The organism is Flavobacterium procerum, assembly GCF_042431625.1.
GTDB lineage: Bacteria > Bacteroidota > Bacteroidia > Flavobacteriales > Flavobacteriaceae > Flavobacterium > Flavobacterium procerum.
The window spans coordinates 456,335-514,005 of record NZ_JBHLYW010000007.1; the positions used below are offsets into that span (position 1 = coordinate 456,335).

The 57,671-nt window shown below is 34.5% G+C and carries 44 protein-coding genes (1 of these 44 cut by a window edge); 29 read left to right on the top strand and 15 right to left on the bottom strand.

All coding sequences use genetic code 11. From position 1 onward, the window contains the following. On the top strand, positions 1-201 hold the final stretch of the coding sequence (locus tag ACFFLS_RS07595; protein ID WP_379685931.1) for a lysophospholipid acyltransferase family protein. It extends 609 nt beyond the left edge of the window; 201 of the gene's 810 nt are visible here — the last part of the coding sequence; its start codon lies beyond the left edge, outside the window; its stop codon occupies positions 199-201. A gap of 104 nt (positions 202-305) precedes the next feature. Here the strand turns inward: ACFFLS_RS07595 and ACFFLS_RS07600 are convergent, their stop codons facing one another. Further along, the gene (locus ACFFLS_RS07600) at positions 306-938 is read right to left on the bottom strand and encodes a DUF8845 family protein (protein WP_379685932.1); all 633 of its coding nucleotides are present in this window, start codon (positions 936-938) and stop codon (positions 306-308) included. 9 nt (positions 939-947) lie between these two features. Continuing rightward, positions 948-1,442, bottom strand: a complete 495-nt coding sequence (locus ACFFLS_RS07605) for an RNA polymerase sigma factor (RefSeq protein WP_008462500.1) — start codon at positions 1,440-1,442, stop codon at positions 948-950. A 145-nt stretch (positions 1,443-1,587) separates the two neighbouring features. On the opposite strand from ACFFLS_RS07605, the gene ACFFLS_RS07610 reads away from it, so the two are divergent. Both ACFFLS_RS07610 and ACFFLS_RS07615 read left to right on the top strand, forming a co-directional pair. Next, positions 1,588-4,353, top strand: coding sequence for a carboxypeptidase-like regulatory domain-containing protein (locus tag ACFFLS_RS07610; protein WP_379685933.1), 2,766 nt, complete (start codon positions 1,588-1,590; stop codon positions 4,351-4,353). A gap of 1 nt (position 4,354) precedes the next feature. Further along, positions 4,355-8,887, top strand: coding sequence for a TonB-dependent receptor plug domain-containing protein (locus ACFFLS_RS07615; protein WP_379685934.1), 4,533 nt, complete (start codon positions 4,355-4,357; stop codon positions 8,885-8,887). A gap of 63 nt (positions 8,888-8,950) precedes the next feature. Here ACFFLS_RS07615 and ACFFLS_RS07620 read toward each other — a convergent pair whose 3' ends face one another. Beyond that, positions 8,951-10,012: a DUF3810 domain-containing protein gene (locus tag ACFFLS_RS07620; protein ID WP_379685935.1), complete on the bottom strand. Its 1,062-nt coding sequence runs from the start codon at positions 10,010-10,012 to the stop codon at positions 8,951-8,953. 189 nt (positions 10,013-10,201) lie between these two features. Here ACFFLS_RS07620 and ACFFLS_RS07625 point away from each other — a divergent pair, with 189 nt between their 5' ends. Continuing rightward, positions 10,202-11,662, top strand: coding sequence for an aminoacyl-histidine dipeptidase (locus ACFFLS_RS07625; RefSeq protein WP_379685936.1), 1,461 nt, complete (start codon positions 10,202-10,204; stop codon positions 11,660-11,662). Between the two features lie 182 nt (positions 11,663-11,844). Here ACFFLS_RS07625 and ACFFLS_RS07630 read toward each other — a convergent pair whose 3' ends face one another. The 4 genes from ACFFLS_RS07630 to ACFFLS_RS07645 form a co-directional block, all read right to left on the bottom strand. After that, on the bottom strand, positions 11,845-12,618 hold the full coding sequence (locus ACFFLS_RS07630; protein WP_379685937.1) for a carboxypeptidase-like regulatory domain-containing protein: 774 nt from the start codon (positions 12,616-12,618) through the stop codon (positions 11,845-11,847). 251 nt (positions 12,619-12,869) lie between these two features. Continuing rightward, complete coding sequence (locus tag ACFFLS_RS07635; RefSeq protein WP_379685938.1) at positions 12,870-14,765, bottom strand: DEAD/DEAH box helicase; 1,896 nt, start codon at positions 14,763-14,765, stop codon at positions 12,870-12,872. Between the two features lie 204 nt (positions 14,766-14,969). Continuing rightward, positions 14,970-15,548 carry a non-canonical purine NTP diphosphatase gene (locus ACFFLS_RS07640; RefSeq protein ID WP_379685939.1) on the bottom strand — a complete coding sequence of 193 codons (579 nt, stop codon included), beginning with the start codon at positions 15,546-15,548 and terminating at the stop codon, positions 14,970-14,972. After that, positions 15,545-15,802: a ribosomal maturation YjgA family protein gene (locus tag ACFFLS_RS07645; RefSeq protein WP_379686385.1), complete on the bottom strand. Its 258-nt coding sequence runs from the start codon at positions 15,800-15,802 to the stop codon at positions 15,545-15,547. Before ACFFLS_RS07645 ends, ACFFLS_RS07640 begins: the two co-directional genes overlap by 4 nt. Positions 15,803-16,040: 238 nt before the next feature. Between ACFFLS_RS07645 and ACFFLS_RS07650 the strand changes: the two genes are divergently transcribed. The 5 genes from ACFFLS_RS07650 to ACFFLS_RS07670 all read left to right on the top strand — a co-directional run bounded on the left by ACFFLS_RS07650 (position 16,041) and on the right by ACFFLS_RS07670 (position 20,257). After that, positions 16,041-17,219 (top strand): glycoside hydrolase family 88 protein, encoded by a 1,179-nt coding sequence (locus ACFFLS_RS07650; RefSeq protein WP_379685940.1) that lies wholly within the window; start codon positions 16,041-16,043, stop codon positions 17,217-17,219. A gap of 439 nt (positions 17,220-17,658) precedes the next feature. After that, positions 17,659-18,438 carry a hypothetical protein gene (locus ACFFLS_RS07655; protein ID WP_379685941.1) on the top strand — a complete coding sequence of 260 codons (780 nt, stop codon included), beginning with the start codon at positions 17,659-17,661 and terminating at the stop codon, positions 18,436-18,438. Further along, on the top strand, positions 18,435-19,127 hold the full coding sequence (locus ACFFLS_RS07660) for a hypothetical protein (protein WP_379685942.1): 693 nt from the start codon (positions 18,435-18,437) through the stop codon (positions 19,125-19,127). Before ACFFLS_RS07655 ends, ACFFLS_RS07660 begins: the two co-directional genes overlap by 4 nt. A gap of 34 nt (positions 19,128-19,161) precedes the next feature. After that, positions 19,162-19,569, top strand: a complete 408-nt coding sequence (locus tag ACFFLS_RS07665) for a hypothetical protein (RefSeq protein WP_379685943.1) — start codon at positions 19,162-19,164, stop codon at positions 19,567-19,569. 256 nt (positions 19,570-19,825) lie between these two features. Further along, positions 19,826-20,257: a hypothetical protein gene (locus ACFFLS_RS07670; protein ID WP_379689268.1), complete on the top strand. Its 432-nt coding sequence runs from the start codon at positions 19,826-19,828 to the stop codon at positions 20,255-20,257. A 60-nt stretch (positions 20,258-20,317) separates the two neighbouring features. On the opposite strand, the gene ACFFLS_RS07675 is transcribed toward ACFFLS_RS07670, so the two are convergent. Both ACFFLS_RS07675 and ACFFLS_RS07680 read right to left on the bottom strand, forming a co-directional pair. After that, positions 20,318-21,832 (bottom strand): FMN-binding glutamate synthase family protein, encoded by a 1,515-nt coding sequence (locus tag ACFFLS_RS07675; protein WP_379685946.1) that lies wholly within the window; start codon positions 21,830-21,832, stop codon positions 20,318-20,320. Positions 21,833-21,866: 34 nt separating this feature from the next. Continuing rightward, positions 21,867-22,646: an NYN domain-containing protein gene (locus ACFFLS_RS07680; protein WP_379685947.1), complete on the bottom strand. Its 780-nt coding sequence runs from the start codon at positions 22,644-22,646 to the stop codon at positions 21,867-21,869. Between the two features lie 201 nt (positions 22,647-22,847). On the opposite strand from ACFFLS_RS07680, the gene ACFFLS_RS07685 reads away from it, so the two are divergent. The 5 genes from ACFFLS_RS07685 to ACFFLS_RS07705 all read left to right on the top strand — a co-directional run bounded on the left by ACFFLS_RS07685 (position 22,848) and on the right by ACFFLS_RS07705 (position 28,347). Beyond that, positions 22,848-23,294 (top strand): RrF2 family transcriptional regulator, encoded by a 447-nt coding sequence (locus ACFFLS_RS07685; RefSeq protein ID WP_379685948.1) that lies wholly within the window; start codon positions 22,848-22,850, stop codon positions 23,292-23,294. An 18-nt stretch (positions 23,295-23,312) separates the two neighbouring features. After that, positions 23,313-23,834, top strand: a complete 522-nt coding sequence (azu, locus tag ACFFLS_RS07690; RefSeq protein WP_379685949.1) for an azurin — start codon at positions 23,313-23,315, stop codon at positions 23,832-23,834. 85 nt (positions 23,835-23,919) lie between these two features. Then, positions 23,920-26,154 carry a nitric-oxide reductase large subunit gene (locus ACFFLS_RS07695; protein WP_379685950.1) on the top strand — a complete coding sequence of 745 codons (2,235 nt, stop codon included), beginning with the start codon at positions 23,920-23,922 and terminating at the stop codon, positions 26,152-26,154. 23 nt (positions 26,155-26,177) lie between these two features. Continuing rightward, entirely contained in the window at positions 26,178-26,912 is a 735-nt protein-coding gene (ric, locus tag ACFFLS_RS07700; RefSeq protein ID WP_379685951.1) for an iron-sulfur cluster repair di-iron protein, read from the top strand. A gap of 205 nt (positions 26,913-27,117) precedes the next feature. Then, a complete protein-coding gene (locus tag ACFFLS_RS07705) occupies positions 27,118-28,347 on the top strand; it encodes a hypothetical protein (protein WP_379685952.1) in 1,230 nt (409 codons plus the stop codon). Between the two features lie 117 nt (positions 28,348-28,464). Here the strand turns inward: ACFFLS_RS07705 and ACFFLS_RS07710 are convergent, their stop codons facing one another. From ACFFLS_RS07710 to nirK, 3 genes are read right to left on the bottom strand one after another with little or no spacing between them, the layout of a single operon-like run. After that, positions 28,465-29,061: an SCO family protein gene (locus tag ACFFLS_RS07710; RefSeq protein ID WP_379685953.1), complete on the bottom strand. Its 597-nt coding sequence runs from the start codon at positions 29,059-29,061 to the stop codon at positions 28,465-28,467. A gap of 16 nt (positions 29,062-29,077) precedes the next feature. After that, positions 29,078-29,854 carry a formylglycine-generating enzyme family protein gene (locus ACFFLS_RS07715; protein ID WP_379685954.1) on the bottom strand — a complete coding sequence of 259 codons (777 nt, stop codon included), beginning with the start codon at positions 29,852-29,854 and terminating at the stop codon, positions 29,078-29,080. Between the two features lie 15 nt (positions 29,855-29,869). Continuing rightward, on the bottom strand, positions 29,870-31,315 hold the full coding sequence (nirK, locus tag ACFFLS_RS07720) for a copper-containing nitrite reductase (protein ID WP_379689271.1): 1,446 nt from the start codon (positions 31,313-31,315) through the stop codon (positions 29,870-29,872). Between the two features lie 252 nt (positions 31,316-31,567). On the opposite strand from nirK, the gene capB reads away from it, so the two are divergent. Both capB and ACFFLS_RS07730 read left to right on the top strand, forming a co-directional pair. Further along, entirely contained in the window at positions 31,568-32,827 is a 1,260-nt protein-coding gene (gene capB / locus ACFFLS_RS07725; protein WP_379685955.1) for a cysteate-C-fatty acyltransferase, read from the top strand. Positions 32,828-32,953: 126 nt separating this feature from the next. Then, a complete protein-coding gene (locus ACFFLS_RS07730) occupies positions 32,954-33,439 on the top strand; it encodes a hypothetical protein (RefSeq protein ID WP_379685956.1) in 486 nt (161 codons plus the stop codon). A gap of 98 nt (positions 33,440-33,537) precedes the next feature. On the opposite strand, the gene ACFFLS_RS07735 is transcribed toward ACFFLS_RS07730, so the two are convergent. Together ACFFLS_RS07735 and ACFFLS_RS07740 are read right to left on the bottom strand one after the other, a co-directional pair. Continuing rightward, positions 33,538-34,656 (bottom strand): GTP cyclohydrolase, encoded by a 1,119-nt coding sequence (locus ACFFLS_RS07735; protein ID WP_379685957.1) that lies wholly within the window; start codon positions 34,654-34,656, stop codon positions 33,538-33,540. A 53-nt stretch (positions 34,657-34,709) separates the two neighbouring features. Continuing rightward, positions 34,710-35,687 carry a transporter gene (locus tag ACFFLS_RS07740; RefSeq protein ID WP_379685958.1) on the bottom strand — a complete coding sequence of 326 codons (978 nt, stop codon included), beginning with the start codon at positions 35,685-35,687 and terminating at the stop codon, positions 34,710-34,712. A 125-nt stretch (positions 35,688-35,812) separates the two neighbouring features. Here ACFFLS_RS07740 and ACFFLS_RS07745 point away from each other — a divergent pair, with 125 nt between their 5' ends. The 7 genes from ACFFLS_RS07745 to ACFFLS_RS07775 all read left to right on the top strand — a co-directional run bounded on the left by ACFFLS_RS07745 (position 35,813) and on the right by ACFFLS_RS07775 (position 42,721). Next, positions 35,813-36,100, top strand: a complete 288-nt coding sequence (locus ACFFLS_RS07745; protein WP_379685959.1) for a DUF4834 family protein — start codon at positions 35,813-35,815, stop codon at positions 36,098-36,100. Between the two features lie 50 nt (positions 36,101-36,150). Continuing rightward, a complete protein-coding gene (locus ACFFLS_RS07750) occupies positions 36,151-38,604 on the top strand; it encodes a hypothetical protein (protein ID WP_379685960.1) in 2,454 nt (817 codons plus the stop codon). A 52-nt stretch (positions 38,605-38,656) separates the two neighbouring features. Next, entirely contained in the window at positions 38,657-38,824 is a 168-nt protein-coding gene (locus ACFFLS_RS07755) for a hypothetical protein (RefSeq protein WP_379685961.1), read from the top strand. Beyond that, on the top strand, positions 38,821-39,294 hold the full coding sequence (locus tag ACFFLS_RS07760; protein WP_379685962.1) for a nucleotidyltransferase: 474 nt from the start codon (positions 38,821-38,823) through the stop codon (positions 39,292-39,294). The genes ACFFLS_RS07755 and ACFFLS_RS07760 overlap by 4 nt, the downstream gene beginning before the upstream one ends. A gap of 27 nt (positions 39,295-39,321) precedes the next feature. Continuing rightward, positions 39,322-40,605 (top strand): glycosyltransferase family 4 protein, encoded by a 1,284-nt coding sequence (locus tag ACFFLS_RS07765; RefSeq protein ID WP_379685963.1) that lies wholly within the window; start codon positions 39,322-39,324, stop codon positions 40,603-40,605. A gap of 46 nt (positions 40,606-40,651) precedes the next feature. After that, complete coding sequence (locus ACFFLS_RS07770) at positions 40,652-42,121, top strand: oligosaccharide flippase family protein (RefSeq protein WP_379685964.1); 1,470 nt, start codon at positions 40,652-40,654, stop codon at positions 42,119-42,121. Between the two features lie 300 nt (positions 42,122-42,421). Continuing rightward, the gene (locus tag ACFFLS_RS07775) at positions 42,422-42,721 is read left to right on the top strand and encodes a hypothetical protein (RefSeq protein WP_379685965.1); all 300 of its coding nucleotides are present in this window, start codon (positions 42,422-42,424) and stop codon (positions 42,719-42,721) included. Between the two features lie 88 nt (positions 42,722-42,809). Here ACFFLS_RS07775 and uvrA read toward each other — a convergent pair whose 3' ends face one another. Then, on the bottom strand, positions 42,810-45,605 hold the full coding sequence (uvrA, locus tag ACFFLS_RS07780) for an excinuclease ABC subunit UvrA (protein ID WP_379685966.1): 2,796 nt from the start codon (positions 45,603-45,605) through the stop codon (positions 42,810-42,812). 226 nt (positions 45,606-45,831) lie between these two features. On the opposite strand from uvrA, the gene ACFFLS_RS07785 reads away from it, so the two are divergent. The 6 genes from ACFFLS_RS07785 to ACFFLS_RS07810 all read left to right on the top strand — a co-directional run bounded on the left by ACFFLS_RS07785 (position 45,832) and on the right by ACFFLS_RS07810 (position 57,570). Continuing rightward, positions 45,832-48,633 carry a helix-turn-helix and ligand-binding sensor domain-containing protein gene (locus tag ACFFLS_RS07785; RefSeq protein ID WP_379685967.1) on the top strand — a complete coding sequence of 934 codons (2,802 nt, stop codon included), beginning with the start codon at positions 45,832-45,834 and terminating at the stop codon, positions 48,631-48,633. 240 nt (positions 48,634-48,873) lie between these two features. Next, positions 48,874-51,936 (top strand): SusC/RagA family TonB-linked outer membrane protein, encoded by a 3,063-nt coding sequence (locus ACFFLS_RS07790; RefSeq protein ID WP_379685969.1) that lies wholly within the window; start codon positions 48,874-48,876, stop codon positions 51,934-51,936. An 11-nt stretch (positions 51,937-51,947) separates the two neighbouring features. Further along, a complete protein-coding gene (locus tag ACFFLS_RS07795; RefSeq protein WP_379685970.1) occupies positions 51,948-53,447 on the top strand; it encodes a RagB/SusD family nutrient uptake outer membrane protein in 1,500 nt (499 codons plus the stop codon). 14 nt (positions 53,448-53,461) lie between these two features. After that, entirely contained in the window at positions 53,462-55,060 is a 1,599-nt protein-coding gene (locus ACFFLS_RS07800) for a hypothetical protein (RefSeq protein WP_379685971.1), read from the top strand. Positions 55,061-55,072: 12 nt separating this feature from the next. Next, positions 55,073-56,734, top strand: a complete 1,662-nt coding sequence (locus ACFFLS_RS07805) for a glycoside hydrolase family 16 protein (RefSeq protein ID WP_379685972.1) — start codon at positions 55,073-55,075, stop codon at positions 56,732-56,734. Between the two features lie 101 nt (positions 56,735-56,835). Continuing rightward, positions 56,836-57,570, top strand: coding sequence for a glycoside hydrolase family 16 protein (locus ACFFLS_RS07810; RefSeq protein WP_379685973.1), 735 nt, complete (start codon positions 56,836-56,838; stop codon positions 57,568-57,570). Positions 57,571-57,671 lie beyond the last annotated feature (101 nt).

The window sequence follows — 57,671 nt, forward strand, 5'->3', positions numbered from 1 at the left end:
CGAATGAAAAAGAAAAATATCCTACAGTCTTTTATTATTAAGGAACCTCTTGAGATTGATTATGAAAATGATACAATCGAACAGATTGTAGAAAAAGTAGAATACGCAATCGAACAGCATCCTTCGTTCTTAAAAGTAATTCCAGCAGAAGAAATCAAAGTACAGGAAGAACTTAATAAATTGAGAAGATGGGATTATTAAATTTGTAGTTTTTTGTTTCAAGTTTCAAGTTTCAGATTTAAAGTTTTAAAAGTTTCTATAGAAACCTTTGAACCTTTGTACCTCTGCACCTTTGCCCCTTAAAACTAAAAATCAATCTTTTTCAGCTCTTTATAATTAGCGTACAATCTTCTTAAAAGTATTCCATAAACCAATCTGTAGAAACACCAGAACAAGCCAAAGAATCCTGCGATTACTAAGATAAGAATGCCACAAGTAAGAAACATTGCTTTACCGCTTGCCGCCAATTTATCTCTTAAAAACTCCATATCGGGGTTGTATAGATAAACGATAAAGAAACTTAATATAGAAGAAACCACAATCATAGCCAGATTGTACCATACGTAATATTGCACCGTTTTTCGGGTTCTTAAAATCGAACTCATAAGCGATTTGGTAGCAATAGTAGTCGAAATTGTTTTGTAGTTTTTATAAAATAACAGTACAAATATGAATGCTACCACATAATTAAAATACGTTAAAAATTCGACAATTATTAAAATTTCCGGATGATTCGCTTTTTGTAAAACTTCATCGGTATTGATGAAAAGGTTAGAAAAAGTCGACAATGAAATTTCCAAAATGCTGATGATCAAAATCCATTTTACAATAGAAGATGATTTTTTGTGAATCATTTTGTAAATCTCTGTTTCAGAAATTTGCGCAAAAGAATCCGAGTTCTTTTTCCAGTCTTTTTTTAATAAATCCAGTTCTTTCATAAATATCTTTTAGGGATTTAGTATTTTTTTAAGTTTCCCTTTAATTCTGTTCATTTTTACCCTTGCATTCACTTCGCTAATTCCCAGAGTTTCTGCAATTTCCTGATAATCCTTGTCTTCCAAGTACATGAAAACCAAAGCTTTTTCGATGTCGTTTAGCTGGTAAACAGCTTTGTACATCAGTTTTATTTGTTCTTCCTCTTCATAATTATAATCGACATCTTTTACAAAATGCTGATGATTTTCATAATCTACGGTAGAAATGGTTCTTTTGGTTTTTCGGTATAGTGTAATTGCGGTATTTAAAGCGACGCGATAGGTCCAAGTCGAAAATTTGCTGTCGCCTCTAAATTTTGGATAAGCTTTCCATAATTGAATGGTAATTTCCTGAAACAGATCTTTGTGAGCATCTTCGCCGGCAGTATACAACCTACAAATTTTGTGGATTATATTCTGATTAGCCTGTAATTGCGCAACAAATGACTGTTCTAGGTTTTCGCTCATATAGATATTAGTAGCTCTTCAATGGGTTTTGTTACATTTCAAAAATAAAAAAATATTTTTTTGACTTTATCCGTTTTCTGATTTTTTTTGTTTTCCTTTCCAACCTTTTGCTCGCAAAGTTGCTCTATATATAAAAACATGGTTTATGAAAAAACTACTACTATTTCTTTTTACATCTGCAATTGGATTTTCACAGTCTATTTATAAAGGCAATGTGAGCGAAAAAGGCGCTCCGATTCCTGGCGCAACTATATGCGTGTTGAACACAAAAAACTGTACCACCTCAGATTTTGAAGGAAATTATGCTATTGAGGTCAAAAAAGGAGATCAGCTCCAGATTTCTTTTGTGGGCATGAAAACGCAAGTCATCAAAATCAGCAATCAGACTTTTCAGGAAGATGAGTTGATTGTGAATGAGATAGTAAGTAATGATTATATCAAAAAACTGGAAAAAACTGCCGATTCGGTTAAAATTTCAAAACCTACTGGGTATTTTAATTTCAATCTTGGTGCTTATCTGGGATATGATGAAATATCGAAAATAAACAGAAAAAGCGATGGTCTTTATGAATTGAAATACAAGTATGATTACGATAGATTATCATTTGAAATTAATCAGGAATATTTAATTTCTGCCCCTATTCGTCTTCCAAAATACCAGTCGTCATATGCACAAGGACGGAGCATAAATGGAGATTTGGCTTATCAATCGCCGGAAACCAATGAGATTTTCAGTTGGGGACCAAATGTCAATGCGTTGCAATATTCTTCTAATAGTTCAGAATATTATCCGCAGGGAAATATTGAAAACAGGACTTCTTTTGGTTCGGCTCCTTTGCAGCTTTATAATCCGAATCGTTTTTTTAGAAATTCTGAGGATAGCAAAATTGCATTTACTGGTCAGATTGAAAGTAGAAAAGGAAATTTTTTAAAGTTGAACTTTTCGTATAAAACGGGAAACATCACAATTCCAAATACCAGAAATAATGAAAGTACAACTTCTTTAAAATATTTTAGAACGGTTTCTCAATACAGCAAAATTGAAACTTTGTTGACATACAATAATTTCGAAAACAACTTCTCGAACTCAAATTTTGGGATAAATAAAGTTGTTTTTGCAAATGCAATAACTCCAGTGCATTTTGATACTAAATCGGCTTCTGTTTTAAGCAACGGAACACAGCGCAGTTATTCCGGATTTGAAAATAATCCTTATTATCTTACGGAGTTTAATCTTGATAGAAACAAGAGTCAGACTTTCTCTTTCAATTTCAACCATAAATTCAATAAAAACCGAATTTCTAATACTGTAAATACAAATTTTCAGTCTTCAGATGTTAAAAATGAAAACGGCCAGTCTTTTTATACTGCCGGAATTTCTGAGCCTAATTTTAATCAGAGAGTTGAAAAATTTAAAAGCTTTTCGGTTTCAGATGTTTTTAAACATGATTTTGGTTATTCAAAATATGTCGAATCGAAACTGGATCTAAGGTATCAAAACAGAGATTTAGAAAGAAACTTTTTCAACAGATACAATTCATTAAATGATTTTCCGAAGAATGCTTTAATGCAGACAACGTTTGATATTTCACAGAACAGATTTGAAGCTCTTTTTAATGTAAACGGATCAATTCTTATTGAAGATGTGCCTTTTTATTACAATGAAATGATTCTAAAAGCAAGTACCGACCTGAATTATTCTTCAACAGTAAAAAACGGCCTAATGCCTGGTTATTTTGTTTCGGTTGAACTGAGAAAGCTTTTTGATGAAGATTTTACTCTTACCATAACCAATCGTTATACCCAAACAGAACCTTCATTGCAAAACAACAATCTTAATTTTAATTCGCTGCACTATAGCTTAGATCAGTTTAAACAGCTTCAGAACAATCTGGAGCTCATTACGCCCAAAAATGCAGTTACAATCAATGAGAACAGTACAAATTTTGATCTGAATTATAGAATCAGTGGCAGCTGGAATTTATATCTAAATTACAATTTCAAAAAAGTTGATAATCTTTATGTTCCTCTTTATGACTCAAATGCTGTAAGCTGGTCTCCAAATGTAGATTACAAACAAAGAGGAGTGGAATTTAGCATAGAGAATCTTGGGTATTATCATAGAAATTTCAGATATAGTTTTAATCTGAACTTTACCTATTATAAAAATGAGGTGACGGCAATTCTTAATAACCAGAGCAGAATTCCTTTTGCCGGTTTTGCCGATATAAATAAAAATTACATTGTCGGACAACCGCTGGGAGTAATTGTCGGAAGTAGTTATTTAAGAGACGCTAATCAAAATATTATTATCGATGCAGATGGTTTTCCTATAAAAAATCTGGAGCCGAAAATTTTAGGGAATCCAAATCCTGATTTTGTGGTTGGTTTTTCTAATACTTTCCAATACAAACAATTCTCGCTCTATCTTGGATTTGACTGGAGCCAAGGCGGAAAACTTTGGAACGGAACCCAGCAGACCTTAAGCTATTATGGAAAATCGGAACTGACAGGTGAACAGCGAAATATTACAAATTACATTTTTGATGGCGTTACACAATCGGGAGCTGTAAACACCAAGGCGGTTTCGTTTTATGATGCAAATCAATCGGTCGGCCAAAATCGATGGACGCGTTACGGTATTGAAGGAATAAGTGAAGATGCTATTGAAGATGCCACTTATTTCAGGTTGAATTCGCTGAAATTGTCGTACAAGCACAATCACAATTATACAAGCAATAAAACAGAATTTACAATTTCGTTTTTTATGAATAATGTTTTTGTTGCGGCCAAAAGCAAATCTGCCTTTGCTCTAAATTCTATGTTTAATTCTTTAGACACTAGTGGTTTGGATTATTTTAATGCTCCAATGATGCGAAGCTTTGGTTCTTCGTTAACAATTAAATTTTAAGATGATGAAAAAAATATACCTTCTATTTTTATTGGCTTTTCAAGTTTTAATGGCTCAAAATGCTGAAACAGACTGGAATTTGGTTTATAAAAAATCAATCACCGAAAAAGTTTATTTGCAGCTTAACAATGTTTTGTATGTGCCTGGAGATATTATTTATTTTAGAGCTTTTATAAGTGAAGCTGATAACAGCCCAAACTCTTTGAGCGAATATCTGTATGTGGATATATTTGACAGCAGCGATAAAAAAATAGTGAGTCAGATGTATTCTATAGAAAATGCCGCGGCATCAGGATCTTATCTCATTCCTGACGACAAAGCTTCGGGACTTTATAAAATAAAGGCTTATACCAAAATGCAGACAAAACTGTCTGACGCTGTTTTTCAGAAAACGTTTTTTGTTCAGAAAGTAGTAGCACCACGAATCTTAATGACTTTAGATTTTAAGAAAAAAGCTTACGGTAGAGGAGAAACCTGCGAAGCCGATTTTGAACTTAAAAATCTCGAAAGTCTACCCATTAAAAATTATACTTTCAAATATGATGTTTTTATTGAAGGAAAAAAAATAGACTCGGCAGTAGTAGGAAAAACAGACGATTTTGGAAAAGCAATAATCAGTTTTAAGCTTCCGGAAGATTTAAAATCAAATGACGGGATTTTGAATGTCATGCTTGATTATGATAATTTTAAAGAATCGGTAACACGTTCTATTCCAATTAATCTGAATTTTATCGATTTACAATTTTTGCCAGAAAGTGGTCATTTGGTAGAAAACGAAAATTCGTCTTTGTTTTTTATTGCTAAAAATGAATTCGGACTTCCTATGGATACTGCTGGATTTATTGAAGATGAAGACGGAAACAAAATAGCCGATTTTAAGAGCGGACACGATGGAATGGGAAATGTGTTTCTGAAAACCGATGCAGCTAAAAAATATTTTGCAGTAGTAACTTCACCTTTTCAGTCGCAGGAAAAAATAGCAGTTCCTGAGGCTCAAAAAAATGTTTTTGTGATTAATGCGCAAAAGAAAAGCGAAAGTGTTTCGCTGGGTATCTTTTCGCCAACAGCAACAGATGCGAAAGTTTTGGTGCGCAATACATCGAAAATTTACAAAACGATTAAGGTAAATTTAAAGGAGGGTTGGAATTCTGTTGAAATAAAAACAAAAGAACTCCCAGTCGGAATTCAGTCTTTTTCGCTTTTGGTTTCAGATAAAATCGCGGCAGAAAGACTTGTTTTTCTAAATTATCAGGATGGACTTAAAATTGAAATTAAAACAGACAAGCAAAATTATCTGCCAAGAGAAAAAGTAAAGGTTTCGATTCTGACAAAAGATAAAAATAATAATCCGATTGCGTCGAGCCTTTCTGTGTCTGTTGTAGACGCGAAGCTTCTTGCTTATATTGATGACAAGCAGGATAATATTTTATCTTGGTTTTTATTGGGTTCTGAGTTAAAGGGTACAATTCACGAACCAAGATATTATTTTGACGAAAACAAGACGAAGGAAGATAGAGAAAGAGCAATAGATTTACTTTTGAATACGCATGGTTGGCGAAAATACAATCAGGAAAATCTTCAAAAACTTTTAGGATTGGCCAAAACGTTGCAACCTGAGAAAATCAATTCGATTGAAGGATTTGTCTTAAATCATAAAGGAAAACCGGTTTCGGTAAAAGTGCTTCTTTTTACTGATAAAGAAAAAGTGTATGAAACCAAGAGCAATTCAAGCGGGTATTTTGAATTTAGAAAAGTCAATTTTACAAGTTTTGGTTTATTGGCTGCAGAAGGAAATAGTGAGCGTAAATATACAATCAAAAATTCTATTACAAACGAGACAGAATTTGCAGTGATGCGAGATACACTTTCAAATTCTTCTTCATTAAATGTTGATTATAAATTCATAGAACAAAAAGAAAGTAAAAAAGATAAAGGCTTAATAAAAGGAAATTCGGTTTCTTTGGATTCAGATAATAATGCACTTCAAGAGGTAATAGTTACGGCTGGTTACGGCTCTTTAAATAGAAGCTCGCTTACAGGTTCTGTTGTTCGTATTACCAGTCAGGAAATTGCAAACAGTATCAGCGGCAGGGTAAGTGGAGTTCAGATTTCGCAATCGTCGGGACAAGTATCGGGAGCCGAAAAAGTTATGATCAGGGGCTTGAGCTCTATTTACGGAAGCAGATCTGGCGGTCAACCTTTAATTGTTATTGATGGAATTCCGTATACCGATAATGAAAATTCTTCTATTTTTGGTAGTTTGCCTGCAAGCGCCATACAATCTGTAACAGTTTTAAAAGATGCAAATGCGACTTCTATTTATGGTTCTGCAGCTGTAAATGGCGTAATTTTAGTGACCACAAAAAATAAATTGTATTTAGGAAAAATTCTCTTAGGGAAAAATTACCATTATACACTGCAGCATATTAACAAAGCAAACGGAAGAAAAATAAATGAGGCAGACAATTTTTATGTGCCAAAATATAAAACAGTAATTGCCGAAGAAAAAACAGATTTTAGAAGTTGTCTGTACTGGAATTCTGTTGTTCAAACCAATAACAACGGTACTGCAGCTTTTGAGTTTTATAATTCGGATGAAAATACTTCTTTTAAAATTTTGGCAGAAGGAACGTCTTACAAAGGAGATTTAGGCAAAGCAGAAGCTGTATATGCGGTAAAAGACCTGATTCAGACTGATGTAAAGGTACCGGTTTATGTTTCGCAAGAAGATTTTGTAAGGATTCCGCTTTGGCTTAAAAATAATTCCGATAAAAATGTAAAATTAGAAAACGGCGCTTTGTTGAATGGACAAAAAATTGAGTTTCAAAATTCGGTAATTGAGCTGAAGGCAAATGAATCAAGAACAGTTTTAATTTCGTTTTCTGCTGAAAAGGTTGGAAAGAATCAGCCTTTAGAAATTACGGTTAGTGGGGAAAATTTTAAAGCCAAAATCAAAAAGTCTATTGATGTTTATTTTAAAGGTTTTCCGAAGAATTTTGACCTTTCTGGATCCAAATCTCAAGCTGTAGATTTTGTGATTTCAGATCCGCTAGTAAGTACTATTGAAGGTGGTTTTAAATTATTTCACAATCCGTTTTCATTCATTTTTGACGGTCTTGAAAGTATGATTCGTGAGCCATATGGCTGTTTTGAGCAGGTTTCATCTTCCAATTATCCCAATATTATGGTAATGCAATTGTCAAAACTCAAAAATGTTTCTCCTGATTTTAAGATAAAAGCTTTGGGATTTTTAGAAAAGGGATATAAGAAATTAAAAAACTATGAGTCGAGGGGTGGAGGTTTTGAATGGTATGGAGGAAATCCCGGAAATGAAGCCTTGACTGCCTACGGTTTATTACAGTTTTATGAAATGAAAGAGTTCATTAATGTAGATCAAGCTATGATAACTCGTACGCTGGAATGGATAAACTCGAGAAAAGATGATAAAGGTGGTTTTAAAATGAATCATGCCAAATATGGCTTTTCAGGAGTAAAATATGAAGTTAATAATGCTTACATCGTTTATGTTTTGTCAGAAATAGGCGGTATTGATGTAGAAAAACAGTATCAAGCAGCTTTACAGGAAGCTTTAAAAAGCAATGATTTGTATCGCTTAACTTTGACAGCTCTAGCTTCTTTTAATCTAAAAAAAATAGATGAGTACAAAAAACTTATGACTTTGATTAGGGCTGAAGTTAACAAAAAAGGCATAAGAAATTTAGAAGCAGAACAATCTGTAGTCTACAGTCGCGGAAAATCAATGAATATTGAAATAGCAGCACTTTACGGACTGGCAATTTTAAAAGAGAAAGAGATTACCAAAGAGTTTTCAGAAATTTTGGATTATCTGCAAACCAACAAAACCAGCTACGGATTTGGTTCTACTCAAGCAACAGCCTTGACCTTGAAACTAATCGGAGAATTCACGAAAATAAGTAAGAATACTGAAGTTGTAGATAAACCTGAATTGTATTTGAATAACGAATCTGTTGATTTAACGCAGAAAGATCTGAATGGGAATGTAATGCTAAAGAATCTAAAAGTTAATCCGGGGAAAAACAATTTTTCATTGAAATCAACTGTTGAAAATGTTCCGTATTTGTTTTCTGTGCAGTACCATACTTTCACACCAGATAATTCAAAACAATGCAAATTGCTTTTAAAAACGAAAACGACAACTGAAAAGGTCAAAATCAGTGAAACGGTACGCGTTGAAATTGAAATTGAAAATACTGCCAATCAAGAGGTTTCAAATCCGATTATTAGAATCGGAATTCCAGGCGGATTGACACCAGAACCTTGGCAACTCAAGGTGCTGGTCGAAAAAAATGCGGCAGATTATTATGAGATTTTTGGTAACGAACTGGTCTTTTATTTCAGAAAACTAAATGCAAAAGAAACTAGAAAAATAAATATAGATTTTAAAGCCATTGTTCCCGGTAAATATAAAGGAATTGCTTCTTCTGCATATTTGTATTACGAAAGAGAAGACAAGAACTGGAATTCAGGAATAGAAGTAGAGGTGATTCCATAAATTCAATAAAAAAATGCTTGATAGATTTCTAAACTCTGTCAAGCATTTTTTTATTCATCATAATCAAAATTCTCTTTCTCGATAATAGTTAATCATCAAATCAATAAACTTGCTGTAGCTCTCCATTCCGTCTTTTTGGTTGTTTGATTTTAAGAAATTATCATACAAAAAATGAAAACCTTCATCAATAAAAGTGTCGTATTTTTTCCAGAAATCCTGACTTTCTTGATAATTTTTTAAAATTCCCGGATTTACTTGTTTTTTTAGAGCTTCAAAAACCTTTTCATTTTTAAACTTCCAGATTCCAAGGCAATAACGCAGGGCAAAACTATATCCCGAATATTCAAAATACAAATTGTCGTTTTTTACACAAGCCAAAACGCCTATAAAATTGCATTCGTTCTCACTTGCAAAACCTATTTGGTGCGCCATTTCATGAGATGCCGTAAGCGGAAAAGAATACATTGGCAGTAAGTCGTTTACTTGGGCTTCATTGGTAAAAGGGTTTAAGTATCCTCCAAAACCCATATAAGTCAGTGGTACGCTGAATAATGATTTTTTAACGCTTAGAGTTTCGTATGCAAAATAAGAATGCTCTTTGGCTAAATTATTATATCCATTTAAATTCAACTTAAAAACTTCTTTCTGAGAATAAGGAAGACTGATTTTTTTGTTTTTATCTTTTGTGATTTTAAACTGAATTTCATTGGTTTTTGTAATTAGCCTTTTAGTAAAAGCTAAAAGATCGGCATCAGTATATTCTCTTTTGATTTCCATTTTCTGATAAAGAGGCACACGATAATAATTGAAAGCCCAAAGAAGGTGAAAGAAGAAATAAAAAACAGCAATTTTGCCTAAGATTTTTAAGAAATGGTCTTTCCAATCTGTCTTCCATGTTTTCCTGATTTTCCAAAACCAGCCTATTATGGAAAGGATTAAAACAGCATAAATGCAATCGCCAACAGAAAACGGAATTTTCCCCAAAATACTCCTAGAAAAATGCGAAATTCTAACAAACAAATTATTGCTGTAAAAGCCTTCGATGAAATCCGGAAAAAACGGAAGTATTTTATAAAAAATGATTTGAACTAAAAGGAATAAGGGTAAAATGTATTTTGATTTCACAGTAATTTTTTTGGATAAGTAAATATAAAAAGAAGTTAGCCACAAATTGCACGAATCTTCACTAATTGATTAATTAGATAGAACTTTGGAACCATTATAATTTGTGCTAATTTGTGAAATTCGTGGCAAAAAAGTGTTTAAACTTTGTAACTTTGAGGCTCTTAATTGTTAAACGTCAAACAAAATATAATGAGTCAAGAAATAAGAAATCTAGAACCAAAAGTACTTTGGAATAAATTCGCAGATTTGAATGCTGTTCCGCGTCCTTCCAAAAAAGAAGAGCGTGTAATCGAGTTTATGAAAAACTTCGGAAACAGCTTAGGTTTAGAAACTTTTGAGGATGAAATCAGAAACGTAATCATCAGAAAACCGGCCACTCCGGGAATGGAAAATCGCAAACCAATCGTAATGCAAGGGCATTTGGATATGGTGCATCAAAAAAATGCAGATACTGTTTTTGATTTCGATACTCAAGGCATTGACATGTATGTAGACGGAGATTGGGTTCGCGCACGCGGAACCACGCTTGGTGCAGATAATGGGTTAGGGGTAGCTGCGATTATGGCAGTTTTAGAAAGTAAAGACATTCAGCATCCAGCAATTGAAGCTTTGTTTACAATTGACGAAGAAACTGGAATGACGGGAGCTTTAAACTTAAAAGGTGGCATTCTGCAAGGTCAGATTTTATTGAATCTGGATACCGAAGAAGACGACGAAATTGATATTGGATGCGCTGGAGGAATAGATGTAACAGCAACTCGTGCCTACAATGAAGAAGAGGTTCCAGAAGGTTCTGTTGGATATACAATTACCGTAAAAGGCTTAAACGGAGGACATTCGGGAATGGATATTCATAAAGGTTTAGGAAATGCAAATAAAATCATGAATCGTCTTCTTTTTGATGGTTTTGAAAATTTTGGACTGCAGGTTGCTGAAATAAATGGAGGAAGTTTACGAAATGCAATTCCGAGAGAAAGTGTGGCCAAAGTAATTATTTCTGAAATGTTTGATGAGGCGTATCTTTTTGATATGCAGGAGATCATTAATGATATCAAAACAGAATTTAAAACTACTGAGCCAAATCTTACAATCGAAATCGTAAAAAGCGATCTTCCAGAAAGCGTAATGGATTTAGGCGTTCAGGAAGGAATCATCAGAGCTATTTATGCAGCTCATAATGGTGTTTACCGAATGAGTGCAGATATGGAAGATTTAGTCGAAACTTCAAATAATATTGCAAGAGTGATTATAAAAGACGGCGAAATTTCAATTGGATGTCTGACTCGTTCTTCTGTAGAATCCTCAAAATTTGATTTGGCAAATGCGTTGCGCTCTGCTTTTGAACTTGTAGGTTGCGAAGTAGAACTTTCGGGTTCTTATCCAGGCTGGACACCAAACGTAAACTCTGAAATATTGGATACTTTGGTTGGAATTTATGAAAAACAAAATAACGAAAAACCAAAAGTTGTGGCTTGTCATGCTGGTTTAGAATGCGGTATTTTAGGAACCAACTATCCAGGAATGGATATGATTTCTTTCGGGCCAACAATTCACGGTGCACATTCCCCAGATGAAAGAGCGAGTATTGCTTCTTCTCAGAAATTCTGGAAATTTTTATTAGAAATTCTTTCTAGTATACCGGTTAAGTAAAGTGGTCAGTGTTCGGGTTTTTTTAGTGTTCAGTTGCTGTGCATTGAAATAAAACACTACTATAAAAAAAGAGAAAGCAATCTATTGATTGCTTTCTCTTTTTTTATTTCGTATTTGACCACTAAAAGGCTGATCACTTTTTAACACTGACCACTAAAAAACTAATCACTGATTACTCAAACTTAATTGCGTTTCAAAACTTTATATTGTTCATAACAAGCGCTGATGGCGTCCATAATCTGAAGGTCGTTTGCCGATTGAATAAAAGCATCAGAATAATTGCAACGATGCATGATTTCCGGAATTTCATCCTTCGTTATTCCTAATAAGACAGCCACGGTTTCACGATCGTATTTGGATTCTAAAAGCGTGCGAACGGTATCGTCTTTTTTCATTTCCTTTAATTTTTTGAGCTCTTTTCCGTTTTTCCCAAAGAAATTATAGAGCATATCAGCGGGGTTGAAAATAGATCCGAGGACTTTTCCAAAAGCATTTGGAGCATATTCTCCGGCTTCATAACCTTGAGTAAGACCAGAAATGCTGTAGCGATAGTTTTCTTTTGTTGGAATTAATTTAGAATCAATTTCCAGATAGCCAGTCAAACTAAAAGGCGCAATTACAACTTCTTCAAGTGCAATTGCTTTTTCAGTAAGCTGAATTCTGGTTATTTTGTTTTTTATCCAGTCATTTGTCACTCTGATTCTAAGTGACTGAAAACCTAAAATAGAGAAATGTAGCGTGTCATTTACCTGAACATCTATTTCAAAATATCCTTTTTCATCAGATTTTGCACCGCGCACTTTATTGGTGTTAATGATGTTTACACCTGAAAGTGGCTGTTTACTGTTGTCGTTAATAATATAACCCGAAACTCTTTGAGGAACATTTGACTGTGTTTCTTGCGAAAAGCCTATGTTTGCTAGAAGTATAAAAAAGAAAACTGCGAAATATTTCATATCCTGATTTAAAGTTCTAAAAGTAGTAAATCGGGATTAAATATCTCGTAGTCTTGGAATTTAATTATAAGAAAATTAACAAAGGCACTGGTATTGCTTTTTCTATTAAATAAAAAGGATAAGAAAGGATTGCGTTATATTGTTTTGGATTGCAAAACTCATTTAGGGAGAATAGAATTCTAGGCATAAAAAAAACCCAAGTTCCAGGTATGTTTGGAATTTGGGATTTTGTATTTTAAGAAATTGAATTATTAATCTCTTCTAGATCTTCTTGGTCTTGGGCTATCGCCAAAGTTTTCAGAACGTCTTGAAGTTCTTTCAGAACCACCTTCGTTTCTAGAACCTGAATTTCTAAAACCACCTTCTCTTCTTGGAGAAGACGAGTTTCTGTCACTTCTAAAACCTCCTTCTTTAGAACCAGAATTTCTGTCGCTTCTGAAACCACCTTCGCGTCTTGGTGCAAAGTTACCGTCTCTTTTTGAAGAATCACGTCTTCCGCCACGGTTGTTGTGATCACGTCTTCCGCCTCCGTCGTTTTTAGAAATTTCAACATTAATACGACGTCCTTCTAACTGAACGTTGTTTAAGATATCCATTACTTTATCAGTATGCTGCGGATCCGTATTAAAGAATGAGAAACCTTCTTTTACATCAACTTTGAAAACGTCGTCACGTCCAAGGTCTAAAGTTTCTTTTAGGTAGTCTTTTAATGACATCCAGTCAAAATTATCTCTTGAACCGATGTTTACAAAGTAACGAACAGCGCCGTTATTATTGAATTCTCTTCCTTCAGAATCGCCTCTTTCGCGTCTTTCACCAGTAGATTGAGTAGAAATATCTCTGTTCTTTTTGTAATACGTGATGAAACGGTTAAATTCTACTGAAACCATTTTCTTAATCAATTCTTCTTTAGATAAATCTTCAAGAACATTGTTGATTGCTGGTAAATAGTTATCAATTTCGTGATCAACCTCAGTATCTTTAATTTTGTTTGCTAAGTGCAATAACTGAATTTCGCAGATTTCGATTCCAGATGGAATAGATTTTTCTTCGAATTTTTGTTTGATGATTCTCTCGATAGAAGAAATTTTACGCAATTCGCTTTTGGTAACGATTACGATAGAAGTTCCTAATTTTCCTGCTCTACCTGTACGACCAGAACGGTGGTTGTAAGTCTCGATTTCATCAGGTAATTGATAGTTTACAACGTGCGTTACGTTGTCAACGTCAATACCACGTGCAGCCACGTCTGTAGCCACAAGCATTTGGATTTGTCTTCCACGGAAAGATTTCATTACACCATCGCGTTGTGCTTGAGACAAATCTCCGTGCAATGCAGCCGCGCTGTATCCGTCTTCGATTAATTTCTCAGCAATAGCCTGTGTGTCTCTTTTTGTACGACAGAAAACTACAGAAAAAATATCTGGATTAGCATCTGCTAAACGTTTTAAAGCTTCGTAACGATCGCGTGCATTTACTAAATAAAATTCGTGAGAAACCGTAGAAGAACCTGAGTTTTTAGTTCCAACAGTGATTTCTAAAGGGTCGCTCATGAATTGTTTTGCAATTCTTGCCACTTCCTGAGGCATTGTTGCAGAAAACAACCAAGTACTTTTTTCGTCTGGAGTATCCGATAAGATTGATACGATATCATCATAAAATCCCATGTTTAACATTTCGTCAGCCTCATCAAGAACACAATAATCTATGTTTTTAATGTTTACCAAACCTCTGTTAATCATGTCCTGCATTCTTCCTGGAGTTGCCACAATAATTTGCGCTCCTCTTTTTATTTCTCTTGCTTGTTCTGTTATACTAGCTCCTCCGTAAACTGCTACTACATTTATACCTTTTTCGTATTTTGAGTAGTTTTTAAGCTCGTTAGTAATCTGCAAACATAACTCGCGTGTTGGCGATAAAACTAATGCCTGTGTATTTCTGTTGTCAGCATCAATTTTTTGGATTAACGGAAAACCGAAAGCTGCCGTTTTCCCTGTCCCTGTCTGAGCCAACGCAACCATATCCGTGTCTTTTTCCAATAATAGGGGAATCGCCTTTTCCTGTACCTCTGACGGATTTTCAAATCCTAGATCTAAAATCGCCTTCAGTAACGATTCATTCAATCCTAATTGTTCAAATTTGTTCATATGTATTTTTAAAATAGGGTGCAAAATTACTGTTAATTATTCAGATAAACTAATGCTTATTTAATAATTATGTATTTGTTGTGATTTGATTATCAAAAAGTTACGATTTCATTAAAATCATTTTTCAGACAATCCCAATAAATTAAACAAAAAAGACGTCGTGAAATCTAAAAAATCAGTCCTAAATTGTTGTATTTTAAACAATTATTTTGTGCTATTCAGAAAATCAATTAGTTGGTTAACGGCTTTTCCTCGATGACCAATCGTATTTTTTGTTTCTAAAGGCAGTTCTGCAAAGGTCTCAGCAAAATTTTCCGGTTGAAAAACGGGGTCATATCCAAAACCATTTGTTCCTTTTTTTTCGGCTATAATTTTTCCTTTTGCAATTCCGGTAAACAAAAATTGTTTTCCATCTAAGTTTAAGGCAATAACGGTCTTGAACTGTGCGCTGCGGTTTTCTTGGTTTTGCAAGGCTTGCAGAAGCTTGTTCATGTTGTCGTCAGCATTCTTCTGTTCGCCTGCATATCTTGCAGAATACACGCCTGGCGCTCCGTTTAGTGCTGTTACTTCTAGTCCGGTATCGTCTGCAAAACAATCATAACCATATTTCTGAGTTACATAATCTGCTTTCAGAATAGCATTTCCTTCAATAGTTTCGGCAGTTTCAGGAATTTCTTCTAGGCAGCCGATTTCTTCAAGACTTAATATCTGAATACTTTCTGGAAGCATACTTTGAATTTCGGCTATTTTATTTTTGTTGTTTGATGCAAAAACGAGTTTCATACTTTTTTATATTTTAAAATAATTTTTTCGATAAAAGAAATAGATAAGATTCCAAATGTATAAGCTAGAATGTCAGACCATAAAAAGCCCTGTCCTAGTACATAACGTCCAAAAATTGTCTTTCTTAATCTGATAATCCATTCGTCTTGATAAAGTTGCAAAAACTCAATACTATAACAGATTAAAAGCGAAAGTAGTATTACAGTTGAAATATTTTTTTTTGGAAATAAAATCCGAACTAAAAAATAAATCATGACTGCATAAAGAAAATCCCCAATCCACAAAGGAACGAATGAAATTTTTCTTGAAAGAATACCAGTAAAAATGGTCAGTAAAAAAAGAATGAAATATTGGATTCTGGATTTCTTCAAGTTACGTTGAATTAGAAAAATTTGTACATTTTTAGTCACACAAAAATACAAAGAATCATATAGATATGCTTTATTTCATAAATTTATCACTTCAACAGCTATCTACACAAAAACTAACCACATGATTATAAGATTTTTTACCTCATTTGTTGCTTTGCTTTTGGTTGTAAATCAAGGCTATTCGCAAAAAGGAAATTCGTTTGATATTCAAAAACAAATTGATTATTGTGCAAAACAGGCTTCAAAAACATTGGAAGTGATTCCAAATGACGGGACTTCTCCAAGAACAGTTCCGAATGGAAGTTCGCAATGGAAATTTGTAAATTACAAAGACTGGACAAGCGGTTTCTGGCCTGGAGAATTATGGTATTTGTACGAAGCGACAAAAGACAAAAAATGGGAAAAAGAAGCGGATAAGTTTACTCGTTTCTTGACTCCATTATCAGTAATCAAGGCCGCTGATCACGATTTAGGTTTTCAGGTTTTTAACAGTTTCGGAAATGGATATCGGTTGACAAAAAACAAAGAGTACAAGGAGATTGTTCTAAAAATTGCTGATACTTTGGCAACGCTTTTTAATCCGAAAGTCGGTACGATTCAGTCCTGGCCTCATAATAAATTTGGCGGGCATAATACTATTATTGACAATATGATGAATCTTGAACTGCTTTTCTGGGCATCTAAAAATGGAGGTAGTAAAACGCTTTATGATATAGCGGTCAAACATGCCGAAACAACGATGAAAAATCATTTCAGGCCAGATTATACCTCGTATCATGTTTTGATTTATGATTTTGAGACAGGAAAAAAAATAAAAGGACAGACAGCTCAAGGCTTCAGCGACGAAAGTATGTGGGCTCGCGGACAGGCATGGGCTATTTATGGATTTACAATGGTTTACCGAGAAACAAAAGACCCTAAGTTTTTAGATTTTGCTCATAAATTGGCAAGAGTTTATCTAGATAAATTGACTACAGAAGATTTGATTCCGTATTGGGATTTTAATGCTCCAAACATTCCAAATGAACCAAGAGACGCGTCGGCAGCGGCTATAGTTTCTTCTGCGCTTTTGGAATTGAGTTCCTATACCAAAGATAAAAAGCTTAAAAATGAATATCTTGAAAAATCGAAAAAAATGGTTGTTTCGCTTTCGGAGAATTACCAGAGTCGTGACATTAATTCTGCATTTTTATTGCATGCAACTGGTCATAAACCTGCTGGAAGCGAAATTGACTGCTCGATAAACTATGCCGATTATTATTACTTGGAAGCGCTTTTAAGGCTTCAGAAAATAAAATAGTTTTAAAAAAGAATAAAATGTTTGTAAGGCAAAGCTCCAGCGGAGTGACATATTTTTCGAAATAATATAGGTCGCTGCGTGGGAGCTTTTTTATTTGTCTTGTTGTTTAAATCTATAAAGGTTTTACCTCTCTAGGTTTTCTGTCAAGTTGATTTTTTAAAAATCTACATAATCGAAGAGTTTATTGGTCTCAGATTCGGGTTTAAAACCCTGCAATTTATTGCAGTACTTTAGTAATGCGAAAAAATATAATCTTTTGACTTTTTTAGTTTTGATAAAAAGTTTTCAAAATTGAGAGACTTTCAGTCTCTCGTCAAACAAACCTCTGTACTTTCAGTGCAGAGTGGTTTAGTTAATTAAATAATAAAACAAATAAGCTGGCGAACAGCATTTTTATTAATTATGTTTGTTGCAGATATTTACATTAAAAGAAAACCTAATGATTAGAAAAACTACCCAAATCTTATCTGCAGTTATCGTCTTATTATTAATGGCAAGCTGTACGAGTACCAATGAAAGGATTATGAAATTTGTTAAAGATTATAATGATTCAGCATCAAATTTCAGTAATCAGGTAATCAGTTCTACAAATGCTAAGGCATTTTTGCAAGAGAAAAAAATTGAGATTACAATGGAAACCACTGTTGAGCAGAATGAAGATAATAAGTCGCTTTACGGTAAAATATTCCCCTCTCTTTTAAAAGAAACCATAATAAAAGATCGCCACACCAAAAAACTAATAGAAGAAGGAGTGGTTTTTCAAATCAATTTTCTGGCATTAGATCACTCTTCTCTTGCCTCGTTTAAAATTGATAAAAAAGAGATGGAAGAACTTTTAAAAAATAAGGAGAATATTACCGATGTTCCACTTGAAGCCTTAAGTGAACCTAGCGCAAAATTGCAGCAAGCTTTGGCTGTAATGAATAAAAATATGCCAATCAAAAATTCTGATGGAACAAGGGTGCTGAAAATTTATTCGACAGAGAACAATCAGTTGGTTTATAAAATGGAGGTGCCAGAAGAAATGGCTGTTGTTTTAAAAAACAAAGATTCAAACCCCTTAATTAAAGAAAGTCTGCTAAGAAATACCGAATTAAAAAAAATAATTGGCTTTGTAAAAGGTTTTGGAGTGACCAATATAAAATACGAATATTACGATGCAGAAGGTAATGAACTTAACAGTTTTGTTTTAACCGAAAAAGACCTTAGTAAGTTATGAGTGAAGGATCATCATCAGGAAAGTTTTTATTAAGTTTTGGACTGGCGGCTTTTGCAATAATCAGACTTTTATACACTTGTTCAGCAGACAGTTATGCTCCCCGACAGAATAATATAAGGGATGTCGAGTTTAAGCAAGGAGATTTGATATGGAATAAAACTGATCTTAAGGTAGGTCAGAAATCAATCTCAAAAGATATAATGTATAAGTCGTATTTGGGGCTTGACAGTCTCAATGCCATGGAGAGAGACGATTATGGGCTATTGAAATTAGAAAAAGATACTTTGCTTTTAATTGATATTAAGACTCAAATTAAAATTCCGAAAGAATATTATTTTCAGAACGCTCACGATGATTCGCTGCATTATGCTTTTAAGGCGCCAGATAATTTGAATTTTTTCATTCATGATTTTGAAGCAAAAGGAGATCTTGAGGAAAATTTTAAAGCGGTGAAGCATATCAGTAAGCTACAGAAGTATAAATTAGAAAATACAATAGATAACACCAAAGTCGTTTCTTATAAAATTGTGAAAAACAACAAGAGATTCAATGGTTATGCTTTGTGTTTTAAGAATGTAGATGCAGATCTTCATACTTTCTTCGAATTTGAAAGCGATGTCCTCACAAAAGAAAAGTTACAAGACAGAGCTTTAGCTTTTTTAACTCAGAATATGAAAGAAAAAAAGTAATTTTAGAAATTATTTCAATTTTAAAACAGTAAGAATGAGCAGAAAATGTATCAAAATATTATTTGCAGTTTCAATTATAGTATTGATGGTGGGCTGTAAAAACACCAAACAAAAACTTCAGGAATTTGTTCCAGCTTATAATGCCGCTGCTTCAAGCTTTAAGGCACCTCATGTAACACTGACAACCGCGAGAGGATATCTTAATGATAATAAGATTGAACTTCGTTTTGAAACTAGTTTAGAACAAAATGAGGTTAATAAAAAAGAAGCCGAAAAAGTATTTCCGGAAGTGTTAAAAGAGCTGAATCTTAAAACGCCAGCATTTAAAGAATTGGTAAATGAAGGCGTACAGTTCGACTTATATTATTTGGCGGCCGATAATACCGTTTTTATAAAAGAAATTGTCACCAAAGAAACTATTTCAGAGCATCTAAAAGAATAAATGACTGTTAAAACAGTACTAAAAAATATTCTTACATTTAAAAAGTCTCGCTGATTTAAATTAGCGAGACTTTTTGGTTTTTGAAACATTTTCTTCCTGAAAAACATACTCTCGCATTCTTACATTTTTTAGGTTTTAATGCTTATAATTGTTTTAAATTCAAATAATTATGAAGTGGTTTTTGTAATTTATTATTGTTTTTATCTTATAAGTTTATTATGTTTGAGTTAAAAAATAACCTAAAAACCAAAAATTTATGAAAAAAATTACCCAAATCGCATTTGCATTTGCTTTTGCATTATTCTTGGTGAGCTGTAAAAATACCAAACAGAAAATTCAGGAGCATGTTAGTAATTACAACAATTCGTCTTCGATAAAAGGGCATGGCATCACAAGTACAGCAGCAAAGGCTTTTTTAAATGACAACAAAATCGAAATCAGGATTGAGACAAATCTCGAAGAAAACGATGCCAACAAACAGGCTTATAAGGAATCATTTCCTGATTTGTTGAAAGAAATGATAAAAAATAATCAGATTTCGACAGAATTAATTGATGAAGGAGTAAGTTTTGACGTTTATTTTTTAGCCTATAATAATGTCATTCTTGCTCAACAACTGGTAGATAAACAGGAATTAGCCGTTTTAGAAGGCGCTAAAGAAGAAAATAAAGAAACTGCAAAACTTTAATATGGTATAAAATTACACTATTAAAAAAGCCTCTTTTAATTTTAAAAGAGGCTTTTTTAATTAAGAAAACTGAGTAACGTTTTTTAGATTATCTGGGAAATAACTGTCGGATAAACTGGCAAATTCATCTCCACGCATAAATATATTGATATCGACATCTGCAAAACTGTTTTTTCCTGCCGCTGCCAAAAGTTCGTTTGCAGCATGAAGCGTATTTTTATGGAAATGATACACACGATCCGATTTGTCTGTTACAACAAGCCCTTTCATAAGCATCTTGTTTTGGGTTGCAACTCCAGTTGGGCATTCATTATTATGGCAACGTAAAGCTTGAATACATCCTAAAGAAAACATAAATCCTCGCGCACTGTTACACATATCGGCTCCAAGGGCTACGGCATGCAAAATAGAATAACCCGAGATAATTTTACCGCTTCCTATGATTCGCATTTTATCTCTTATTCCTAATCGAACCAGCGTTTTGTTGACAAAAATTAAGGCCGGTTCAAAAGGCATTCCGACACCATCGGCAAATTCTAGAGGAGCAGCGCCAGTTCCACCTTCAGCGCCATCGACAGTGATAAAATCTGGATAAGTGTCTTCGTTTATCATTTCTTGGCAAATGGCTTCAAATTCGGCCGTATTTCCGATACATAGCTTAAATCCAATTGGTTTTCCGTTGGATAAGTCACGTAGTTGTTTAATGAAATGAATCAGTCCTTTTGCATCAGAAAAAGCGTGATGACCAGGAGGAGAAAGAATCATGGTATGAGGCACAACGCCTCTTATTTTTGCAATCTGCACTGTGTTTTTAGCAGCCGGAAGTACGCCTCCATGTCCTGGTTTTGCACCTTGTGAAAGCTTAATCTCAATCATTTTTACATTTGGAAGATTGGCTTTTTCCTTGAAGTTTTCTGGACTAAAATTTCCTTCAGCATCTCGGCATCCAAAATATCCTGTTCCAATTTGCCAGGTGATATCGCCGCCACCTTCTAAGTGAAATTCGGTCAAACCACCTTCACCAGTATTTTGGTAGAAATTTCCTTTTTTAGCACCGATATTGATGGCACGAACGGCATGTTCGCTCAAGGAACCGAAACTCATTGCAGAAACATTAAATAAAGAAGCTGAATAAGGCTGTTTGCAGTCTTTTCCACCCACTATGACACGTGGCAGTTCTTCATTAACTTTTGCAGGAAATATAGAATGTTTTATTCCTTCATAATTCTCTGTATTTAAGTTTAATTGCGTTCCAAAAGGTGTGCTCGAGTCAATATTTTTGGCTCTTTGATAAACTAATGAACGCTGATTTCTTGAAAAAGGTTTTCCATCTGTAGATCTTTCGATAAAATACTGCTGAATTTCTGGTGCAATCATTTCAAACAAATATCTGAAATAGCCTAGAACAGGAAAGTTTCTTAAAATAGCATGTTTTTCTTGAACGGCATTATACAATCCAATAATTAGAAGTATCGGAAGCAAAACTAAGAGCAAAATGCCAACTTTGAATTGGTAGTAAATTGCGGCAACAATTAGAAAGAGTAAGAATCCGTAAATAAAGAATTTTTTTCTCATGTCTTTAAAATAATATAATAGTAATAAAAATTAATTAGTTGAACCGAAGTCGTACATAAACATGCTTAATGCCTTTTTTGTCTGATTCGCGTTCATCAATTTCAAGAATATCGGTTAATGATTTTAGCATTGGCGTAAGCTTGGAAAAACCATAATTTCGGGGGTCAAATTCTGGTTTTTTCTTTACAATAAGATTTCCTACATCGCCAAGAAAAGCCCAGCCATCATCGTCTTCGATATCTTCAATAGTAGCTTCAATAAGCTCGATGGTTTGTTTGTCAATTTTATGAAGCGCTTTTTCAGCAGGTTTTTCAACAGGTTTTTTGGTATCGGCGGCAACTACTTTTGGTTTTTTCTTTTGAGTTGCTCCATCTAAAACCTCAATATAAATAAATCGGTCACAGGCAACAATAAATGAATTAGGTGTTTTCTTTTCTCCAATACCAATTACTTTCATTCCGGATTCTCGTAATCGCACAGCCAAACGGGTAAAATCGCTGTCGCTTGAGACAATACAGAATCCATCCAGTTTTCCTGAATAAAGCAAATCCATCGCATCAATAATCAAGGCAGAATCTGAAGAATTTTTTCCAACGGTATAACTGTATTGCTGTATAGGCGTAATGGCATGTTCAAGCAAAACTCCTTTCCAGCCGTTTGCGTTTGGTTTTGTCCAATCGGCATAAATTCGTTTTGTGGTAGGCGTTCCAAGTTTTGCAATTTCCTCCATCATTCCCTTTACATTACTGTAAGGTACATTATCGGCATCAATCAGAACAGCTAGTTTTAAATCTCTAGAGTTGGTTAACGGCATTTTTTAGCTATTAAAAATTAGGTACTTTCAAAGTTAAAATTAAAATTGGTTTTTATATGAATTTATCTCCGATAATGTAGGTTCTGAGCTAAATTATTTTGGTTATAAATAAGGATTTCTTTCCTGCGAAATTTAATTAAAGATAAATTTGTCTTTTATATAAAAAAGAAATACATTTGTATCAAATTAATCGACAGTTATATGTTTTCAAAAGCGTGTGAGTACGGAATCAGAGCTTCAATTTTTATTGCAACTAAATCCTCAAAAGGGATTAGAGTCGGCATAAAAGATGTGGCGAAAGAAATTGACTCGCCCGAACCTTTTACAGCCAAAATTATGCAGATCTTGACAAAGAACGGAATCATTCATTCTGCAAAAGGAGTAGGAGGAGGTTTTGAAGTTTCTGCAGAAGCATTAAAAACAATAAAACTAATTCAGATAGTAGATGCAATCGACGGCGACAAGATTTACAGAGGATGTGGAATAGGCCTGAAAGAATGCTCAGAACAACATCCATGTCCCGTTCACTTCGAATTTAAAAAGATACGAGGCTTGCTTCTCGAAATGCTTTCTAAAACAACCCTAGAACAGCTGGCTTTGGGAGTTAAATCTGGAGATTTTTTTCTTAAAACATTGAATACAAATTAAATCAAATACATATCAAAAATGAATACACAAACCAAAATTTCGGCATTAATCCTTATGGGATTTTTAACTATTACTTCATGTGGAAAAAAACAAGACGGTCAAATTGGAGAGCCGGCAGATACGACTGAAACTTCTACAGAGGGCGTAGCAGCTCCAGTAGCTGAAGAAAATGTTTTAGTTATTGAAGGAAATGACCAAATGCAGTTTAATACAAACGAACTTAAAGCGGTTGCTGGAAAACCAATAAAACTAACATTGAAACATGTTGGAAAAATTCCGAAAGAAGCAATGGGACACAATCTGGTTATTCTACAAGAAGGTACAGATGAAGCCAATTTTGCCTTAAAAGCAAACGATGCCAAAGCAACTGATTATATTCCGGAATCTGAAAAAGCTTCAATTATCGCTCATACTAAATTATTAGGCGGAGGAGAAGAAGATACAATCGAATTTACAATCGATAAAAAAGGAACTTACAAATTTATCTGCTCTTTTCCAGGCCACGTAGCCATGATGAAAGGCGTTTTGATTGTTGAATAAATAACAAAAAACTCTGATTTAAGGATTGGAGTTTTTTTAAAAACTAATAAAAGATAAAATTGTCTTTTATTGAATTGAAGTAAAGATGAAAAGAGAAAAAAAATTATGGATAGTCTTTGCATTAGTAATGACTGTCTCTTTTGCAGTACTTGGTTATTATGGTTATGAAATTTACCAGCAGGCACCGCCTGTGCCAAAAGAAATTGTTTCGGATTCAGGAAAAGTTATTTTTTCAGAAGATGAAATAAAAGACGGACAGAATATCTGGCAAAGTATTGGTGGTCAGGAAGTGGGTTCTATATGGGGGCACGGCGCTTATGTAGCTCCAGATTGGACAGCAGACTGGCTCCACAGAGAAGCGCTTTTTATATTGGATATTTACGCTCAAAATGATTTTAAGAAAAAGTTCGAAGAGCTTGATGACGAAAAACAATCAGCGTTAAAAATTCGTTTGCAGAAAGATTTGAGAACCAACCGCTATAATGTTGACACAGGTATTCTTACGATTTCTGAAAACCGAGTTGCGGCAATAGAAAATTTGAGCGAATACTATAAAGGTCTTTTTACGAATGATCCTCAGTTTGATAAATTGAGAGAAGAATACGCTATTCCGAAAAACTCGATTAAGGATGCGGAAAGAATGCATAAGATGAATGCTTTTTTCTTCTGGGCAACTTGGGCAACGGTTACCAATCGTCCTAATGCTGATATTTCATATACTCATAATTGGCCAGCAGATGATTTGGTAGGGAATGTAGCAACCACAGAACTTTTAGCTTGGTCGGGAGTTAGTATTATTCTACTGATATTGAGTGTCGGAATTCTAGTTTTTTATCATGCAAAATCTGGTGAGGAAGAAGAATTTCCGCTTCCAAAAGAAGATCCAATCATCAAGCAAGGAAAAACAAAATCGATGGGATTGGTGACCAAATATTTTTGGATTGTGAGTTTGCTGATGGTTTTGCAAATGATCTTCGGAATTATTACAGCGCATTACGGAGTAGAAGGAAATGGTTTGTACGGAATTCCGATTGACAAAATCCTGCCTTATGCGGTAACGCGTACATGGCACACACAATTGGCAATTTTCTGGATTGCAACAGCTTGGCTGGCAACCGGATTGTATATTGCGCCAGCGGTTTCTGGAAAAGATCCCAAATTTCAATGTTTTGGAATTAACTTCTTGTTTATCGCACTTTTAATCATTGTTTTAGGTTCAATGGCCGGACAATGGTTTGGTGTAATGCAGAAACTGAATTTAGTACAAAACTTCTGGTTTGGTCATCAAGGTTACGAATATGTTGATTTAGGCCGTTTCTGGCAGATTTTCCTTTTGGTTGGATTGTTTTTATGGCTGGCTTTAATGGTTCGCCCTTTGATTCCAGTTTTAAAGAAAAAAACAGAAGAGAAAAACCTAATCATTTTGTTCTTGGTTTCTTGTTCGGCGATTGCAATGTTCTATGGAGCAGGATTAATGTGGGGAAGACAAACCAACTTAGCGATTGCCGAATACTGGAGATGGTGGGTTGTTCATCTTTGGGTTGAAGGTTTCTTCGAAGTATTTGCAACAGTTGTAATCGCGTTTTTGTTCGTTCGTTTGGGATTACTAAAAACGAAAACAGCGACTTTAAATGTGCTTTTTGCAACAATCATATTCATGGCTGGAGGTATTTTAGGAACATTTCACCATTTGTATTTCTCTGGAACACCAACGGCAATTATGGCTTTGGGAGCGACATTCAGCGCTTTAGAAGTTGTGCCTTTAACTTTAATCGGATTTGAAGCGTATCAAAACTATAAAATCTCTAAATCAACGCAATGGATTGCCGATTACAAATGGCCAATTTACTTTATGATTTCTGTGGCGTTTTGGAATTTCCTCGGAGCCGGAATCTTCGGATTCATCATTAATCCGCCAATCGCGCTTTATTATGTTCAAGGTTTAAATACAACGCCTTTACACGGTCATACTGCTTTATTCGGAGTTTATGGAATGCTAGGAATTGGTTTAGTTCTTTTTGTATTGAGAAGTTTATACCGAAATGTAAGCTGGAATACCAAACTGCTAAAAATCACTTTTTGGTCTTTAAATATTGGTTTATTCCTAATGGCAATTCTGAGTTTATTACCAATCGGAGTTTGGCAGGCAATTGAAAGCATCAATCACGGAATGTGGTACGCTCGTTCGTCAGAATTAATGCAACAGCCGGCAATGATTACCTTAAAATGGCTTCGTGCAATTGGAGATTCAATCTTCGGAATCGGATTCATTACAATGGCTTGGTTTGTATTTGAACTCACATTAAAAAACAAAAAATAAAAACAAATTTAATATTGATTATCATGGAAAATTTAAAAAACAAAACGATAGGATCATTTGTAGCCGAAGATTTTAGAACCGCAGCAGTATTCTCAAAATATAAAATTGATTTTTGTTGCAAAGGAAACCGAACCGTTACCGAAGTTTGCGAAAAACAGCATATTGATGCGGATATTTTATTGGAAAATGTGCTTCAGGTTGTACAATCAGAAAATAACGGAAGTATCGATTTCAATTCCTGGCCTTTAGATTTATTGGCAGATTATATCGAAAAAACGCATCATCGTTATGTGGAAGAAAAAACGAATGTTTTACTATCTTTTTTAGATAAATTGTGTAAAGTTCATGGAGCCAATCATCCTGAATTATTCAGAATCAATGAATTGTTTACAGGTTGTGCAGGCGAATTGGCGCAACATATGAAAAAAGAAGAATTGGTTTTGTTTCCTTTTGTGAAAAGAATGACCAAAATGAAAGAAACCGATGGTATTTTGCATCAGCCATCTTTTGGAAGCGTTTCCAATCCGATTGCGATGATGATGTACGAACACGATAATGAAGGCGAACGTTTTAGAGAAATCGCCGAATTGACCAACAATTACACGCCGCCAGCAGATGCCTGTACAACATACAGAGTAACTTTTGCCATGCTTAGGGAGTTTGAAGCAGATTTGCACAAACATATTCATTTGGAAAATAATATTTTGTTTCCAAAGGCCGTTCTGCTCGAAAAGGAATTTGCTGAAGTAGAACAATAAATCTTTATGTGGAGAAACACCGATAAACGTCCAGTATGTTTTCGGTGTTTTTTATTATTTTAACAATGAGTTTTGCTTAAAAAGTAAAAAACATAAAGTTAAGTTTTAAACCTTATAACTAATATAAGAAATTATAAGTTTTGCTGAAGTGAACTTATATTGCTTATATGGTTTATTTAATTTTATATGTTTAAAATTGCACAATATGAATTCTCAAAAAGCTTGGATAGGCTGTTGTTTTTTTAATTTTCTGATTGCCTGTGTTTTCGGATTGTTAATGCGGTTTATGTATCTCGTTCCAATAGATTTTCTAAACTATAGCTTTCTGCTTCATGCGCATTCGCATGTTGCGATGTTGGGTTGGGTTTACTTGATTGTGTATGTTTTGGTTATTCATTTTTTTATTCCGAAAGAAAAAAGCCAGAAACCAATTTATAATCGTTTGTTTTGGCTGACGGAGTTTTCGGTAATCGGAATGATGATTGCTTTTCCGATTCAGGGATATGCTTTGTTTTCGATTATTTTTTCAACAATGCATATTTTGCTGAGTTATGTTTTTTGTCGTTTGGTTTGGAAAGATTGTTCCAAAGATAAATCACCCTCGCAAAAACTTTTATTGACTTCAATTCTGTTTATGATTTTGTCAACCTGTGGAGTTTGGTGTTTGGGTCCAGCGGTTAGTACATTAGGAAAACAAAGTGCTTTTTATCAGATTGCGATTCAATTTTTTCTTCATTTTCAATTTAACGGATGGTTTATATTGGCAATTTTAGCTTTGTTTTTAAAGCAATTTAAAGACAAAATTGATGAGATAAAGTTTAGGAAATTTTACTTTTTGATGATTATTTCTACAATTTTGACAGTTGCATTTCCTGTTCGCTGGTTTGTAGAAAATAATGTTTTGACTTATATAAACGCTCTAGGAGTTTTGTTTCAATTAGGCGCTTTTATTTATTTCTATAGAATGCTTAAGCCACAAATAAATCATTTCAAAAGTACTTTAGATAAAACCACGAAAATAGTTTACGGTTTGGCTTTGTGTTCTTTATTTCTGAAAATCGGAATTCAATTGCTGACTATTTTTCCAAATTTAGCTGAAGTTTCACATCAAGTCAGAAATTTTGTAATTGGCTTTATTCACTTAACCACTTTGGGAATCATAACCGGATTTTTGTTTGGAATCTTGCTTCATAATAAAATGCTTTCAGTAGATTCTTCAACATTAAAAATAGGAATGAAGTGTTTTATTTTAGGATATATTGCAACCGAAATTTTATTGTTTCTGCAAGGCTGGTTTTTCTTTTCTGGAGAAGGAACTCTTCCTGGATATTTTCAAAGTATTTTGATATTGAGCATATTTTTGGTTTTAGGATTGGTTTTAATGATGATCTCTATAATAAATTTTCCTTCCTGTAAGGTTTCAAAAACCTTATAGGAAGTCAAACTTTTTCTAAATCATAGATTTAATGATAGAAGTCAGATTTAAATAAAAAAACAAGAGTAGATTCATGGCTAAATCTGCTCTTGTTTTCAACTAATAAAAATATTAAAACTATATTTTTCCAGCTTCCTGATTTATTGCTTCTATCGTTTTTTCATTATTAACTCCTAGACCTTCCTGCTGAAATACCAATTCTCCGGCCTCGTTAAAAACACTTATAATATTTGAATGCGAAAAATCTATCGGCGAGATCTTTTTGTAGTTTACAGCTAAAACAGCAGCAAATTCACGAGTGTTTTCTTCTGTAGAACGAAGGAAAGTCCATGGTTCCTTATTCATATGATTTTCAATTGCAAAAGTTTTCAGCTTTTCAGGAGTGTCAGTTTTAGGATCGATGCTCACCAAAATCAATTTTATATTTTGTTTTGTGTTTTTATCAAGTTTGGATTCTATATCTCGCATATCGGCTACTAATCTTGGGCAAGCAGCTTTACAACTGGTATAAATCATCACCATTACTAAAACATTGCCTCTAAAATCTTTTAATTCGATGTTTTTTCCATCCTGTGTTGTCCATTTAGAAGGCAGATTGTAAATGGATAAATCGCTGATTTCTTTTTTTGTTTCTGCTTTAATTTCTTTCTTATCAGCATCTTTGCAACTGTATAATGAAAATAAAAGAGAGAAAACGAATACTATTTTTTTCATTGTTAATTCATTTAAATTAGATTTTAGGTTTTGTCGTGCTGGCACATCTAAAACCAAGATTTCTTGTAGCATACTGTGCTTTCAGACTACCTCTAAAAGCGTATCGCATAAAAGCGGCATAATCCATTAAATCTGTTGCGTTTACAGAAGCGCTTCCGCAGAACAAATTCTTATCATTGCTTTTGTCTTTTCTAGATTCTCCTGATAAAAAAATACTGTTGAAATCGGCTGTCCATTCCCAGATCAGACCGTGCATGTCGTAAATTCCCCAGTAATTTTTAAAAGTTTGTCCGATTGGGTTTTCGTATGTTTTGGATTTTTCATACCAGGACAAAATATATTCGTTAAATTCTTTTTTAGTTCGGGCATCTGTTCTTTTTTCATCTGCCATCGCTGCATATTCCCATTCATCCATTGTTGCCAAACGTTTTCCTTGGCATTCGCAGTATTTTTTAGCTGCAAACCAAGACACGCTGGTAACGGGCGATTTCGGATCGGCAGTTCCAAAGTCATAGTCGCTTCTCCAATAGGACAAATAACTTTTTTCTGCAAAAATCCTTTTGATTTTAGATTTGCTGTAATCTGGATTTTTTTTAATGAATTTTAGGAAATCACTATTCGTAACCGGATAAATATCAAGATAAAAAAAAGGCACAAAGACAGGTTTTTTGGAGGAGGCTCCGTAAAGAGGGACAAACGAGCCCTCTTTTACGTGAACCATTCCAATTTCCTGAGCCTGCAGTATTCCTGCAGACATCAAGAAAAAAGTAAAGATGAAAATGTTTTTTTTCATACTGAAAAATTGCTGTTATCTTAGAGCTTTAACCATTTCAGGTGTAATTTCTGTTTTATTATTGCCCCAGTTGCTGTAGATATAAGTTAAAACGTTTGCAATTTCGTCATCAGATAAATTTTGAGCAGGCATAACGTTGTTGTATTTTTTTCCGTTAACACTAATCTCTCCAGTTAAACCATGTAAAATAGTGTTGATGGCACGTTTAGAATCGGCATTCAGATAATCTGATTTTGCCAAAGGAGGGAAGGTGCTCGGAATTCCTTGTCCTTCAGATTGATGACAGGCAAAACAGGTAGTTCCAAAAATTTCTTTACCAATTTTTATCTTTTCGTCTAGCGTTCTTTTTGGCACTTCAACTTTTACGGTCTTATTGCCCGGCATTTTCTGGATTGTTCCGCCTTCAGGCAGGTAAATACCTTCTTGAATCGTTCCAGAATAAATGTTTTTGTTTTCGTTTCCTTCTACTTTCAGCATTCCCAATGCTCCTTTGTTAAATGCTCTAAAAATGGAGTGATCAACCAAAATAAAAGTTCCGGGAGTTTCTACTTTAAAGTCAACAATTGCGGCGCCTCCGGCCGGAATCAAAGTAGTTTGAACGTTTTTGTTGATTGTGCTTCCGCCTTCAACATGCACATTGTCAAATATTTCGCCAATTACGTGGAAAGAAGAAACCAAATTTGGTCCGCCATTACCCACAAATAAACGTACAGTTTCTCCAACTTTGGCAGTCAATTCGTTTCCGTTGGTTAATGAGCCTACTTTTCCATTAAATACTACGTAATCAGGAGTTTCCTTAACTGCTTTATTCATGTCAAACGGTTGAAGACCTTTTGCTCCGTATTCACCTTGAGTGTAAAAATCACCCTGCATTACATAGTATTCTTTGTCAACTGGCGGAAGTCCGCCTTCTGGTTCCACCAAAATCAATCCGTACATACCGTTGGCGATGTGCATTCCCACAGGAGCTGTCGCACAGTGGTACACGTACAATCCCGGATTAATTACTTTAAAACTGAATACTTTTTCATGTCCCGGAGCTACAAGAGACGATGTTGCTCCACCGCCTGGTCCCGTTACTGCATGCAAATCGATGTTATGAGGCAATTTGTTATCGGGATGATTTTTTAGGTGAAATTCTACTTCATCGCCCACACGGGTTCTGATGAAACTTCCTGGAACAGAACCGCCAAATGTCCAGTAGGTGTATTTTACGCCATCGGTCATAGTGCCTTCCTGCTCTTTAATTTCCATATTAAGCTTAAGCTTCATGGCTTTTCGGTCGCCAACTGGTTTGGGTACAAGTGGCGGTGAGGTGAGTTCGGCATTCATTTCGCCTTCTGTCGTAATATCTGCATAATTTACAGCTTCTTCTTTTTTACAGCTTCCTAATAAGATTGCCATAAAAAGCAAAGCTGTAAACAGATACATTTTTGTTCGAATGTTTTTTTTTGTGTTCATAATCAATTGGTTTTACTTAGCTTATTTTGAGTCAAAAATAAAAGACTAATTTGTCTTTTATTATGATAAAAATCATGATTCGATTTTTATTATTCATTTAATTTTAATTTAGGCGTCGAAAAAACTGGATTTGTAGAGCCAGTACGGTATCTCGTATTATTTTTTAATAAAAATAAATGAGGGTCTGAATTTTAGAATAATAATGATTATTTTTGCACGCTGTTTACATTAAAATTATTACTACAACATATTATGGTAAAAGATTTATTCGAAAGAATTCAAGAAAATAAAGGGCCGTTAGGAAAATGGGCTTCGCAGGCAGAGGGTTATTATGTTTTTCCAAAATTAGAAGGTGAGTTAGGTCCAAGAATGCAATTTCACGGGAAAAACATCCTAAACTGGAGTTTAAATGACTATTTAGGACTTGCAAATCATCCAGAAGTACGTAAAGCAGATACTGATGCAGCAGCTCAATTTGGTGCAGCATACCCAATGGGAGCTCGTATGATGTCTGGTCACACTACTTATCATGAACAGTTAGAAAATGAGTTGGCTACCTTTGTAATGAAAGAATCAGCTTATTTATTGAATTTTGGTTATCAAGGAATGGTTTCTATCATTGATGCTTTGGTTACTAAAAACGATATTATTGTTTACGATGTAGATTCGCATGCTTGTATTATTGATGGTGTTCGTCTTCATATGGGTAAACGTTTTACGTACAAACATAATGATCTTGAAAGTATGGAGAAAAACCTTCAGAGAGCTACAAAAATGGCAGAAGAAACTGGAGGCGGAATCTTATTTATTACCGAAGGAGTATTTGGAATGCGAGGCCAGCAAGGAAAACTGAAAGAAATTGTAGCCTTAAAGAAAAAATACAATTTCAGATTGTTGGTTGATGATGCACACGGTTTTGGAACTCTTGGTAAAACAGGAGCAGGAGCAGGTGAAGAGCAGGGAGTTCAAGACGAGATTGATGTTTACTTCTCTACTTTTGCAAAATCAATGGCAAATATTGGTGCTTTCGTAGCGGCAGACAAATCAGTAATTGATTATTTAAAATATAACTTGCGTTCTCAGATGTTTGCAAAAGCGTTGCCAATGATCCAGACAATTGGTTCATTAAAACGTTTAGAGCTTTTGCGTAATTCTTCAGAAATTAAAGATAAGCTTTGGGAAAACGTAAATGCATTGCAAAACGGATTAAAACAAAAAGGATTTAATATCGGTGATACAAACACTTGTATTACACCAGTTTACTTAGAGGGAAGTATTCCTGAGGCGATGGTGATGGTAAACGATTTAAGAGAGAACTACGGAATTTTCCTTTCAATTGTTGTTTATCCAGTTATACCAAAAGGAATTATTTTGTTGAGAATGATTCCAACGGCTTCGCATACTTTAGCAGATATCGAAGAAACTCTATCGGCTTTTGAAGCAATCCGCGAAAAATTAGTAAATGGAACTTATAAAGAAATCGCTGAAAAAACAACAGTTGACGTTTCGTAATTTCTGATTTAAAATATCAATTTCCAGTAGTGGGAATTATGTAAAAAAATCCATTCTTTGTAAGAGTGGATTTTTTTTTATTTGAAGTAACTTTATTTCATAATCAACAAAATAAAATGAATATTTATGAAAAAAGTACTAACACTAACAGCAATTGTTTTGTCGATTTTTACATCATGTAAAAAAGAAACAACCACAACAGAACCTGTCCAAATTACACCAAGTCCACCAAAAGAAGCCGAAATTTTAGAGCCTGCAGGAGACCAGTGTTATGCATGGAGAGCGAATGGAAATGTCATTGAATTGAGCTTTAATGTAAATTCACATCAGGAAGTAAACGGAAAACTGCGTTATGATTTAACAGGAAAAGATAAAAATGAAGGCACTCTAATTGGAAATATGAAAGGAGATACACTAATTGGAGATTATACTTTTTCGTCTGAAGGTGTTTCGTCTGTAAGAGAGGTCGCTTTTCTTCAGAAAGACGGCGCTCTTATTGAAGGATATGGGGATATTGTGACTTCTAATGATAAAGTTGCTTTTAAAGATAAATCAAAATTGAAATTTGATCAAAAAAACACTTTGACAAAAGTAGATTGTAAAGTAGAATAAATAATTGAATTTTTTCATTGTAAAAAATCCATTCGTTTGGGGGCGAATGGATTTTTTTATATGATTAATTTAGTTTTTGAAGACTGAACACTTTAACATTAAAGATTCTTCAGATAAGTTTTTCTTTGACAATGAATAATCGGATCAAAATTTTTCCAAAGCAAGTGAATGGCATTGTTTTCTAACAATTCGGGAGTTCTGATACAGTTTCGAATTCCTTTTTCTGAGAAAGTTTTGTAATATTCATCAAAAATAATTGCAGTAACACCTTTGTTTTGATATTCAGGCTGAACTCCGATTAAGTAAAAAACCACATCTTTACTGTGTTTTTTTGCTTTAAGCAGATGAAGAAATCCGAACGGGAATAATTTTCCTTTTATTTTCTGTAAAGCTTCTGTAAAACTTGGCATTACTATGCTGAAAGCTATTAATTTGTCATTTTCATCAACAACAAACTTAATGTATTCCGGATTTATAAAACTGATGTATTTCTTTTTGAAATATTCTTTTTGGATATCAGAAATCGCTACAAATGAAGCCAGTTTCGCGTAAGACTCATTAAACAAATCAAACATTTTGTCTACATGAGGCATAATGTCTTTTGTTTTGGTAAAAGTAAGCGATTTTAATCCGTAACGTTTTTTGATTAAAGCAGTTGCTTTCTGAAAAAGCTCCGGTTTTACATTCGAAAACGGAAAAATACTTTCTATATATTGCTTTTCGACTACAAAACCTAACTGCTCAAGATGTGTAACATAATAAGCATGATTGTACCAAGTAATCATAGTTCCAATTTGGTCGTAACCTTCAGTAAGTACTCCAACTTTATCTAAATTTGAGAATCCCATTGGGCCTTCTGCGTGCTCAAGATTATGTTTTCTTCCCAGTTCAAAGACTTTTTCAAGCAATGCTTTAGTAACTTCGATGTCATCAATTACATCAAACCAGCCAAAACGCACTTTTCTTTTGTGCTGATTATTAACTTCAGACCAGTTGATAATAGCCGTAATACGTCCGACAATTTTGTTGTCGCGATAAGCCAAGTAAAAATAAGCTTCCGCATTATCAAAAGCAGGATTTTTGGTTTTATCAAAAGACTCTAATTCGTCGGCAATTATTGGTGGTACCCAATAAGGATTGTCCTTATATAGTGAAAAAGGAAATTTGATATATTCGGTTAATTCTTTCTTGCTTTTGGCTTCTTTAATTGTAATCATTAAGATTGAAGTGTAAAATGTCTTCTAATTTCTTGGAAGAAAAGTTAGTTAATTTATTCGTATTTAGATTTTCGTTTTCTTTCTTGTTCCTGATAATCAGTTTCGCGTTGCTCCATTTCGTTATCTTTATTCTTTTTGGATTTTTCTTCGGCTTTTACTTCGCTTTGTTTTTCTTTATACCAGCCGTCGTAACGCCAAGAAATTCCAACTCCTCCATACAAAACAGACGGTGTATTCTTAAAATTGGTGCTTATCGAAGCGTCAATCTGCATATTCGGACTTAAGAGATAAGCTGCGCCGCCACGAACAATGGCATCGCTGTAGAAATCGCTTTTGTAGCCCTGATTTTCAATAAAGCCCGACCATCGGTCATTAAATCCACGGGTCAAAGTTAATACATATCCGTAACTTGGATAATCAGTCGTTATATAATCGGCGATAATATTGGTAACAAAAACCCATTTCCCGCCTCCCAAAAGGTTTTGAGTAACCAAAACTACTTTTGGAGATATTGCTCCGTCATTAGAAAAATAATACGGATTTCTAGCCGCTGTAAAATTTGCTCCTGCAAATATAGACACAGCAGGAATTAGCGAATGCCAGTCAAAAGTATAGTTTGCTTTCCAGCTGTAAATATTTTTGGCTCTCTTGTAATTTCTGAAAGGGTCATAAATAAGATATTTTGCTCCCAGGACAGTCTGTCTGAAGTTGTTTTTTTCGTAGCTTGTATAAGGCGTATCAAATTTTTCTCGTTGATACTGTACATCAAGTATAAACTCCAGTTTTTCAAGGAATGCACCATAGCGAACTGTTAAATCGGTTCCAAGACCGCTGGCGTCATAGTCTAATAAGTCGTGTTTCTCTTTGATGCCATAAACACCAAATTCGGCCTGAATCACATTTTTTCCAACGCCAAAAGCCGACATCGTTTCGCCTGGGCGGTTAGAATTGATTACATCGGTATATTGCGCAAAAAAAAGTTGTGGAATAAAAAAAAGTACCGAGGCAAGTAAGTTTTTGATTTTTAACATAAAAGTTTTTTTGGGGATTAAAATGTAATAACGCATTTCAAATGTACATATTTTATTATTTATTTAAGATTGATATTTTATTTTTAAACGACGGATTTATTAATTTTGACAAAAATTATATAATTATGCAAGAAGCATCATTGACAGGTTTAAGATGGATATTAGGTATAATTGCCTTTTATTATATTTTCAAATTTATGGCCAGAATCTTTTTGCCAGTATTGGTAAAAAAGGCTGTAGATAATGCAAACGAAAGTTTTCAGAGACAGCAACAACAGTACAGACAAGACAATATGTGGCAAAACACTCATAATAATAGCAATGACGAGATAATCATTAATACGGCTAATGCCAAAAATCCACGAGAGACCAAAAAAGTGGGTGATTATGTCGATTACGAAGAAATAGATTAGATTTGTATCCTGAATTTAGGATCCATTATTTAACCCAAACCAGCCAAAAATTGAAAATACTTAATAAGTTCTATCCGCATGCCCTTGTTATCATGGGCTTTATTCTAGTTTCGTTAATTTATTTTTATCCAGTTCTTCAAGGAAAACAAATTTTCCAGTCGGATATTGCTCAATATACCGGAATGGCAAAAGAGCAGAATGACTTTAGAGCAGCGGAACATCAAGAACCTTATTGGACCAATTCAGCTTTTGGCGGAATGCCGACTTATCAGCTTGGAGCAAATTATCCTAATGATTTTGTTGGCAAGATAGACGATATGCTGCGTTTTCTTCCAAGACCAGCAGATTACTTATTTCTATATTTCTTAGGTTTTTATGGCTTGTTGTTGGTTTTAAAAACAGATCCATTAAAAGCTTTTATCGGAGCGATTGCTTTTGGTTTTTCTACCTATTTAATTATCATCCTGGGTGTAGGGCACAATGCAAAAGCACATGCAATTGCCTATATGCCTTTGGTCATTGCAGGATTTATTCTTGTTTTTCAAAAAAAATACATTTGGGGAGGATTGCTCACCATGTTTGCTGTGGCGTTAGAAATTAATGCCAACCACTTCCAGATGACGTATTACTTACTGATTTTCTTATTGATACTTTCGGGTTATTTTGCTTTTACTTTTATTAAAGAAAAACAATTCAAACCGCTTTTAATTTCAGCAGGAGTTTTACTAACAGCCGGAATTTTTGCTATAGGTTCTAATGCTGGAAATTTATTGGCTACTAGCGAATATGCCAAATTTAGTACCCGAAGCAACAGCGAACTGACTTATAATCCTGACGGAAGCAAAAAGTTGAATGAGAATGCTTTAAGCCGCGAATATATTACAGAATACAGTTACGGAATTGCAGAAAGTTTCAATTTGATAGCTCCAAGGCTTTTTGGAGGTTCAAATCATGAAAATGTAGGAACAGACAGTAGCATGTATCAATTTATGATTGCACACAATGTGCCTTCTTCTGATGCAGAAAATTTTGTGTCGGGAATGCCAACTTATTGGGGTGATCAGCCTATTGTTGCAGCACCGGCTTATATCGGTGTTGTAGTGTTTTTTTTAGCGGTTTTGGCTTTATTTATTGATGACAGAAAAATAAAATATGTCTTTCTTGCAGGAGCTTTATTTTCGCTTGTACTTTCATGGGGAAAAAATTTCGCACTCTTAACTGACTTTTTTATCGACTATGTGCCAATGTACGACAAATTCAGAGCAGTTTCATCTATTCAGGTTATTCTTGAATTGTGTTTTCCTGTTTTGGCTGTTATGGGTATTCAGGCATTTTTTAAAGCAAAAGAGGAACCTAAACTACAACAGAAGGCACTTGTACAGACAGGAGTTTTCGGATTGGGAGTAATTTTGATATTAGTGGTTGCAAAAGGATTTTTCCATTTTTCAGGAATGAATGACAACTACTTTTTAGATAGCTACGGACCAGACTTTGTTGATGTTTTAAAAGAAGACCGAGTAACAATGTATTATGCAGATTTGTTGCGTTCGGGATTCTTAATTGTGGTTGTTTTTGTGATTTTATGGCTTTTCATAAAAAAAACACTTTCAGACATAACAACTCTTATTATTGTTGGTCTGTTGATGATTTTCGATTTGTTCTTTGTAGACAAAAAATACGTGTCGGCTAAAGATTTTGTTAGTCCGGTTCAAATTGCTGCGCCATTTCAAGAAACCGCAGCAGATGCAAAAATTCTAGAAGATAAATCATTTTACAGAGTTTTTGAGCTAAGTGGCAATATGTCGAGCGCACGAGCTTCTTATTTTCATAATTCAATTGGAGGTTATCATGCTGCAAAACCTAGAAAAATGCAGCAACTTTTTGATTATCAAATTGCGAAAAACAATCTGGAAGTGCTTAATATGTTAAATGTTAAGTATGTTATTCAGACAGATAGTACTGGAGCTCCTATGCCAATTATTAATCCAGATGCAAACGGAAATGCTTGGTTTGTAAGCAGTGTAAAACTAGTAAACAAACCAGACGATGTTATGAAAGCTTTAGATCATTTAGATACTAAAAAAACAGCTGTTTTTAATGTTCGTGAACATGAAGGCAAATTTAAAAATGCCAGAATGAAAAAGCAGTGGGATACTACTGGAACAATTGCGGTAGAAGTTTACAAACCAAACTATATCAAATACAAATCTAATACGACAAAAGATGCTTTGGCCGTATTCTCTGAAATTTATTACAAAAATGGATGGAACGCCTACATCGACGGAGAATTAAAACCTCATTTTCCTGTAGATTATGTTTTGAGAGCAATGGAGATTCCTGGCGGAAAACATACAATTGAGTTCAAATTTGAGCCAAAAGTTGTCAAAGTAGGAGGAACAATCAATCTAGTAAGTTCAATTGGAATGTTCTTGCTTTTGATTGGCGGTATTTACTTTGAAAGTAAAAATAAAGGCAAAAGGTCTGAATACAAAACACAGGAATAATGTCTGTTTACTATATCATTTTGTATCTTTACTTTGATGTAAAAACAGAACAATGAAAAAGAACGTGTTAAGTTTTGGTACTCCACAAGAATTAGAAGCTAAAAGAATAGCCGAAGTCAAATCACTTTCGTATCTGGAAAGATTAGAAAGGCTAATGGCAATTATTGAAGTTTCGTATACTCTAAAAACTGCTAAAGTAATTCGATCTAAAAAACAATGAATGAGCAGATAATTGCTATTTGGAATAGTTTTTTTGAGAACAAAGTTAAGTATATAACTATTGGTGGATTTGCTGTAAATATATATGGGTATAATAGGAATACTGGAGATATTGACATTTATTTAGAGGACACAATTGAAAATCGACTGAATTTACGAAAAGCTTTAAAGTCAATTAATCTTGGAGATTTTGAAACCATTGAAACTATGCAATTTATTCCAGGTTGGACTGATTTTACACTAAATTATGGTTTGAGACTTGATATTATGACGGCTGTAAAAGGTTTAGAAGACAAACCTTTTTCTTCTTTATTAGAAGACGCAACAGTTGTAATGATAGATAAAACGCCAGTTTATTTTATAGATTATGATAATTTAATTATTGCTAAAAAAGCAGCTAATAGACCAAAAGATATTTTAGATATTGAAGAGCTTGGAAAGCTGAATGATGATAAAGAAAAAAATATTTAGTTACTGTAACTATCTTAATAAAATAAATTGGAACAAAAAAAACTTTTAATAATTACTTATTACTTTCCACCTGCGGGAGGTCCGGGTGTGCAACGTTGGTTAAAATTTGTAAAATATCTGCCAGATTTTGATGTACAGCCAATTGTTTACGTTCCAGAAAATCCAACTTATCCAATTGTTGACGAAGGATTGTTGGGTGAAGTGTCCGATAAAGTAGTTGTTTTAAAGAATAAAATTTGGGAGCCATATCAGCTGGCTTCCATTTTTTCGAAAAATAAGACGAAAAAAATCAGTTCGGGAATTTTTCCGCAAAAGAAAAAGCAAACATTTCTGGATAAGACTTTTCTCTGGGTGCGTGGCAATCTTTTTATTCCGGATGCGCGTGTGTTTTGGGTAAAACCATCTGTTGCTTATCTTGAAAAATACATTAAAGAAAATAACATCGATACGATTGTTACTTCAGGGCCACCACACAGCCTTCATTTAATCGGTTTAGAGCTCCAGCAAAAATTAAATGTAAAATGGTTTGCCGATTTTCGCGATCCATGGACAACTATTGGTTATCATAAAGCCCTTCGTTTGTCATCGTATGCTGCTAAAAGACATAAAAAATTAGAGCATAAAGTTTTGAATGCTGCAGACGAAATCATTGTTACCAGCAAAACGACAAAGGCAGAATTTCAGGCTATTACAAATAGACCTATTAGTGTAATCACAAATGGTTATGATGTAGAAAGTGTTGAGAAGCAAACTTTAGACAATAAATTTACCTTAGCGCATATCGGCTCGTTTTTATCAGATCGTAACCCGCATTTTTTATGGGAAGTTTTGACAGAACTCCTTAATGAAATACCTGATTTTAGGGCTCATTTAGAAATTAAATTAATTGGTGCCGTAAGTCAGGAAGTTTTAGATTCAATAAAAGAGTTTCAATTAAATGATTATTTGAATCTCTTAGGATATGTGTCTCATAAAGAAGCTGTAACTCATCAGCGTAAATCGCAAGTTTTGCTTTTAATCGAAATAAACTCTGAGGATACTAAAAGCATTATTCCAGGTAAATTGTTCGAATATATGGTTTCAAACCGCCCTATAATTGCCATAGGACCGAATGGTTCTGATTTTGCAGATATTGTAACGGAGACGAATACAGGAGTATTTTTTGATTATTCTGAAAAAGCGAAATTAAAAAGCGTAATTTTGGACTTTTTTAATCAGTTTTTGGAAGGGAAACTGCAATCGCATGGAGTTGGTTTACAGCAATATTCACGAAAAAACCTGACCAAGCAATTAGCACAGCTGATTAAATAATCAATAGCTTTTGAGAATCAAAAAACATACAATATAAAATTAAAGAATGGGCATTGTCTTAAATCAATCTTTTAAAAATACTATCATTACATATATTGGTTTTGCAATTGGCGCCATTAATACTCTATATCTATATCCCGTTTTTTTGGGCGCAACCTATTATGCATTAACGAATTACGTGACTTCTGCTGCAAATGTTATTATGCCTTTATTTGCAATCGGTATGCAGAATACAATGGTGAAATTTTATTCGCAGTATGAAACCGAAGAAGAACGAGAACAGTTTCTTTCTTTTACGGCTTTGTTTCCTATTTTAATGTGCATTCCGCTTGGTATAATTGGTTTCTTTTTCTTTGATGATATTACAGAATTTGTGTCTAAAGAGAATCCAGTTGTAAAAGAATTTATGTTGCTTATTCCTTTTATCGGAATTTGTATGGCTTATTTTGAGATATTTTATGCGTGGGCGAGAGTGCATATGCATTCGGTTTTTGGCAATTTTATAAAAGAAGTAGGTTTAAGGCTTTTGTCTACCATTGCATTAATAGGACTTTATTTTAACTGGATTACGCTCGTTGAGTTTGTGTATGTTACGGCAGGAATTTACTTTACAGCCTTTATCGTAACCATGTTTTATGCTTTCTACATAAAAAGACCCAATTTTCAGATTACAATTCCTAAAAATGTAAAAAGTGTAATGGAATATACTTTTTACATAATTCTTTCTGGAAGCGTTGCTAATTTGCTTTTAGACGGTGATAAGCTGATGCTGAATCAATACATGAAAATTGAGAATATTGCATATTATTCTGTCGCCACTTATATTGCTTTGGTTATTTCTGTTCCGAGTCGCGCGATGCATCAAATTGTGTATCCGATTACGGCAAAACTGATGCATGAAAACAAACACGACGAATTGAATCGACTTTATAAAAAAACATCTATAAACCTACAAATAGTGGGCGGATTTGTGATGTTGTGCATTTTTGTGAATATCAATCAGTTATATGAGTTGGTTCCAAAAGAATACAGTGGCGGAATCTGGGTTGTGTTTATGATTGGTCTTTCTAAATATTTTGATTTGATTTTAGGAAATAACAATGCCATTATTTTCAATACAAAATATTACCGAATGGTGCTTTACCTAGGATTGCTTCTGGTATTTCTTACCATTGTATTGAACATGATTTTTATACCTTACTTAGGGATTTTTGGATCTGCATTTGCAACACTTTTATCAATTACTTTGTATAGTTTGGCAAAACTGTTGTTTGTTGTCAAAAAACTGGATTTATATCCGTTTTCAAAACAGACCATTCATTCAATTGTGCTAACTTTTGCATTGTTTTTATTGTTTTACTTTTGGGAATTTCCATTTTTCCAATTGATCAGTATCGCTTTAAAATCTATTTTGGTAACGATTCTGTATGTATATCTGAATTATAAATTTAAAATTTCATCAGATATTAATAATGTAATCGACTCATTACTAAGAAAGGCTAACATTAAAATATAAGCGAGTTTTCTCGGTTTAACTTATTCAATTGTTAAATTAAGTTTATTGCTCTGTAATTGTTAAGTAATTGGTTGTGAGTGATTAAATTTTAAAATTTAACAGGTAAATATTTTGTAATTAATTATATTAAAATTAACTTTAGTCTGAAAATTTAGCATTGTTTGGGTCAATCGCCTAAATATATGCTAACAAAACGCCTAAGTATGGGCTTTTGTGTTTTTTAAATCAAATAATTTTGAATGAAATTACGTTGTAGTAATACGTAATTGAACGGGACTAATTTTTAGGAGAATAATTATTATGAAAAGCAATCAACTGAACCAGGAACAAAGTATGCAGGTATTTTCTAAGATGATATCTAATAAGGTTAGTAATGGATTTACGCTAGAAGAACGAAATGACAAACTGCTTTTTGCCGTGCTTTCCAAAGGCGGAAAAGTGGTCAACCACAGTTTAAATTTCATGATTTTTTGTTTGACTCTCGGATTATGGTCATTTGCTTGGCTGTATTTGACTTTTGAGGCTTCAAAACAGAAAAAGGTTTTAGTTGCTATTGATGAGGAAGGCATTCCTTTTGAAGAAAGATGTCTTGTCGCTTAACACAATAGCACTTAAAAAAGGCCGTAATTTTTTGAATTACGGCCTTTTTTATTGATTTTTGGTATTGGTTATTGGTTATAGATTTAATTTATAACTTGTCTTTCAAATAAATTCCTGTTACAGATTCTTTTGATTTAACTACCTCTTCAGGAGTTCCTTTTGCAAGCAAATGCCCTCCATTTTCACCGCCCTCAGGGCCAAGATCGATAATCCAATCGGCACATTTGATTAAATCAAGATTGTGTTCGATGACAATAATAGAATGACCTTTTTCGATTAACGCATCAAAAGACGCCAAAAGCTTTTTAATATCATGAAAATGAAGCCCAGTTGTTGGTTCATCAAAAACAAATAAAGCTTTGTCTTTTGTAGCTCCCTTTACCAGAAAAGAAGCCAGTTTGATACGTTGTGCCTCACCACCAGAAAGGGTAGAAGAGGATTGTCCTAATTGCACGTAACCCAAACCAACGTCTTGAAGAGGCTGTAATTTCTGAGTAATTTTAGTTTGTTTGTTTTTTTCGAAAAAAGCAATGGCGTCATCAATCGTCATGGTAAGTACATCATTGATGTTTTGATTGTCAAAAGTGACTTCCAGAATCTCTTTTTTAAAACGTTTTCCTCCACAAGTTTCGCAAGGAAGAGAAACGTCTGCCATAAATACCATTTCAACATTTATTGAGCCTTCTCCTTTACAAGTTTCACATCTTCCACCATCAACATTAAAAGAAAAATGTTTGGCCTGATAGCCTCTTATTTTTGATAATTTTTCTTTTGCATACAAATCGCGGATATCGTCGTAAGCTTTTATATAAGTTACTGGATTAGAACGAGAACTTCTTCCTATAGGATTCTGGTCTACGTATTCAATATGTTTTATTTGTGAAAAAGAACCTTTAAGTTCGGTGAATTGACCCGCTTTTTCGGATGCACTTTCGAGCTTTTTCTGCATAGCAGGAAAAAGGATTTTCTTGATCAGCGTACTTTTACCGCTTCCCGAAACTCCAGTTACAACGGTTAAAACATCTAAAGGAAAAGTGACATCGATATTCTTAAGATTATTTTCTCTTGCACCTAAAATGTCGATATGATTTTTGAATTTTCGTCTTTTCTTCGGTACCGAAATTTCTAAATTTCCGTTCAAATACTGTGAAGTAAGCGAATCTGATTTTAAGATTTCCTCATAAGTTCCCTGAGCAACCAATTTTCCTCCAAAAGTTCCAGCTTCTGGACCGATATCGATTATCATATCAGCGGCTTTCATTATGTCCTCATCGTGCTCTACAACTATAACGGTATTGCCTAAGTCGCGAAGTGAAAGCAATACTTTAATCAGTTTTTCGGAATCTTTGGGATGAAGTCCGATACTCGGTTCGTCTAGAATATACATAGACCCAACCAAACTGCTTCCCAAAGAAGTAGCGAGATTGATTCGCTGTGATTCTCCTCCCGAAAGTGTTGCAGAATTACGGTTTAATGTCAGGTAATCTAAACCTACTTCTGTTAAAAAAGATAGACGGTTATTGATTTCAACCATTAAACGTTTTGCGATTTGCTGTTCATAAACGTTCAAGTCGATGTTTTTGAAAAAGGTCACCAAATGCTTAATCGGTAAATCGACCAAATCAGAAACTGTTTTTCCGTTTATTTTAACGTATGAAGCTTCTTCGCGAAGGCGTTTCCCTTTACAAACATGGCATTTTGTTTTACCACGGTAACGCGAAAGCATAACACGGTTTTGTATCTTGTAATTTTTCTCTTCTAATTCCTTAAAAAAATCATTTAAGCCTTGAAAATACTTATTTCCAGTCCAAATCAAGTCTTTTTGCTCTTCTGTAAGCTGAAAATACGGTTTGTGGATTGGGAAATCAAATTTATAAGCATGTTTGACCAATTCATCTTTGTACCAGCTCATGCTGTCGCCTCTCCACGGATAAATTGCGCTTTCAAAAACAGATAAAGAAGTGTTAGGAACTACTAAATCTGCATCGATGCCAATGATATTTCCGTAGCCTTCACAAACCGGACAGGCACCGTAAGGATTATTGAAACTGAATAAATGAACATTGGGTTCTAAAAAAGCAATTCCGTCAAGTTCAAAATTATTAGAATAAGAAAACCTTTTTTCGCCGTTTAATTCCTGCATGAAGCAAATTCCTTTTCCTTCAAAAAATGCAGTTTGAACAGCATCTGAAAGACGATTGAAAAATTCCTCTTCTTCTTTTACAACAATTCTGTCGATTACCAGCAAAATGTCTTTATTGTCAAGCTTGTGAATATCCTGTGGCGTAAATTCGTCCAAACGAATCATTTCATTGTCAATGAGAACACGCGCAAATCCTTGCTGTAAAAGTATTTTCAACTTATCTTCTAACTGTCTTCCTTCTTCTAGATGAATTGGGGAAAGTAAAAGCCACTTACTGTCAATTGGAAGCGTTTTTACATCGGAAACAACATCGGTTACAGTATTTTTTTTAACCTCTTGACCTGAAACAGGAGAGTACGTTCTTCCTATTCGGGCATATAAAAGTTTGATGTAATCGTAAATTTCTGTTGAAGTGCCGACAGTAGAACGCGCATTTGTAGTATTCACTTTTTGCTCAATGGCAATTGCGGGGGCTATTCCTTTTATGTATTCTACTTTAGGCTTGTCTAGACGACCTAAAAACTGACGCGCATATGAAGACAAGCTTTCTACATAACGACGTTGTCCTTCGGCATACAAGGTGTCAAAAGCCAAACTGGATTTTCCTGATCCTGAAAGACCTGTAATGACAACCAGTTTGTTACGCGGAATCACAACATCTACATTTTTTAAATTATGTACTTGCGCTCCTTTAATAATTATATTTGATTTCGGATCTATTTTAGAAAGGTCAATTTGCATAAAAAAAGTCAATTTTTACAAAAGTAGTCAATTTTGAATTGAGTTTTGTTAAGGAGAATGTTCCAAATTTTAACTAATTTGAATTGGCTCGTTTATTAAATCATAATCCAGTTTTTATGTTTTGCAATTTCTGAATCGGTATATTTTTTATTAAAAAATCGTTTTTTCTTTATAAAATGAATTATTTTAGAACTGTTTTAGTACTAAATTAATACAGCGACCATCCTTGAAAACTAAATTTTCTTTCGTTTTTTGCTTTTTTACGATTCTTCTGTTTTCACAGGAGTTTCCGCCTATTATCAAATATACATCTGCTGCATACGGAGCAGGAAATCAGAATTGGATGATTTCTCAGGACGAACAAAATTATCTTTATTTTGCCAATGATGAAGGTCTTCTAGAATACAACGGTACTAATTGGGAATTGTATCCGGCTCCAAACGAAACCATAATTCGTTCTGTAAAGGTTATCGGAACAAAAGTCTATACGGGATGTTATATGAATTTTGGCTATTGGATGCGGAACGCGGCAGGAAAATTAAAATATACTTCGCTCAGCGACAAGATAAAAAATAAGATTCTTGACGATGAACAGTTTTGGAATATTCTTCAGTACGACCAATGGGTTCTTTTTCAGTCTTTAAGTCGAATTTATATTTTTGATACCAAAACAGGAAAATTCAAGATTGTTGCTCCTAAAAATGGTGTTGTGAAATCTTTTGCGGCAAAAAATGCGATTTATTTTCAAACCATTAAAGAAGGGCTTTTTGAAATTGAAAGCGGTAAAGCTAAACTTGTTTCAGATCATCCAACGCTTAAAAAGTTCACGATTGTAAATGTTTTTCCGATTACAGAAGGCTTGTTGATTCAGACGCAGTTAGACGGAATGTATACTTTAATTGGGAATACTTTGACTCGTTTTGCTACAGATGCAGATCAGGCGCTTAAGTCAGGTTTTGTTTATAGTAGTCAGATTCTTAAAGACGGCAGTTTTGCTTTGGGAACGGTTTCAAACGGTGTTTACATTTTATCAGAAAAAGGAAAGTTAAAATATCATATTTCACAAAGCAAAGGCTTGAGCAATAATACTGTTTTGTCTCTTTTTGAAGATAAAGATCAAAATTTATGGACGGGTCTTGACAATGGAATAAATTGCATCAATGTACAGTCGCCTGTTCATAGTTTTACCGATGATTCTGGAGCGCTAGGAACCGTTTATGCTTCTGTTGTTTTTAATGATATGTTGTATATAGGAAGTAATCAGGGATTGTTTTGCAAAAAAACGCAGAGTAATGAAGAGTTTAAGTTTATTGCAGGTACAAAAGGGCAGGTTTGGTCTCTTTTTGTGTATGATAACATGGTTTTCTGCGGACACGATTCGGGAACTTTTATCGTAAATGGCAGTACGGCAAAAAATATATTTTCTGGTTCAGGAACTTGGAAATTGGAGCCGGTTCCGAATTCGAAAAAACTGTTGTTGCAGGGGAATTATTACGGACTTTCGGTTTTGGAAAAAAAAGACGGAACTTGGACGTTTAGAAACAAAATAAAAGGTTTTGACTATTCTTCCCGTTTTTTTGAAATCGATGATCATCTTGATATTTATGTAAGTCATGAGTACAAAGGTATTTTTAGGCTCAAAGCTGATGGCGATTTTACAAAAACAAATGGCTATTTTACTTATAAAGAACCTCGAAAAGGAAATAATGCCAGTTTGACAAAATTCAATAATTCGATTTATTATGCTTTCAAGGGAGGGATTTTTAAACTTAACAAGCAAACGAAACAATTTGAAAAAGACAAAACGCTCAGTTCTATTTTCGAAAAAGATGAATATACTTCAGGTAAATTAATCGTTGATAATTCGAACAAAATCTGGCTTTTTTCTAAAAATTACATCCATTATTTTTCTGCAAGTAAATTAAGCAGCGAACTAAAACAGAATATTATTCCGATTCCGTCTTCGCTAACCAACTCGATGCTGGGTTATGAAAATATTACGCAGATTTCAAAATCTACTTACCTTATTGGGACAACAGATGGTTATTATACCTTAAATATTGAAGATTTAAGTTTTAAGAATTATGCTGTTTTAATTACAGATATAACGGTGAACAAGCAAAATGAAAACATGCAGAATGTAAAGCTTACAAGCGAAGGCAGTTTTAAATCGACTGAAAATAACATCACCTTAAATTATACGGTTCCGGAATACAATAAATACATCAATTCAGAATATCAGTATTTGCTCGAAGGTTATCAGAACGAATGGAGCGAATGGAGCAACAAGGCAACAATAAATTTTAAAAATCTTCCGTCTGGAAAATATACTTTTAAAGTAAGAGCAAGGTATGCCAATACAATTCTGCAGAATACAGCGGTTTATTCCTTTGTTGTTTTAAAACCTTGGTATTTGACAAATCTGGCTTGGCTAGTATATATTTTATTGATCATTACCGCCGGTTATTTTATAAATAGAGCTTATCAGAATTTTTATAGAAGACAAGAAGCCAAATTAATAGAAGAAAACAATTTGTTGTTGGAAATTCAGGAATTGGAAAACGAACGTCAGCTGATGATGCTTCGAAACGAACAGCTCTCGCAAGATGTAGATAATAAAAATCGTGAATTGGCTGTTTCGACCATGAGTCTGAATAGCAAAAACGAACTTCTGTCGATTATTAAGGAAGATTTGAAGAAAACTTCCCAAGATGATAATAAAGACATCAAATCGGTTATCAGGACGATTAATGATAATATTAGCGAAGAAGATTCCTGGAAAATTTTTAAAGAAGCTTTTGACAGTGCCGACAAAGATTTTCTTAAACGAATAAAGCAATTGCATCCGCTATTAACACCAAATGATCTTCGTTTGTGTGCTTATCTCAGGCTCAATCTTTCGTCAAAGGAAATTGCACCATTATTTAATATTTCTGTTCGAAGTGTCGAAATAAAAAGATACCGTTTAAGAAAAAAAATGGATTTAAAGCATGAAAATGGTCTTGCAGAATACATTCTCACTGTATAGTTTGAGATGAAAAGGATTTAAAAACCTATACATTACCACAACATTTTGATTTTTAACTATGTTTTAACTCAAAACGTTAATAAAATTAACATTTGAATTTTCTTGTTTTTAAAGGTTTGTTTTTGTGATATGTGAAATTTTAGTGGTTATTTTTTGCAATGTATGTTTTTTGTTGAGGTTAATTTTGCAGTATTGTTAAATAGAAAAAATAATTTTAATCTTCAATAAAAACTAACTATTATGAAATCTAGATTATTACTAACAGTATTGTTGCTGTTTACATCTTTTGCCTTTGCGCAGAATCTTGATGTTACAGGAACAGTATTCGATGCCTCGGGTTTAGCGCTGCCAGGCGTAAATGTAAAAGTTAAAAATTCGTCGAAAAGCACAACCACTGACTTTGACGGATCTTTTAAACTAACGGATGTTTCGAAAGGAACAATCCTTGTATTCAGTTATATTGGTTTTCGAACGCAAGAAGCAGCAGTTTCCGGAACTAATTTAACTGTGAAATTAACTGACGACGCAAAATCTCTTGAAGAAGTAGTTGTTATTGGTTACGGAAGCCAGAAAAAAAGAGAAGTAACCGGCGCAGTTGCTGTTTTAGACAGTAAAACAATCGATATTTTAAAACCAGCTAGAATAGAACAAGCGCTTCAGGGAACTATTTCAGGAGTTAACGTTACCACACAGTCGGGTGCGCCTGGAGCTCCCCTTGATATTCGTATTCGTGGTATAGCCACAAATGGTGAAAATAAACCAACGGTTATCGTGGATGGTTATGTGGGAGATTTAGGAATTTTAAACCCAAATGATATTGAAAGCATTACGGTTCTTAAAGATGCTCAGGCAGCAATTTATGGGACTATTGGAGCAAACGGAATTATTTTGGTTACAACCAAAATGGGGAAAAAGAATTCAAAAACTAGGGTTTCTTTTAATAGTTATGCTGGTTTTCAGGAAACTTCACGTAAACTTCCAACGCTAAAAGCTACAGAATACGCCCTTTTATTAAACGAAAGTTACGCTAATGGCGGAAGAGCTCTACCTTATCCAAATGTGAGTGGTTTAGGAAATGGAACCAACTGGCAGGATGAGGTTTTTCAGATGGCACCAATTATTAATAACGATTTGACAATCTCGGGAGGTTCTGAAAAAATTACGTATTCTATAAGTGGTTCTCATTTAGATCAGGAAGGAATTGTAGGCGGAGATAAATCTGGTTATTTAAGAAATACGGCGAGAATTGCTCTTGGAGCAGATTTGAGTGATAAATTCAAACTAAAAACCAATGTAATTTATACTTATTTTACAAGAAATACTTTAAATGAAAATGGTTTAGGATCGGTACTTTTTAATGCTTTGAATGTTCCAGCGACTTTGAAGCCTTACGATGAAAACGGAAATTACAGTTTAGTGCCAAGCACAACAGGATTGGGAACTGAAATCATCAACCCGTTGGCTCAGATTGCAAATACTTATAACGATTATAATTATAAAAAGCTGAATGGAAATTTTGGCTTAGATTATAAAATCTTTAAAGGATTTACTCTATCCGCTTCTATTGGATTTAATACAGCAAACAGCGAGTCTAAAGATTTTTCAAAACAGATTAGTTACGGCGGAAAAGTGTTTGATGTTCAAAGAAGTTCTGTAACGCAAAAAGCAGTAAATGATAATGATTATTCGTTTGACCTTTTCGGAACATACAATACAAAAATTGCAGAAAGTCATAATATTACAGGGACTTTAGGAACTACCATATACAAACAATGGGGTAACGGACTTTCGGCAACTGGATTTGACGTGCCAAATAATACTTGGGAGAATGCTGATATTTCGTTAACAAAAGGAATTTCAGAAACGCTTACAAACAGTTCTTATGTTTATGATCAGAGAAGACTTTCTTATTTTGGAAGACTTCAATACGATTACAAAGGACGTTATTTGCTTTCTGCCATGTTAAGACGTGATGCTTCAACTCGATTCGGTCCAGGCAACAGAGTAGGTTATTTCCCTTCATTTACTGGTGGATGGGTAGTTTCTGACGAAAGTTTCTTTGGAGAACCAAAATTCATCAATTTCTTGAAATTCAGAGCCAGTTATGGTACTTTAGGAAATGACCAGATTCCAAATTATGGCTATTTAGGTTTGCTTAATGGAGAAGCAACATACGTTTTTAATGGAACATTGGGCAATGGTGTAGCGATGGGCCAGGTTCCGAATCCTGATTTAAAATGGGAAGAAGCACAGAAATTTGATGTCGGTTTAGATTTAAAATTATTTAATGATAAAGTTTCTATCGTTGCTGATTACTTCATAGATAAAAGAAAAGATTTGTTGATTCCGAATATTCCGGTTTCAGGAATCAACGGTACAGGAGCTCCGGGAGCAAGCGCACCAACTTTGAATGCAGGGACGGTTAAGAATTCTGGATTTGAATTTGCAATTGACTACAAAGAAAAATTATCCGATTCTTTCAGTTTGAGTGTGGGCTACAATGTGACTTTTCTTAAAAATGAAGTTACAGAAGTTAAAAATGGAACAGGATTTATCGAAGGCGGAGCTTTTGGCGTAGGTCAGCCGGCACCATCAAGAATGGAAGTAGGAAAACCAATCGGATATTTCTACGGTTATAAAACAGACGGAATTTTTCAGAATCAGGCAGAAATTGATGCGCATCCATCTCAGATTGCATTAGGAGCCAATGCTGCACCAGGTGATATTCGTTATGTAGATGTAAACGGCGACGGTGTTATCAATTCTAGTGACAGAACTGATATCGGAAAACCGATTCCAGATGCCACTATGGGTTTCAATCTTCAGTTAAACTACAAAGCGCTTGATTTTGCCATATTTACGTTTGCATCAATAGGAAATGATATGGCACGCAACTACGAAAGAACACTTTCTGATGCCAATCGTTTGGATTATGTTTTAGACAGATGGACAGGAGAAGGAACTTCTACAACAACACCAAGAGTTACAACAGGTGCGACTGCTAATAATGTTTTCTCAGATTATTTTATAGAAGATGCTTCGTATATCAGAATTCAGAATATTCAAATTGGCTATACGCTTAATCCAAATGTTTCTCAAAAAGCGGGTATCACGAAACTAAGACTTTATGCAGGGGTAAACAATCTTTACACGTTTACCAAATATAAAGGTTTTGATCCAGGAGCGTCTTTTGGTCCGGGCAACCGCGACAACGTTTCTCAATCTCCAATAGGAGCGGGAATAGACTACGGATTTTATCCGATTCCAAGAACGTATTTGTTGGGTTTAAATATTAATTTTTAATTTGAGTTAAAATGAAAAAATATTTCTTTACCACCATTATAACACTAACGCTGTTCTCGACTTTGAGTATTTCTTGTTCAGACGAGTTTGTGGATCCAAAACCGGAATATTCTATTGATTCCGAGAATTATTTCAATTCAAAAGAAGAATATGATAATGCTTTAATAGCTGCTTACGATTTGCTTCAGTCTTCTTATGTGAATGTGCTTTTGGGCGAAATTGCTTCGGATAATACCCTTTGCGGAGGAGAAAGCCCTACTGACGTAATTGGTTTTCAGCAAATCGACGATATGATTCACACTCCAGTTAACAGCAATTTGAGAGATATTTGGAACTGGATGTTTGCTGGAGTGCAGCGAGCTAATTATATTCTTGAATTTAAAGACAAAACTGATTTCACAGGTAAAAACCAGATTATAGCCGAAACTCGTTTTTTAAGAGCTTATTATCAGTTTGAATTAGTGAAATGGTTTGGCGGTATTCCGATGAAAGGAGATGCGAGATTTAAAATTGGAGATGAGAAAATTATTGGTCGTTCTTCTGTTTCAGAAGTTTATGCGTCAATCGAATCAGATTTAATTTTCGCCGCAGCTAATTTGTCTCCAGATGCTTCTCAGAAAGGAAGAATAACCAAAGGAGCGGCTTTGGCACTTTTAGGAAAAGCATATTTGTTTCAGGGAAAATTTACACAAGCCGCGACAGCTCTTGACGGTGTAATTACATCAGGCAAATACAGTCTGGTAACAGATTATAACGCCATGTTTGAAGAAGGCGGAGAAAACGGAACTGAATCTGTTTTTGAAATACAATACACAGATGTTGAGGGCGCTGGTTTCGGATGCCTTCAGTGTAGTGAAGGAAACGTAGCGGTTGGTTTTAACGGAATCAGAAATTATTCAGGACCGCTTTTCTCTTCGGGTTATAGTTTTAATATTCCGACTGCCGAAGCTGCAGCAGCTTTTGAAGCGGGAGATAAACGCAAAGACGTGGCGATTCTGGATATTAATGCATGGGCGCAAGCAAATGCCTCTTATGACAACGGAAATGGTGTTACATTCGGAAAAGGAAATGAAGACACAGGATTTTTCAATAGAAAATACCTTCCAAGAAAAAGAAGCTCAGGAGCTCAGGGAGATTTGAACCTTACAAATCCAAATAATTATAGAGCTATTCGTTATGCTGATGTTTTGTTAATGGCAGCAGAAGCTTACAACAGAGGAGGTATCAGCGATACAAAAGCAAAAGAATACCTGAATTTGGTTAGAAGACGTGCTTTCGGAGATATGAATCATGATGTTACAACAGTCTCAACTACTTTAACAGAAGATATTTTGAATGAAAGAAGATTGGAGCTTTTAGGTGAAGGACATCGTTTCTTTGACTTGGTAAGAACTGGTAAAGCTGCCGGTAAAATTCCAGGTTTTAAAGCGAATAAAAATGAGTTATTCCCACTTCCTATTGAGGAGATTCAGTTTGCTAACGGAAATTGGGCACAAAATCCTGGATACTAAAAAAAACATCAAACATGAAAAAGATACATTTTATTATACATATTTTCGTTTTTGCGCTTTTAATAGCCTGCTCAAACGATACTGGCGAAGTTGATTTAGACAATATAGCTTCTCCACAAAATATTACTGCCCTGACAACTGTGACGCAGGACAATACGGGAAAAGTTACTTTTTTGCCAAAAGGCGAAGGAGCAACACAATACAAAATAAGTTATGGAGACGGAAGTTCAGATTCTGATTATTTTGGTGTAGGTTCTTCAGTTTCTCATATTTATAAAGAAGGAGTTTACAAGTCCAAAATCATTGCAATGGGATTGAACGGAAAAACAACTGAAGTCGAAAAAGAAGTAGTAGTTTCTTTTAGGGCTCCTGAAAATTTAAGCGTAGTCATTACAAATGATTTAATTGTTTCTAATAAAATAACAGTTACAGCTTCTGCTGATTTTGCTTTGTTTTATGATGTTTATTTTGGAGAGCCAGGACATCCTGATCCAATTTCGGCTAATAATGGCGAACCAGTTTCGTATACGTATCAAGCAGCTGGAAATTATACGGTTAGGATAGTATCTAAAAGTGCGGCTATTAAAACAACTGAACACTCTGAACAGGTTACGGCTAAATTAGTATTGAATCCAACAACTTCAGCACCAGCTCCTCCGGGAAGACAAGCGGGAGATGTGATTTCAATTTATAGTTCAAAATATACAAATATTGCGGGTACTAATTTTTATCCAAATTGGGGACAGTCGACAGGTTATTCTGAATTTGACCTGAATGGAGATAAAATGCTAAACTATACCAATCTTAATTATCAAGGAATTGCACTGGCAGATAATGTTACTATTGATGTTTCGGGTATGGAATACATTCACTTGGATGTATGGACAGCAGATTTAGAAAAACTTGAGCTATCTCTAATTAAGCCAGGACCGGTAGAGAGACCTGTAACAAGTAATCTGACTGCAAATCAATGGACAAGTTTAGATATTCCTATTACTGCATTTACAAGTCAGGGCATGACTGTTAACGACATATTCCAATTGAAATTAGTTGGTACACCTGCTGGTAAAAATCTTTATATCGATAATATCTATTTCTATAAAACAGCAGCCGAAACAATTGCATTGCCACTTGATTTTGAATCAAGTACATTAAATTATGCTTGGAGCGGATTTGGAAATGTAGATGCTTCTGTAGTTGCAAATGCAAATAAAGCAGGTATAAATGTTTCAAATAAAGTAGTGAAACTGGATAAAAAATCAGGAGCAGAAACCTGGGGAGGAGCAAGCTTAAACTTTGAAAGTCCGTTTGATGCTTCAAAAGGAACTAAAGTAAAAGTAACAGTATGGTCGCCAAAAGTAGGAGCGGCAATATTGTACAAAATGGAGCTTTCAACTTCTCCTAAAGATGGAAACGGAAATCCAAGTGTTAATTTGGAAGTACAAGCACTGACCACAACTGCCAATGCTTGGGAAGTTCTGACATTTGATCTTACAAGTGCAGCTTCTTTCAGTACAAGTATTAAATACGACAGAGTGATTTTGTTTCCAGATTTTGGAAAAACAGGATTAGGCGAGACGTATTACTTTGATGACATAAAACAATCCAATTAAAAACAAGAAATCATGAGCAGAAAATTAATTATAAAAATAGCATCCCTATTTACGATTCTCTTGATGGCGGGTTGTCAAAAAGATGATTATACATTCGGATCAATAGATGTGCCTTCAGAACTGAAAATCACAGCCGAAATAGTGGGTAAGACAGCCAGTGCTCCTTATGGAGATGGTTCAGGATCTGTAAAATTTACGGCAGAGGCAGCTAATGCAATTTCATACAAATATGTTTATGCTGACGGAAGTTCGGATAATGCCCCAAACGGGAAAATTACCAAACGTTTTACTAAAACAGGAGTGAATACCTATACCGTTACAGTAATTGCTTTCGGAAGAGGGGGAGTATCTGCTAATACCACAATTGATGTTGAGGTTCAGAGTGATTTCAGCGATGATCAGGCAGTTCAATTGCTAACTGGTGGTGCCTCTAAAAAATGGTATTGGGCAGCTGGAGAACCAGGGCATTTAGGAGTAGGACAGAATGATGGAGATGCTGAGAAAAATTTCTATGCAAACTACTATCAGGCTGGAGCTTTTGAAAAAGCAGCTTCACCAAACAGCAGCTGTTTATACGAAAACGTGCTGACTTTCTCTTTAGACGGAGATCAGTTGAAATTCCAATTAGATAATGGTGGTGCAACTTTCTTCAATAAAGATTTTGCAAGTGTTGCAGGGACAGCTTTGACAGAAGATATGTGTGTGGCTTACAATCCAGGCGGTGCTAAAAATGTTTCATTAAGCCCTTCAGAATCTGTGATAATGGCAAATCCTAAACATGCAGAACAAACAAGAGGAACTACCATGAATTTTGCTGACGGCGGTTTTATGGGTTATTATATTGGACAAAGTTCGTACGAAATTATTTCAATTACAGCTACCAGAATGGTTGTAAGAGCGGTTATGGGCGGAAATCCTGCATTAGCATGGTACCATATCTTTTCTACGACACCTCCAAATCAAAATTCAGGTCCAGATTATACCAATTTAGTTTGGTCTGACGAATTTGATACAGATGGAGCTCCTGACGCTACAAAATGGACTTATGATTTAGGAAGAGGCGACAATGGCTGGGGAAATAATGAGAAACAAAACTATACCAATGCCGCAACAAATGTAGTGGTACAAGGAGGATTTCTGAAAATAACAGCAAAAAAAGAAACTTCTGGCGGAGCGGAATATTCATCAGCGAGATTAAAATCGGATGGAAAATATTCCTTTAAGTACGGAAAAGTTGAGGTTCGTGCCAAATTGCCTTCAGGAGGAGGAACTTGGCCAGCAATTTGGATGCTTGGTCAGAATTATGCAACGCAAACCTGGCCGGCTTGTGGTGAAATTGATATTATGGAACATGTTGGGAACAGTCAGAATTTGGTGCATGGAACTTTTCATTATCCAGGTCGTTCTGGTGGAAATGCCAATACAGCTTCTAAAACCATTCCGAATGTTTCTACAGAATTTTATGTCTACAAAACAGTTTGGAGCGCAGAATCCATAAAAATTTATGCCGATGACGTATTGATACATACGTTGACAAACGACGGTTCTTTACCTTTTAACAACAATTTCTTCTTGATTTTAAATGTTGCTATGGGAGGTAACATGGGAGGTAATATTGATAGCGCTTTTACTCAATCTACAATGGAGGTTGATTATGTTCGTGTTTATCAATAGGTTAGATTAATTAGTAATTTTAATGATAGAAGGTCAGTTCAGGCTGGCCTTCTTGATTTAGCAATTTTAGTATGATGAAAAAACTTTTTTTAATAATAATAATGAGCAGCAGTCTTGGTTTCGCGCAGCAGCAAAATCGAAAACTAGTCTGGGAAGAAAATTTTAATAAAAAAACATTGAACGAGAAGTTTTGGAACCACGAATTAGGAGACGGCTGTCCAAACTTATGTGGTTGGGGAAATAATGAAAGACAGATTTATACCAAAAACAACCACGAATTTAAAGACGGAAAACTAATTATTGAAGCTCGTAAGGAAGGCGAAAAATACACATCGACAAAAATAACCACAAAGGGCAAAAAAGAGTTTTTGTATGGCCGTATAGAAGCAAGGGCAAAGCTGCCTGTAGGTCATGGTTTATGGCCGGCTTTCTGGATGTTGGGAGCTAATATAGACGAGGTAAAATGGCCCAAAACCGGAGAGATTGACATATTAGAATATATAGGACGTGATCCTCATATGGTCTATACAACTCTTCATACACAAGACAGCCACGGAAACACGATAAATACAAAACGAACTCCTTTTCCGAATATCGAAGAAGGATATCATGTCTATGCAATTGAATGGGATAAAGACAAAATTGATTTTTTTGTAGACAAGCAATTGGTCTATAGTTTTAATCCACAGCCAAAAAACGAAAACACTTGGCCATTTGACAAACCTTTTTATATCATTCTAAATCTGGCAATCGGAGGTAATTTTGGAGGACCGGATGTAGATGATAAAGTATTGCCTCAAAAATATTATATAGATTATGTTCGTGTATATCAATAAAAAATTGTAATTTAAATTCAGAAAATAAAACAGATGTAACGGCTTAAGTTATATGTAAGTTATTTACATCTGTTTTTTCTAGTAAAAAAAAACAGAGCAAA

What these genes read in the sequence shown, in the direction of transcription:
- ACFFLS_RS07600 (WP_379685932.1), bottom strand. Translation starts at nt 938, where the DNA reads ATGAAAGAACTGGATTTATTAAAAAAAGACTGGAAAAAGAACTCGGAT.
- ACFFLS_RS07605 (WP_008462500.1), bottom strand. Translation starts at nt 1,442, where the DNA reads ATGAGCGAAAACCTAGAACAGTCATTTGTTGCGCAATTACAGGCTAAT.
- ACFFLS_RS07610 (WP_379685933.1), top strand. Translation starts at nt 1,588, where the DNA reads ATGAAAAAACTACTACTATTTCTTTTTACATCTGCAATTGGATTTTCA.
- ACFFLS_RS07615 (WP_379685934.1), top strand. Translation starts at nt 4,355, where the DNA reads ATGATGAAAAAAATATACCTTCTATTTTTATTGGCTTTTCAAGTTTTA.
- ACFFLS_RS07625 (WP_379685936.1), top strand. Translation starts at nt 10,202, where the DNA reads ATGAGTCAAGAAATAAGAAATCTAGAACCAAAAGTACTTTGGAATAAA.
- ACFFLS_RS07630 (WP_379685937.1), bottom strand. Translation starts at nt 12,618, where the DNA reads ATGAAATATTTCGCAGTTTTCTTTTTTATACTTCTAGCAAACATAGGC.
- ACFFLS_RS07635 (WP_379685938.1), bottom strand. Translation starts at nt 14,765, where the DNA reads ATGAACAAATTTGAACAATTAGGATTGAATGAATCGTTACTGAAGGCG.
- ACFFLS_RS07640 (WP_379685939.1), bottom strand. Translation starts at nt 15,548, where the DNA reads ATGAAACTCGTTTTTGCATCAAACAACAAAAATAAAATAGCCGAAATT.
- ACFFLS_RS07645 (WP_379686385.1), bottom strand. Translation starts at nt 15,802, where the DNA reads ATGATTTATTTTTTAGTTCGGATTTTATTTCCAAAAAAAAATATTTCA.
- ACFFLS_RS07650 (WP_379685940.1), top strand. Translation starts at nt 16,041, where the DNA reads ATGATTATAAGATTTTTTACCTCATTTGTTGCTTTGCTTTTGGTTGTA.
- ACFFLS_RS07655 (WP_379685941.1), top strand. Translation starts at nt 17,659, where the DNA reads ATGATTAGAAAAACTACCCAAATCTTATCTGCAGTTATCGTCTTATTA.
- ACFFLS_RS07660 (WP_379685942.1), top strand. Translation starts at nt 18,435, where the DNA reads ATGAGTGAAGGATCATCATCAGGAAAGTTTTTATTAAGTTTTGGACTG.
- ACFFLS_RS07665 (WP_379685943.1), top strand. Translation starts at nt 19,162, where the DNA reads ATGAGCAGAAAATGTATCAAAATATTATTTGCAGTTTCAATTATAGTA.
- ACFFLS_RS07670 (WP_379689268.1), top strand. Translation starts at nt 19,826, where the DNA reads ATGAAAAAAATTACCCAAATCGCATTTGCATTTGCTTTTGCATTATTC.
- ACFFLS_RS07675 (WP_379685946.1), bottom strand. Translation starts at nt 21,832, where the DNA reads ATGAGAAAAAAATTCTTTATTTACGGATTCTTACTCTTTCTAATTGTT.
- ACFFLS_RS07680 (WP_379685947.1), bottom strand. Translation starts at nt 22,646, where the DNA reads ATGCCGTTAACCAACTCTAGAGATTTAAAACTAGCTGTTCTGATTGAT.
- ACFFLS_RS07685 (WP_379685948.1), top strand. Translation starts at nt 22,848, where the DNA reads ATGTTTTCAAAAGCGTGTGAGTACGGAATCAGAGCTTCAATTTTTATT.
- azu (WP_379685949.1), top strand. Translation starts at nt 23,313, where the DNA reads ATGAATACACAAACCAAAATTTCGGCATTAATCCTTATGGGATTTTTA.
- ACFFLS_RS07695 (WP_379685950.1), top strand. Translation starts at nt 23,920, where the DNA reads ATGAAAAGAGAAAAAAAATTATGGATAGTCTTTGCATTAGTAATGACT.
- ric (WP_379685951.1), top strand. Translation starts at nt 26,178, where the DNA reads ATGGAAAATTTAAAAAACAAAACGATAGGATCATTTGTAGCCGAAGAT.
- ACFFLS_RS07705 (WP_379685952.1), top strand. Translation starts at nt 27,118, where the DNA reads ATGAATTCTCAAAAAGCTTGGATAGGCTGTTGTTTTTTTAATTTTCTG.
- ACFFLS_RS07710 (WP_379685953.1), bottom strand. Translation starts at nt 29,061, where the DNA reads ATGAAAAAAATAGTATTCGTTTTCTCTCTTTTATTTTCATTATACAGT.
- ACFFLS_RS07715 (WP_379685954.1), bottom strand. Translation starts at nt 29,854, where the DNA reads ATGAAAAAAAACATTTTCATCTTTACTTTTTTCTTGATGTCTGCAGGA.
- nirK (WP_379689271.1), bottom strand. Translation starts at nt 31,315, where the DNA reads ATGAACACAAAAAAAAACATTCGAACAAAAATGTATCTGTTTACAGCT.
- capB (WP_379685955.1), top strand. Translation starts at nt 31,568, where the DNA reads ATGGTAAAAGATTTATTCGAAAGAATTCAAGAAAATAAAGGGCCGTTA.
- ACFFLS_RS07730 (WP_379685956.1), top strand. Translation starts at nt 32,954, where the DNA reads ATGAAAAAAGTACTAACACTAACAGCAATTGTTTTGTCGATTTTTACA.
- ACFFLS_RS07735 (WP_379685957.1), bottom strand. Translation starts at nt 34,656, where the DNA reads ATGATTACAATTAAAGAAGCCAAAAGCAAGAAAGAATTAACCGAATAT.
- ACFFLS_RS07740 (WP_379685958.1), bottom strand. Translation starts at nt 35,687, where the DNA reads ATGTTAAAAATCAAAAACTTACTTGCCTCGGTACTTTTTTTTATTCCA.
- ACFFLS_RS07745 (WP_379685959.1), top strand. Translation starts at nt 35,813, where the DNA reads ATGCAAGAAGCATCATTGACAGGTTTAAGATGGATATTAGGTATAATT.
- ACFFLS_RS07755 (WP_379685961.1), top strand. Translation starts at nt 38,657, where the DNA reads ATGAAAAAGAACGTGTTAAGTTTTGGTACTCCACAAGAATTAGAAGCT.
- ACFFLS_RS07760 (WP_379685962.1), top strand. Translation starts at nt 38,821, where the DNA reads ATGAATGAGCAGATAATTGCTATTTGGAATAGTTTTTTTGAGAACAAA.
- ACFFLS_RS07770 (WP_379685964.1), top strand. Translation starts at nt 40,652, where the DNA reads ATGGGCATTGTCTTAAATCAATCTTTTAAAAATACTATCATTACATAT.
- ACFFLS_RS07775 (WP_379685965.1), top strand. Translation starts at nt 42,422, where the DNA reads ATGAAAAGCAATCAACTGAACCAGGAACAAAGTATGCAGGTATTTTCT.
- uvrA (WP_379685966.1), bottom strand. Translation starts at nt 45,605, where the DNA reads ATGCAAATTGACCTTTCTAAAATAGATCCGAAATCAAATATAATTATT.
- ACFFLS_RS07790 (WP_379685969.1), top strand. Translation starts at nt 48,874, where the DNA reads ATGAAATCTAGATTATTACTAACAGTATTGTTGCTGTTTACATCTTTT.
- ACFFLS_RS07795 (WP_379685970.1), top strand. Translation starts at nt 51,948, where the DNA reads ATGAAAAAATATTTCTTTACCACCATTATAACACTAACGCTGTTCTCG.
- ACFFLS_RS07800 (WP_379685971.1), top strand. Translation starts at nt 53,462, where the DNA reads ATGAAAAAGATACATTTTATTATACATATTTTCGTTTTTGCGCTTTTA.
- ACFFLS_RS07805 (WP_379685972.1), top strand. Translation starts at nt 55,073, where the DNA reads ATGAGCAGAAAATTAATTATAAAAATAGCATCCCTATTTACGATTCTC.
- ACFFLS_RS07810 (WP_379685973.1), top strand. Translation starts at nt 56,836, where the DNA reads ATGAGCAGCAGTCTTGGTTTCGCGCAGCAGCAAAATCGAAAACTAGTC.